Below are 55,626 nucleotides of genomic sequence, written 5' to 3'. Positions count from 1 at the left end.
GGCCAGCGGCAGCAGGCGCGTCTCGCGCAGGTCCGGCTTCGCGGCCTTGCTGCCGGGCAGCGCGCCGGTGGCGGCGGCACGCGCGGCGCGCGGCGGCAAGGCGGCGATTTCTTCCGCAGTGAGGCGGCGCAGCTGGTAGCCCGAGGCCGCCACCTTCAGCGCCACCCACTGGCCCGCGTGCGCCTTCAGCACCGTGGCGGCATCGCGCACGTACGCGTTCGGAATGCCCCAGCCCTTGGCCAGCAGGTTGACGTGCGACAGCGCCGTGGAGGGCCGCTCGGTGAGCACGCCGGCCACCGGCGGCAGGTTGATCGGCACCTCGCGCAGCACGGCGATGTCGTCGGGCAGCAGCGCGTTCAGGCCCGAGGCGTCGTTCACGATGCGCACGCGGCCGGTGGCGGTGCCCAGGTTCATCGGCAGGTAGGGCTGCTCGCGGATCAGCGCTTCCTGGCTCACGAAGTCGATGCCGGCCTCCTTCGCGATGCGCTCGTGCAGCGTGGAGTTGGTCTTGAACTTCACCGGCGCGAAGAAGCTGGCCTTCACCTGCGCCTCGGCCTCGCGCAGCAGCGGCACCGTGAGCCGGTCGCCTTCCCAGAACTCGTAGGTGAAGGTGCCGATGTTCTGCTGCCAGCTCAGCGTGCCGAACAGGAAGCGGCGGTCGGGCACGAGGTAGTTGCGGTCGATCTCGCGCTTGACCGTGTTCGGCGTGAGCCGCGTGTCGCGCAGGAAGCGCACGTGCAGCTGGAAGCGCGGCGTGTCGATGTAGTGCATGCGCGCCGGTTTGGCCTGCCGGTCGATCGCGAACAGCACATGGGCCAGCTGCATCGGCGTGCCGGCGTCGTAGACGCGCGCCAGCGTGTCGAAATCGCCCTGGCTGCGCAGTGCCGGCAGCGAGGCGGGCACGGCGGGGCGCGGCACGAGTTGCGCGGCCGGCCCTTCGGGCTGTGGCTGGTTCTGCTGCTGGTAGTACGACGGCTTGCGCGCGAGCTGCGCGCCGGCCGGCGCGGGCGCGACGGCCATCGCGCACAGCGCCAGGACCGGCAGCCATGTCAGTGCCGCGCCGTTCTTCTTCTGCCTGTTGGAATCGTTCTTCATGGGGCTCCTCCTTCATTGCCGACAAGCGCGGATTCTCGCTGGCGGCCCGCCCCGTTTTTCGCGCGTCAGCCGCGCTACGTCGCCTGCGTCGACTGGCCGCATTGCGCGCAGAACTTCGCGCCGGGCGCCATCGCCGTGCCGCACTGCCGGCAGGCCGCGGGCAGCATCGACGTGCCGCATTGCTGGCAGAAGCGCGCACCGGCGGCGTTCACCGCGCGGCAGGCCGGGCAGGCACTGCCGCCGGGTGGCGGCGGCGGTGCGTCGCGGCCATACCCATAGCCGCCTTGCGAGCCATGGTGCCCGCCGCCACCGCCGTGGCGCGCGCCGCCATGTCCACCGAAGAGTCGTTCCAGCATGCCCATGCGTTTCTCCCTTGCGTCGTACAACAGGCCGGTGGCAACGTCGCCGGTGGCGATGAATTCCCGCGGGCCTGACTGCAGTGGATTCCCTGAAGCAGCTTCAGGGTCAAGCGCCCCCCGGCAAAGACCCTCGCAGGCCGCGGTGCTTCACGGCCATGCCCATGCCGAAAGCGCCGCCGCCGCCCCGCCGCTACAGTCGGCCGCAAGGAGCGTCTTTCTCATGCAACCATTCGATTTCGACCTCTTCGTCATTGGCGGCGGCAGCGGCGGCGTGCGCGCCGCGCGCATGGCGGCGCAGACCGGCGCACGCGTCGCGCTGGCCGAGGCCGCCGAGCTCGGCGGCACCTGCGTCAACGTGGGCTGCATCCCGAAGAAGCTCTACAGCTATGCGGCCGGCTATGCCGAGTCCTTCGAGGAAGCCGAAGGCTACGGCTGGAAGCTCCCGTCGGCGCCGCAGTTCGACTGGGCGCATCTCAAGGCCCAGCGCGCCAAGGAGATCAGCCGCCTCAACGGCATCTACGGCTCGCTGCTGAAGAACTCGGGCGTCACGCTCGTCACCGGCTGGGCGCAGCTGGTCGATGCGCACACGGTGGAAGTCGAAGGCAAGCGCCACACCGCGCGCCACCTGCTGGTGGCCACCGGGGGCACGCCCTTCGTGCCCGAGATTCCAGGCCGCGAACACATCGTGACCTCCGACGCGATGTTCGACCTCGACCCGTTCCCCAAGCGCCTGCTGGTGGTGGGCGGCGGCTACATCGCCTGCGAGTTCGCGTCGATCTTCAACGGCCTGGGCTCCAAGGTGACGCAGCTGCACCGCCGCGCCCACCTGCTTACCGGCTTCGACGACGACGTGCGCCAGTTTCTTGCCAACGAGATGGGCAAGGCCGGCGTCGACGTGCGCCTGAACTGCGAGGCCTCGTCGATCGCGCGCGGCCCCGACGGCCTCGTGGTCACGCTCGCGCGCGGCCAGCAGATCGAAGCCGACACCGTGCTCTTCGCCACCGGCCGCGTGCCCAACACGCAGGGCCTCGGCCTGGAAGCGGCGGGCGTGAAGCTCGACGCCAAGGGCGCCATCGCGGTCGACGCGCACTACCGCACCTCGGCGCCGTCGATCTACGCGGTGGGCGACGTGTCGACCCGCGTGCAGCTCACGCCCGTGGCGCTGGCCGAGGCGATGGTGGTGGTCGATGCGCTGTTCGGCAAGGGAAAGCGCGGCATGGACTACGAGTTCATTCCCACCGCCGTGTTCACCCACCCCAACATCGGCACCTGCGGCTACAGCGAGATCGACGCGCGCGCGAAGTTCGGCGAGGTCACCGTGTTCTCCAGCGAGTTCAAGTCGCTGCGCCACACCCTCTCGGGCCGCAGCGAGCGCACCTTCATGAAGCTCGTGGTCGACAAGAAAAGCGATCGCGTGGTGGGCCTGCACATGGTGGGCGCGGACGCGGGCGAGGTGGTGCAGGGCTTCGCGGTGGCGATGCGCGCGGGCGCGACGAAGGCGCTGTTCGACAGCACGATCGGCATCCATCCGACGGCTGCTGAAGAGTTCGTGACGATGCGCGAACCGATGCCGGGATAAAGGCTCACCCCCAGTCTTCGCGCACTTCGTGTCGCTTCGCCAACCCCCTACCGGGGGCAACACCAGCGGCCCGGCAAAGCCGGTTCCGCGGTGTTCCGCGCGAAGACGTCATCAACGAGGCTGTTGTTTTCCTTCGAGCAGCTTCACCATCACGAACAACACCCGGTTCGCCGGCGTCGGCACGCCCAGCGCCTCGCCGCGCCGCACGACCAGTCCGTTGAGGTGGTCGATCTCGCTGCGCTTGCCGCGTGCGAGGTCTTGCGCGGTCGACGAGTACTGCGAGGGCATCGACTGCGCGATGCCGCGCACCGCCGCGTCGATATCGCCCGGAATCACCACACCTTCGGCCTTCGCCACCGCGAGGCATTCGGCGACCACGTCGCGGATCACGTCGGTCACGCCCGTGCCCTGCACGAGCTCGCCGTAGGGCAGCTGCGACACGGCCGACAGCGCGTTGTAGGCGCAGTTGAGCACCAGCTTGGCCCACAGCGCGCCGCGCACGTTGTCGGAAATCTGCGTGGGCACACCGGCGGAGATCAGTGCCTGCGCGACCTCCTCGCTGCGGCGCGAGGGCGCGATCACCAGCTCGCCGCGGCCGTGGTGCTTCACGTGGCCCGGCCCCGCCATCTCGGTCGCCACGTAGACCACGGCGGCGGCCACGTCGTGCGACGGCAGCGCCGCGCGCACGCGCGCGTCGTTGTCGACGCCGTTCTGCAGCGTGAGCACCAGCGCGCCGGGCGCGAGGTGCGGCTGAATCTGCGCGGCAGCCGATTCGGTGTCGGTGGACTTCACGCAGAACAGCACCAGGTCGGCGCCCTGCACGGCGCCTGCCTCGGTGCTGGCCTCGAGGCGCACCTGTTCATCGAAGGCCTTGGTCTCCAGCCGCAGCCCGTTCGCGCGCACCGCCTCCACATGCGAAGGCCGGCCGATCAGCACGACTTCGTGGCCCGCGCGCGCCAGCATGGCGCCGTAGTAACAGCCGACCGCGCCGGCACCCATGACTGCGACTTTCATCGATTCGATTCCTTGGTTGTTCCGTGGCCAGAGCGTAGCGAAGACGGCCGTTTCATGCCTCGGTCTCCACGCCGCGCGACTTCTGCCCTTCGTCCATGATCCATTCGCGAAACGCCGCGAAGGCCGGCAGGTCGAGGCGGTCGGGTCGGTAGCACAGGTAGTGGCCCTGGTCCACGCGCACCGGCGTGCCGCAGGGGCTCAGCAGCGCGCCTTCGGCCAGCTCTTCCTGCACCAGCAGCTTGGGCACGAGCCCGATGCCCAGCCCGTTGAGCGCCGCCTGGATCAGCGCCGAGTACTGCGCAAAGCGCGGGCCGGCCACGGTCTGCACCTCGGGCACGCCGTGCTGCGCGGCCCACTGGCGCCAGGCGGTGGGCGCGCCCTCGTGGTGCAGCAAGGTGTGGCCGACGATGTCGATGGGCTGCACGATGCGGTGGCGCCCCTCGACCAGCGCGCGCGCCACGATCAGCACGAACTCGCGCCCCGCGATGTATTCGGAGACCACACCGGGCCAGCCGTCGGGGCCGTAGCGGATGGCGGCATCGACGCCGGCCGGGATGCCGTCGCTGGGCTCCAGGTGGCGGCTGAAGCTCAGCATCACGTGGCGGCTCTTCTGGCTGAAGGCCGGCAAGCGCGGAATGAGCCATTTGGTGAGGAAGGTGGGCACGCTGGCCAGCGTGAGCAGGCCGGCGCCGGCATCGCCCGAACGCGCCTCGAAGGTCGCGGTCTCGATGGCGCGCAGGCCGCCCGAGATCTTCTGCCAGTAGACGCGCCCCTGCGGCGTGAGCTGCACGCCGCGGCCGTTCTTCTGCAGCAGCTCGCGGCCCAGGAACGCCTCGAGCCCCGCGATCTGCTTGCTGACGGCGCTCACGGTGATGCACAGGGCACCGGCCGCGAGCGTGATGCTCTGCTGGCGCGCCACGGCGTCGAAGGCCAGCAGTTCCTGGATGGTGGGGCAGTCGCGTTTCATGCCTGGCTCCGGTTGATGAAAGTCGTGTGAAAAACACTTGCCGATTGCTCAAGTGTCGTCATCCAACTTTCACCCATAAGTGTGCATCTGCTTCCTAGAATTCGCTGGAACGCGGCAATCCGCCGTGGGCAAAAAGTAGAGCATCCGGAAAGTATGCCGGGTGCGCAAGACCTTCGGAGACACCCCCTTGATTCGCGGCATCTCGCTCGTCTACGGCCTGTACCTGCTGCTGCCCATCGCCCTGCTGGCGATCGGCAGCTTCGGCGGCAACTGGACCAACACGCTGCTGCCCACGGGCGTCACCGGGCAGTGGTATGTCGACCTGTGGCTGGACACCTCGTTCCGCAAGGCCTTCGTGAGCAGCCTCGTGGTGGCGATGGCGGCCTGCGCGATCAACACGGTGCTGGCGCTGCCGCTGGCCTACGCGCTGTACCACGGCGCGCGGCGCGGCAGCAGCATCGCGGCGCGCATCGTGAGCGCCACGCCGGTCGCGGTGCCGACCATCACGCTGGCCTTCGGCTACATGATCGTGTTCAACACCGACCTCGCGCCGTGGCTGGGCTCGATGCCGCTGCTGATCGCGGCGCACGCGATCCTCACGCTGCCCTACCTCACCAACACGCTGCTGACCGACCTGCGCCACCTGGACCTCGGGCGGCTCGAACAGGCGGCCGCCACGCTCGGCGCCTCGGGCTGGCAGCAGTTCACCGGCATCGTGCTGCCCAGCCTGCGCCAGAGCCTGATCAGCGGGCTGGTGATGGTGGCGGCCATCTCGGTGGGCGAGTTCGGACTGTCGAACCTGCTCACGAGCTTCCAGAACCGCACCTACCCGGTGGTGCTGCTGCAGGCCTTCTACGGCGCGACGGGCTTTGCCTGCGCGGCGACCGTCATCCTTCTCGTGCTGGCGAGCGCGTCGGCCCTTCTTTCTTCCTCCCTCGTGAAGCAGCGCGCGTAATTCCCATGAGCCTCCTCCTCGACTCCGTCAGCTACAACTACCCCGGCAGCACGCACGGCCTGCACGACGTGTCGCTCGACGTGCGCACGGGCGAGCTCGTCGCGGTGATCGGGCCCAGCGGCTCGGGCAAGTCGACGCTGCTCAAGCTGGTGGCGGGGCTGGAGACCGGCCACACGGGCCGCATCGTGCTCGGCGGCGACGACATGTCGCGCACGCCGGTGCACCAGCGCCACATCGGCATGGTGTTCCAGAGCTACGCACTCTTTCCGCACCTGAGCGTGCTGGACAACGTGGCCTACGGGCTCAAGCTGCGCAAGGTGGACACCGCCCCGCGCCGCCAGCGCGCGCAGGAGCTGCTCGACATCGTCGGGCTGGGCGACCACGCGCAGCGCGCGGTGGCGCAGCTCTCGGGCGGCCAGCAGCAGCGCGTGGCCCTGGCCCGTGCGCTCGCCATCGACCCGCGTGCGCTGCTGCTCGACGAGCCCCTCTCCGCACTAGACGCCAGCGTGCGCGGCCACCTGCGCGACCAGATCCGGTCGATCCAGCAGCGCTTCAACGCGACCACGCTGCTGGTCACGCACGACCAGGAAGAAGCGCTGGTGATGGCCGACCGCGTGGCGATGCTGAAGGACGGCCGCCTGCTGCAGATCGCCACGCCGCGCGAGATCTACGAGCACCCCGCGAGCCGCGCGGTGGCGGAGTTCGTCGGGCTCTCGACCATCCTGCCCGCCAAGGTGGCCTCGCCGGGCCGGCTCGACATGGGCTTTGCCGAACTCTTCGCCGAGACCGGCAGCCGCCCCTTCGGCACGCCGGTGCACGTGCTGGTGCGCCCCGAACACATCCGCCCCGACCCGGCGCCTGACAGCGTGAACCGCCTGGCCGGTCGCACCGGCGCGCAGCGCTACCTGGGTGCGCTCACGCGCTACGACTTCGACGTGGCGGGCGCGGGCAAGCCCTTCCTCGCCGAGTCGGCCGCGCCGGCGGCCGAAGCGATCGCCATCGCCCCCGAACACCTTCGCCTGCTCGACCACTGACCTTTCCTCTCAAGGAGCCACCATGCAACGCAGACATCTGATCCAGGCCGCCGGCGCACTGCCCGTGCTGTCCCTTGCGCGCACCGCCTTCGCCTTCGACGGCCCCGAGCTCTACGCGGGCGAGAAGGCGCTGTACGCCGAAGCGCAGAAGGAAGGCCTGTGCGTCTCCTTCGACACCGGCCCCGAGTGGGCCAACTGGAAGTCGCTGTTCCGCGACTTCAAGAAGCGCTACCCCGAGATCGAGCTGACCTACAACGACATCGGCTCGGCCGCCACCGTGGTCGCGCTCGAGAAGACCAAGCGCCGCCCGCAGGCGGACACCGCCTACTACTTCGCCGCCTCCGCCGTCGATGCCGCGAAGAAGGACGTGGTCGCGCCCTTCAAGCCCGTCAACTTCGACAAGCTGCCCGCCGTGTTCCGCGAGGCCGAGGGCCGCTGGTTCACCATCCACACGCTCAACATCGCCTTCCTGGTGAACAAGAAGCTGGTGAAGAACGTGCCCACCGGCTGGGCCGACCTGCTCAAGCCCGAGTTCAAGAGCACGGTGGTCTACCTCGACCCGCGCTCCACCGGCATCGGCCAGGTGCTGACCTTCGCCGCGGCCTATGCCAACGGCGGCAGTGTCGACAACGTGCAGCCCGGCACCGACTACCTGGGCAAGCTGCATGCGGCCGGCAACGTGCTGCGCGTGGAAGGCACCACGCCCTACGCCAAGTTCCTCAAGGGCGAGATCCCGGTGTGGATCAGCTACGAGAACGACGGCCTCAAGGCCAAGCACGTCGACGGCATGGGCGACGCGGTCGAGGTCGTGATCCCGAAGGAGGCCAGCGTGGCTGCGCCGTACGCCATCAGCCTGGTGAAGAACGGCCCGAACCCGAACGCCGGCAAGCTGTGGCTCAACTTCATCATGAGCGAGGCCGGCCAGTCGCTGTTCGCGCAGGGCTTCGTGCGCCCTGCCGTGCCGGGCACGCCGCTGTCGGCCGATGTCGCGGCCAAGATGCCGGCCGCGCCGCAGATCAAGCCGCTCGACGTGGTGAAGGCCTCGGAGCGCAAGTCCGAGGTCGACAAGCTCTGGGCGCAGGCCGCGCTGGGCAAGTAAGAGGCCGTGATGCGACGCTTTGGCGCCTGGCCCGCCTGGGCCTTCATGGCGCTGTTCTTCGCGGTGCCGCTGGCGGCGCTGCTGCCCGAGGCCTTCGGCGAGGGCGGCAGCGCCTTCGGGCGGCTGTTCGGCAACCCGCTGTTCCTGGGCGCGCTGCGCAACACGCTGGGCCTGGGCCTGGCGGCGGGCGCGATCGCGGCGCTGGTGGGCACCTGCATCGCCATCGAACTGGCGCGCCAGCCCGAAGGCCGGCGCCAATGGATGATGACGCTGCTGGGCCTGCCGCTGGCGTTCTCGGGGCTGGTGATCGCCTACGGCTTCATCCTCGCGTTCGGCCGCGCGGGCTTCGTGACGCAGCTGCTCGCGGGGCTGGGCGCCGACCCGGCCGTGATCGGCAGCTGGATCTACAGCGTGTCGGGCCTGGGGCTGGCCTATGCCTACTACCTGATCCCGCGCGTGGCGCTGTCGCTGTACCCCGTGTTCGCCAACCTCGACCTGCGCCCGGCGCAGGCGGCGCGCACGCTGGGCGCCTCGAAGGCGCGCGCCTTCCGGGACACGGTGCTGCCCGAGGTGCTGCCCTCGGTGCTGTCGAACGCCTGCATGGTGGCCGCGATTGCCATGGGCACCTACGGCACGGCGCTGGCGCTGGTGGGCACGCAGCTGAACATCCTGCCGCTGATGCTGCTCGCGCAGGTGGGCGACGGCGGGTCCGATTTCGCGGTGGCGGCGGCCCTGTCGCTGGTGCTGATGGTGGTGTGTGTGGTCGTGATGGGAGTGGGCGATGTCTTTACACGAAGGCGCGAGCGCGGTGCTGTCGGCGCCGGTCACTGAGGCGCTGACGCGCCTGGCGCAACGGCAGTGGGGGCCGCAGCGCCACCGCCAGCCGGTGGCAATGCTCGGCCCGGGCGACGGCGGCCCGGCCGAATGCGAGGCCGCCTACGCGGTGGCGCATGCGCTGGCCGGCGCGGGCATGGCGGTGGTCTGCGGCGGGCGCGGCGGCGTGATGGCCGCGGCCTCGCGCGGCGCGGTGGAGGCCGGCGGCATCGCCGTGGGCATCCTGCCCGAGGACGACGACCGCCATGCCAACGAATGGCTCAGCGTGGCCATTCCCACCGGCATGGGCGAGATGCGCAACGGCATCATCGCGCGCAGCGGCGTGTGCCTGGTCGCCATCGGCGGCAACATGGGCACGCTGTCGGAGATGGCGATGGGCCTGAAATGGGGCAAGCCGGTGTTCGTGATGCACGGCGACGTCGCCCTGCCCGGCGCGGTGCAGGCCACGGACGTGGACGACATGCTGGCCAAGGTGCTGGCCTGCCTCTTGGATTGACCGTCTGGCCTCCCCACCGACACGGGCGCATTGCACAATGACGGCATGCCCTACATGCCCACCTTCGTCGCTCCCGCCCGCTTCACCGACGCCGCCGAGGCGCTCGACCAGGTCAAAGCCATCTACCAGGGCGGCCTGGCCCACCTGCGCGAATCGATGCTGCGCTTTGTCGCCGGCGAAGCGCTGCCGGGCCGGGTGCGGGCCTGCTACCCGTTCGTGCGGGTGCACACGCACACCGTCTCGCGCCACACGCCGCCGGCCAACGCCGGCCTGAGCTACGGCTTCGTGGCCGGCCCCGGCCGCTACGAAACCACGCTGACGCGGCCCGACCTGTTCTCGCGCTACTACCTCGACCAGTTCCGCCTGCTGCTGGAAAACCACCAGGTCGAGATCGAGGTGGGCACCAGCACGCAGCCCATTCCGATCCACTTCTCGTTCGCCGAGAACGACCACATCGAAGGCACGATGAGCGCCGAGCGCCGCGCCCTCATGCGCGACGTGTTCGACCTGCCCGACCTGGGCGCCATGGACGACGGCATCGCCAACGGCACCTTCGAGGCGCTGCCCGGCGAGCCGCAGCCGCTGTCGCTGTTCACGGCGGCGCGCGTCGACTACTCGCTGCACCGCCTGCGCCACTACACGGGCACGGCGCCCGAGTGGTTCCAGAACTTCGTGCTGTTCACCAACTACCAGTTCTACATCGACGAGTTCGTGCGCCTGGGCCATGAGGCCATGGCCGACGAGAACAGCGAGTACATCGCCTTCATCGAGCCCGGCAACGTGATCACGCGCCGGCGCGGGCTGGCCGCGGGCCACAGCGACACCTTCGCCCACCTGCTGGACGGCAGCCAGGGCACCGCGCCGCCGCGCCTGCCGCAGATGCCGGCCTACCACCTCGTGCGCGAGGACTACAGCGGCATCACCATGACCAACATCGGCGTCGGCCCGGCCAACGCCAAGACCATCACCGACCACATCGCCGTGCTGCGCCCGCACGCCTGGATGATGCTGGGCCACTGCGCCGGCCTGCGCAACACGCAGCAGCTGGGCGACTACGTGCTGGCCCACGCCTATGTGCGCGAGGACCACGTGCTCGACGAGGAGCTGCCGCTGTGGGTGCCGATCCCGGCGCTGTCGGAGATCCAGCTGGCGCTCGAGCAGGCCGTGGCCGACGTCACGAAGTGCGAAGGCCCCGACCTGAAGACGATCATGCGCACCGGCACCGTGGCCAGCACCGACAACCGCAACTGGGAGCTGCTGCCCGGCAACCAGCCGCAGCGCCGCTTCAGCCAGAGCCGCGCGGTGGCGCTGGACATGGAAAGCGCGACCATCGCGGCCAACGGCTTCCGCTTCCGGGTGCCCTACGGCACGCTGCTGTGCGTGAGCGACAAGCCGCTGCACGGCGAGATCAAGCTGCCCGGCATGGCCAACCACTTCTACCGCGAACGCGTGGAACAGCACCTGCGCATCGGCATGCGCGCCATCGAGATCCTGCGCCAGGAAGGCACGACCCGGCTGCACAGCCGCAAGCTGCGAAGCTTCGCGGAAGTGGCTTTCCAGTAGGCTCCGACGCCTTTCGCCCCTTTGTCCCCTCAGGGTTTCTCCCTGTGCGGGCGAGGGCGTGTTTGCCTTGTTTCGCGGACATCATTGGCTGTCACGTACACAACTGGAAACACGATGCGCCCGTCTTCGCCGCCTGCCGCCGCCCTTCCCCTGTCCCGCCGCCGCTTCGGCACCTGGCTGGCAGCCTCGGCCGCTGCCGCCGGTGCGGGCCAGGCCACGCTGTGGGCCGGCAACGCCCGCGCGGCCGACGCGCCGCTGAGCAGCAAGCTGCGCATCGTCATTCCCGCCAACGAAGGCGGCGGCTGGGACCAGACCGGCCGCGCCCTCGGCGCCGCCCTGCTGGCCTCGGGCGCCGTGGGCACCGTCACCTACGAGAACATCGGCGGCAAGGGCGGCACCATCGGGCTGGCCAAGTACGTCGAGAAGTACGACGCCGACCCCGAGGCGCTGCTGGTCAGCGGCATGGTGATGGTCGGCGCGGTGGCGCTGCAAAAGCCCGCCGTCACGCTGGCGCATGTCTCGCCCGTGGCCCGGCTGACCAGCGACTACGAGGTGGTCGCCGTCAAGGCCGACTCGCCCATCAAGACCCCCAAGGACCTCGTCGCCCAGCTGCGCGCCGATGCCGCCAACACCGTCATCGCGGGCGGCTCGGCCGGCGGTGTGGACCACATGTTCGCCGGCATGCTGGCGCGCGTGGCCGGCGCCTCGGCGTCGCTGAACTACCAGCCGCACCCGGGCGGCGCACAAGTGGTCGAAGCGCTCGACACGGGCAAGGCGGCGGTCGGCATCTCGGGCTACAGCGAGTTCGCCGAGAACATCGCCAACGGCAAGCTGCGCGCCATCGGCGTGTCGTCCAAGCACCCGTTCCAGGGCATTTCGTCGGTGCGCCAGCAGGGCGTGGACGCCGACCTGGCCAACTGGCGCGGCGTGATGACCGGCAAGAAGGTGCCGCCCTACCGCCGCGGCCAGCTGCTCGACGCAGTGCAGCGCGCCACCACGCACGACCTCTGGCAGAAGACCATCAAGCGCAACAACTGGGACCCGTACTGGATGGCGGGCAAGGACTTCGAGAGCTTTCTCGAACTCGACATTGCGATGGCCGGGCCGCTGATCTATCTGCTCAAGCTGAAAGCCTGAGCCTCGGGCCCGTGTGAGGGACCTTTCCTTCGCGATGCCTTCGCCTGGTCAGCACAGCCACCAGCGGCTGCAGTTCGTGGCAATGCGGAATATCCGCTTCGGTGAGATGCCGCCATTGGCGATGTACTCATAGGATGTCGCACCCTTGGCACCTTCCGCATTGAGCAGGGCCAGGAACTTGGTTTCGTCGCTGCCGCCCGTCGCATCATCGACCACGTAGTAGTAGTAGCTCGTCGACGCGTTGTTCACCTTGACGTAGTAAGGGGTACCGCCGTTGAGGAAGAAGGGGATGAAGCCCTTGAGCCCCATCGCGTTGAGCTGGTCCAGCCGCTCCTGCAACGAAGACACACGGGGGGTCGGCGATTCGTAGGTGCAGACATCGCTGGCACCCTCCTGCCGCATCATGCGCGTCTCGAACACACCGCTCGCCAACCGGCAATAGCCTTGCGCACCCGCCGCGTTCAGGCGGCTCAGCGAGCCGCTGACGTCGGCGTCGATGGCGACCTTCATGTACCCATAGGTCGCCGTTTCCGCCGTGGGCTTTCCGTAGAGGGATCGCAGCGTGCCCTCACCGATGACCATGAACAACGCCATCGAGACGAAGCTGGCCGCGGAGTGGCCGTTGGGGGCCACCACCGTGTCCATCGACCAGAGGTAGGCATCGGTCGACGAAGCCCTGGTAAAGATGCCATTGCCTGTGTCGGGATAGAACGAGCCGGTGTAGTAGTAGCCAGCGAACGCCGGGCTGTTCAGCTGGTCCAGCACCAGTCCCCGGAAGCGCGGATCGAAGGGACTGATCTTGTCCTCGACCTTGCCCAGCTTGTAGGTGTAGGTGGTGACCGGGCCAGGCTGAGGACCGGTGATGGGCGCAGGGTCCGTGCCGGGTTGCGTGACAGGCCCGGCGGGAGGCGCCGCTTCCGTTCCGGGGTTTGCGCCCGGATCGCCGCCCGCACCGGATGCCGGCACTGCCGCCCCTGGCGGCATGGCGAGTCCGACGAGTCCACCCCCACTACCTCCGCCGCCGCCTCCACCGCCACATGCGCCTAGAACCACGCAGCACACGGCTGCCCACCACCTGGTTGCCACAGTTCCATCCTCCCGATTTGGTGCAGGATCATAAGTGGGCTGCGGCCCATCCGGTTTGGAGTTTTCCCGGTCAGGACACCGAGCTTCTTCGTGTGTCTCCGGCAGTCAGTTGAACAACTCCGGCATCTCCCGCTGCGCCTTCGGCGTCAGCGTGAGCGCGCGTCCGTCGAGCTCTTGCCGCACCCAGCCGCGCCGCAGCGACAGCTGCAGCCACGCGGCGCCGAGCGCGCCGCCCAGGTGCGGGCGGCGTTCGCTCCAGTCGAGGCAGGCGCAGGCGAAGCGGCGGCGCGAGCGGCGCACGGCGTCGACCTCGACGCCCAGGCTCTCCAGCGCGATGGCGCCGTCGGGCGTGAGTTCGTACGAGCCGCTCGCCAGGCCGCTGAGCCAGCCCTGCGCATGCAGCCGGTCGTGCAGCGCGACACCCGCGGTGCCGGCCATGTGGTCGTAGCAGGTGCGGGCGCTGCGCAGGCGGCTTGGCGTGTTGGGCTGGAAGGCGGTGGCCGCGGGGCGCGGCGCGCCGGCCACGACCATGAGGCTTTCGAGCGCGGCGGCCACGTCGTCGCTGGCCAGGCGGAAGTAGCGGTGCTTGCCTTGCACGAGCACCTCGACCAGCCGCTCCTCCTTCAGGCGCGCGAGGTGCGCGCTCGCGGTCGAAGCGGCCACCTCGGCCACGGTGGCGAGCTCGGTGGCGGTGCGGGCGTGGCCGTCCATCAGGCAGTTCAGCATGCGGGCGCGCGCCGGCTCGGCGATGGCGCCGGCGAGGCGGGCGAGCTGGAAGTCGGAAGCGGTGGTGTCGTCCATGCGGGCATCCTAAGGCGGCGGCGCATCCCACACTTCGTTCGCGACCGAAGTGTGCCGGCGGCGGCGAACGCACACTGCGCGCCATGACTACCGCCACGCTCACTCATCCCACCGACCCGGTCGCCGCCGCCACGCATGCCGACCCGTACCCGTACTACGCCACGCTGCGTGACGGCCCGCCGCTCGCGTGGCACGAGGGCTTGCGCGTGTGGGTCGCGAGCCGTGCCGATGTCGTCATGCAGGTGCTGCAGGCCCACGGCGCGCTGCGCGTGCGCCCCGCCGCCGAGCCCGTGCCGCGCGCGATCGTGGGCAGCCCGGCGGGCGAGGTGTTCGGCCACCTCGTGCGCATGAACGACGGCCCGGCGCATCAGGCGCACCGGCCGGCCTTGCAGCGCGCGCTGGCCGGGCTCGACCTGCAGGCGGCGCACGCCGCCGCGCTCGACGTGGCGCGGCAGGTGCCGGCGCAGGCGCCGCTGTCCGAGGCGCTGTTCTCGCTGCCCGTGCGGGCGATGGCGCACCTGCTCGGCTTCGACGGTGCATCACTGCCGCAGGTGGACCGCTGGATGCGCGATTTCGTCGCCTGCCTTTCTCCGCTGTCGAACGCCGACCAGCTGCAGGCGGCAAGCGTGGCGGCCGGCGCGCTGATGAACCGTTTCGAAACCCTGAGCGCGAACGCTTCGCCGCGCGACGGCACGCTGCTGGCAGCGGTGCTGGCCGAAAGTGCCGCGAGCGCGCCGCTCTCGCGCGCGCTGCTGGCGAACCTCGTGGGCCTGCTCTCGCAGACCTGCGACGCCACGGCGGGCCTGCTGGGCAACAGCCTCGTTGCGCTGGTGCGCGAGCCTGCGCTGCGCCCGCAGGTACGCACGCGCGACGGGCTGCTCGCCATCGTCGAGGAGACGGCGCGCCACGATCCGTCGGTGCAGAACACGCGCCGCTTCGCGATCGAGCCCGTCGAGATCGCCGGCACCTCGCTGGCGGCGGGCGATGCGGTGCTGGTGCTGCTGGCCTCGGCGCAGCGCGATCCGGCGTTCAACCCCGAGCCCGACCGCTTCATGCCCGTGCGCGCGCGGCGCCGCGTGCTCGGCTTCGGCCATGGCATGCATGCGTGTCCGGGGCAGGCGCTGGCCTGCACGCTGGCTGCGGCGGGCCTCGAAGCGCTGCTGAGCCCGCAATGCGTGCCCGACCTCGACGCACTCGACTGGCACTACCGCCCGTCAGTCAACGGACGCATTCCCGTCTTCGACTAGTCAGTGCGCGGCCCAGCGCCCCGTGCCCGCCAGGTGCGGCGACAACGCGGCCTCGCCCCAGCGCAGCGGCAGCGCGGCCGGACGGCGCAGCGCGCGCGTGACGTGAAAGCGCATGAGCCGCTCCGCGCCCTCGAACGCTTCAACCTCAGGGCCGTCCGTGACGATCTCCGCCGTGGCGCTCAGGTGCAGCAGCTCGCCGGTGTCGAAATCGACGAACAGCAGGCCCGCGCGCGGGTGCGCCTGCAGGTTGCCCAGCGTGTTGAAGAAGCGGTTGCCGTTGAAGTCGGGCACCGTGAGCACGCCGCCCGCATCGACGCGCACGAAGCCCGGCCGACCGCCGCGGTGCGACACGTCGACGCCGTGCGAGCGCGCATCGGCCACGTCGCCCATCGCCACCGCGTCGGGATACGCCGTGGCGATGAACAGCGTGTCGGACGCGCCGATGAGCCGTTCGGCTGCGAGATCGAGCGTGTCGAGCCACTGCACGGCGGGCTCGTTGGCCGGCGGTGCGGCGAACACCGGCTCGCGCGCCTGGATGTAGCGCGGGCAGTTGCCGAAGCTCTGCTGCACCTCGACCATGAAGCCCGCTGCATCGAGCGCCTCGACCGTGCCGTTCATGCGATTGCGCCGCCGCGTGTGCGGCTGGATGCCCAGCAGCCCCAGCGTGGCACCGGGCGCGAGCTGGCCGGTGAGCGGATCGCCGGCGCCCGGCAGTGCATCGATGCGCAGGTGCGTCGCGTCGGGCGAGTGCGCAAAGCCGGCGGGCGCGGCGAGCATGCTGGCCCACGGCTGCAGGTCGGCGTCGAGGCTGCCGACCACGAGGAACGGCAGCAGCGCGAAGAACTCGCGGTGCTGGTCGGGCATGTAGTCGCGGATCACGCGCGGGCCCATCGCCTCCATCTGCTCGCGCGCGCCCACGAGCGATTGCAGCGCGCGCTCGCCGGCGTGGAAGGGTGCGGCGATCATGACGCCACCGCCAGGCCGACCGGCGAACGCACCATCGGCACGAACCCGGGCAAGGCTTCCACGCGCGCCAGCCAGGCGCGCAGCTGCGGGTAGGCGTCGAGCGACACGCTGCCTTCGGGCGCATGGGCCACGTAGGCGTAGTTCGCGATGTCGGCCAGCGTGGCCGACGGCCCCGCGAGGAAGGGCTGCTCGGACAGGCAGGTCTCCATCACCGCGAGCAGCGCGTGCGAGCGCTTGACGGTCTCGGTGCGGTCGGCGTCCACGCCGAACAGCACCATGATGCGCGCCGCCGCCGGGCCGTAGGCCAGTGGGCCGGCCGCCACCGAGAACCAGCGCTGCACGCGCGCCGCGCCCACCGGGTCGCGCGGCATCCAGCGCGCCGGGTCGGGGGCGTAGCGTTCGTTGAGGTACACGAGGATGGCGTTGGAGTCGGCCAGCGTGACCTCGCCGTCCTCGATCACCGGCACCTGGCCGAAGGGGTTGCGCGCCAGGAACTCCGGCGTGCGGTGCTCGCGCTGGCGCAGGTTGAGCTCGACGATCTCGAAGGGCAGGCCCAGCACCGAGAGGAAGAAGCGCACGCGGTGCACGTGGCCCGAGATGGCGCTGCCGAAGAGCTGGATGGGCTGGGCGGGCTGACGGGTGTTGCTGCTGTTCTCGGTCATGAAGAGTCCTTCGGGTGGGTATGGCCTCGATTCTTCTCTCTTCCATCAAATGAATGAATAGCCCTTGCCGGATTTGACTGCTGCGTTTTCCGGTTTAATCGCGCCATGGATCGCTTCAAAGCCATGCAGACCTTCGTGCAGATTGCCGACCAGGGCAGCCTGACCCGCGCCGCCGAAGCGCTCGGCAGTTCGCTGCCCGCCGTGGTGCGCGCGCTCGCCGCGCTGGAAGCTCACCTGGGCGTGCGCCTTTTTCACCGCACCACGCGGCGCCTGTCGCTCACCGAGGAAGGCCGTCATTACCTGCCGAGCGCACGCGAGGTGCTGCTCGCGGCCGACACCGCCGACCAGGCGCTGAAGGCCGAGGCGCGCGAGCCCGCGGGGCAGCTGGTCATCACCGCGCCGGTGCTGTTCGGCCACATGTACGTGGCGCCGGCCATCGTGCGTTTCATGCAGCGCCACGAGAAGGTGCGCTGCAGCGTGCGGCTGCACGACCGCACGGTGAATTTGCTCGAGGAGGGCATCGACGTCGGCATCCGCATCAGCCCGCTCGAAGACTCGTCGCTGGTGGCGCAGACGCTGGGCACCATCCGCCGCGTGGTGGTGGCCAGCCCCGCCTTCCTGGCGCAGCATGGCGTGCCGCGTCATCCGCGCGACCTGGCGGGCGCACCCTGCGTGCGCGGGCGCATCGATGCACCGTCGCAATGGGCGTTCCGCGATGGCGGCAAGACCGTGCACGTGACGCCCGACAACCGCCTCGAGTTCAACCACCTCGCGCCCGCCATCGAGGCCTGCGCCGCGGGCATGGGCTTCGGCACCTTCTTCTCCTACCAAGTGCTGCCGCACGTGGCGCAGGGCCGGTTGCAACTGGTGCTCGAAGACTACGAGCCTGCGCCCCGCCCCGTGAGCGTGATCTACCCGAACGCGCGGCTGCTGCCGGCGCGCACGCGGGCCTTCATCGACTGGATGAAAACCGAGTTCAGCGGCTTGCGCATGTAGCTGCTGCGCCAATCGGCCGGCTGCGTCAGAATGGCCGCGTGCCATCCCACACCACCCCCTCCTCGCCTTCTTCTTCGTCTTCTTCCCCGTTGTTCCAGGTCCGTGGGCTGCGCAAGCGCTACGGAGAGACCACGGTCGTCGACGACCTCTCGTTCGAGATCGCGCCCGGCGAGTGCCTGGGTGTGATCGGGCCGAACGGCGCGGGCAAGACCACCACCATCCGCATGTGCCTGGGCCTCACCGCGCCCGACGGCGGCAGCATCGACGCGCTGGGCCTGCAGATGCCGCGCGACGCGCTGGCCATCAAGGCGCAGCTGGGCGTGGTGTCGCAGTTCGACACCCTCGACCCCGACTTCAGCTGCGCCGAGAACCTCGTGGTGTACGGCCGCTACTTCGGCTTCAGCAAGGCGCATGTGCGCGCGCGCGTGCCGCAGCTGCTGGAGTTCGCCGCGCTCTCGCACAAGGCCGACGCCAAGCCCGGCGAGCTGTCGGGCGGCATGCGCCGGCGCCTGTCGCTGGCGCGCGCGCTGGTGAACGACCCCAAGTTGCTGCTGCTCGACGAACCCACCACCGGCCTCGACCCTCAGGCGCGGCACCTGATGTGGGAGCGGTTGCAGGTGCTGTTGCAGCAGGGCAAATCGATCCTGCTGACCACGCACTTCATGGACGAGGCCGAGCGCCTGTGTTCGCGGCTGCTGGTGCTCGACCACGGCCGCAAGATCGCCGAGGGCCGTCCGCGCGATCTGATTGCCGAGCACCTGGAGCCTGATGTGGTCGAGGTGTATGGCAATGGGGCGCTGTCGCTGGCGGGGTCGGCCGAGCTGCAGGCGCTGGCTGCGCGCGTGGAGGTGAGCGGTGAGACCGTCTTCTTCTATACGCAGGATGCGCGGCGTCTGCTTGACGCGTTGACGCAGCACGGCGGGCTGCGCACCTTTCATCGGCCGGCCAACCTGGAAGATCTTTTCCTCAAGCTCACCGGTCGGCAGATTCGCCAGGATGGCTAGGCCTTCTTTCTATGAATACAACCACTGCTTCTTCTGCCGTTTCGCCCGAGACACCTGTGCCGCCTTCGCCCTCCGTGTGGCGCGCGCCTGAACTGTCGATGCGATGGTGGCCGGTGTTTTTGCGCAACCTGCTGGTTTGGCGCAAGCTTGCCTTGCCGAGCCTGATCGGGAACATCGCGGAGCCGCTGATCTGGCTTGTGGCGTTTGGCTACGGGATGGGGGCTTTGGTGGGACAGGTGACGGTGGATGGCACGCAGGTGCCGTACATCCTGTTCCTGGCGAGTGGGTCGATCTGCATGAGTGCGATGAATGCAGCGAGCTTCGAGGCGCTGTATTCGGCGTTTTCCCGGATGCATGTGCAGAAGACTTGGGACGGGATCATGAATGCGCCGGTGGGGCTGGATGACATCGTGCTTGCGGAGATGTTGTGGGCGGCGTTCAAGTCGATCTTTACTGTGACTGCGATCTTGTTTGTGATGTTGGGGTTGGGGATCAGTCACAGCCCCAAGTTGATCGTGGCTTGGATGGTGTTGATCGGGTGTGGGATCACGTTTTCTTCGGTGGCGTTGATCTTCAATGCGTTGGCTAAGGGGTATGACTTTTTTACGTACTACTTCACGTTGTTCATGACGCCGATGATGTTTTTGAGTGGGGTGTTTTTTCCGCTGGAGCAGTTGCCTTCTGTTGTGCGTTCTGTGGCTGCCTGGTTGCCTTTGACCAATGCTGTTGCTTTGGTGCGGCCGTTGTTTATGGATCGGTGGCCTGAAGGGTGGTGGGTGCATGCGGGTGTGTTGGCTTTGTATGCGGTCGTTGCTTTTTGGATTGCGTTGGCTTTGACTCGGAAGCGGTTTCGGGGGTGATTCCTGGGGCGTGGGTCTTGTTTTTTCCCGGGGCCGGGTCTCGCCCCGGCGGCCGACCTACTTTTCTTTGCTTCGCCAAAGAAACGTAGGCAAAAGAAAGGCGACCCTGCTGTCTGCGTCCCTCCGCTTCGCTACGGGCAACCTGCGGTGCTCACGTTTCGCGGGGTCTCGCCCAAACTCGCTTCGCTCAAACAAGGGCGAGCCCTGATCCGCGAAACGCTGCGCTCCTCGGCGCATACAGAAGGGGTTTGGATACCAGCGGGCCATCGCTTCGCTCGGCCAGTGGGCCGCAGCAGGCGCTGCGCGCCTGCTGCGGCGGGGATTGGTAGTGGCGTTGGTCGTTGCGTGAGCCGCTGGCGTGTGCGCTCATGCAGATGTGCCTGCGAGCACCTGCACGAGCACGAGCACGAGCACGAGCACGAGCACGAGCACGAGCACGAGCACGAGCACAGTCGTTGCATCCGGCTGTTGGAAATTCCCAGGCCGAGCGAAGCGACGGCCCGCCCGGTATCAAAGCCCCTCTGGCTGCGCCGAGGAGCGCAGCGTTTCGCGGATCAGGGCTCGCAGCTGTTTGAGCGAAGCGAGTTCTGCGAGACCCCGCGAAACGCGAGCACCGCAGGTTGCCCGCAGCGAAGCGGAGGGTCGCAGACAGTGGGGTCGCCTTTTCTTTGCTTACTTTCTTTTGGCGAAGCAAAAGAAAGTGAGTCGCCCGCCGGGGCGAGTCCCGGCCTCGGAAAGCAAAACGACCACCATCCCAAGTCACCCAAAACAACTACATTGCACACAATTCAATTGCGAACTACAATTCAACCCATGCCAACGAAACCCAACACAGACGACCTGCTCAAGCTAGACAACCAGCTCTGCTTCGCCGTCTATTCCGCCTCCTTGGCAATGACCCGTCTCTACAAGCCGTTGCTCGAAAAGCTCCAGCTCACCTACCCCCAATACCTCGTGATGCTCGCCCTCTGGGAGCAAGACGGCCCCACCGTCTCCGCCCTCGGCGAGCGTCTCTCTTTGGATTCCGGCACCCTCACCCCGCTCCTCAAGCGCCTCGAAGCCAACGGCTACGTAGCCCGAGTCCGCGACGTCGCAGACGAGCGCCGCGTCCACATCACGCTCACCACCGCAGGCCGCAAGCTCAAGTCCCGTGCTGCCAACGTCCCCGAGTGCCTCATGGCCGCCGCCGAATGCTCCGTCCCCGAGCTGATCGCCCTCACGCAGCAGATCCAGACCCTGCGCGACCGCATCCGCAAAGCCGCCTGACACACAACCCATCCAGAGTTCTCCCCGGCTTCGTGAGAAGAAGCCCTTTCATCACCACTCCCCTGACCAAAGGAAATCACCATGACCACCAAGCTCGACAAAGTTCTCTACACCGCAGAAGCCCACACCGTCGGCGGCCGTGACGGCGCCGGCAAGTCCAGCGACGGCGCTATCGACGTCAAGCTGAGCTCGCCCGGCTCGGGCAAGCCCGGCACCAACCCCGAGCAGCTGTTCGCGGTCGGCTACGCCGCCTGCTTCATCGGCGCCATGAAGGCCGTCGGCCCGAAGATCAGCGTCAAGGTGCCGGAAGAAGTCGCCATCGACTCCAAGGTTTCCCTCGGCCCGACGAACGGCGGCGCGGCCTACGGCATCTCGGTGCAACTGGCGATCTCGCTGCCCGGCCTCGACGACGCACAGAAGAAGCTGCTGGTCGACACGGCTCACCAAGTCTGCCCCTACTCGAACGCAACGCGCGGCAACATCGACGTGGAACTCACCATCGTCTGATTCCGCTCTGACGGTTTCACGAAAAAAAGCGCCCCGGCCCCAAGCCCAGGCGCTTTTTTCATGTCTGTCTCACGGGTGACGCCGAAACGCACGCCGAGATAGCGCCTTTCACCAAGCTTGGCTAATGTGGCCGCACGTCTCGCCCGTCCCGCCCCCCGTCTTCAACACACACCCGTGGAGATCGACCCCATGAGCACCACCCACCTCCTGATCCGCAAAGACCAGCTGGCCACCACGCGCCTGCACACCGACACCTCCGACCGGCCGCTGGCCGACGGCCAGGTGCGCGTGCGCATCGACAGCTTTGCGCTCACCTCCAACAACATCACCTACGCCGCCTTCGGCGATGCGATGAGCTACTGGCAGTTCTTTCCCTCCGAGGAAGAAGGCTGGGGCAGCATCCCGGTGTGGGGCTTCGCGAGCGTGGTGCAGTCGCAGCACCCGGGCGTGGCCGTGGGTGAACGGATCTACGGCTACTGGCCGATGTCCACGAGCGCGGTGCTCAGCCCCGACCGGCTCTCGCCCTCGCGCTTCACCGATGCGGCGGCGCACCGCGCCGAGCTGCCCGCGGTCTACAACCAGTACTTCCGCTGCAACGCCGACCCGCTGTACACCACCGACACCGAAGACCTGCAGGCGCTGCTGCGCCCGCTGTTCATCACCTCGTGGCTGATCGACGACTTCATGGCCGACAACGATTTCTTCGGCGCCACCACCATGCTGCTGTCGAGCGCCTCGAGCAAGACGGCCTACGGCACGGCCTTCCAGCTGCACCAGCGCGACGGCATCGAGGTGGTCGGCCTCACCTCGCCCGCCAACGTGGCCTTCTGCCAGAGCCTGGGCTGCTACGACCGCGTGGTGACCTACGACGCGCTGGACACCATCGCGGCGGACACGCCCTGCGTGTACATCGACTTCGCCGGCAACGGCGAGCTGCGCACCGCGATCCACGAGCGCTTCACCAACCTCAAGTACAGCAGTTCGATCGGCGGCACGCACGTGGAGCAGCTCGCCGCCAAGGGCGCGGGCAAGAGCCTGACCGGCCCGCGCGCCACGCTGTTCTTCGCGCCGGCGCAGATCAAGAAGCGCACCACCGAATGGGGCGCCGACGAGTTCGGGCGGCGCATGGTGGCCGCGTGGCACCGCTTCCTGGCCACGGTGACCGACGCCAGCAACCCCTGGCTGCACACCGAGCACCACCACGGCGGCGAAGCGGTGCAGGCCGCCTACGCGCAGGTGCTGGCGGGCAAGGGCGACCCGCGCACCGGCCATATCCTTTCGCTTTACAAACAAGCGGGCGCTCGCTGACCCGCACGGGGCCCATGTGGCGACAATCGCCGCATGACCCCTTCTTCTGTCGCGCCCGCGAACACCCATCCTTACGAGAGCCTCACGCCTGACGTGGTGCTCGACGCGCTCGCGACACTCGGCCTGCACGGCGATGGCCGCCTCACCGGCCTGAATTCCTATGAAAACCGGGTCTACCAGGTCTACCTGGAAGACCCGAACCCCCATCCCGCGGTGGTGCTCAAGTTCTACCGCCCCGGCCGCTGGAGCGAGGCCGAAATCCTCGAAGAGCACGCCTTCTCGCTCGAACTGGCCGCCGGCGAGGTGCCGGCCGTGCCGCCGCTGGCCTTCGACGGCAAGACGCTGCACCACCACGCGGGCTTTGCCTTCAGCGTGAGCCCCTACCGCGGCGGGCGCGCGCCCGAGCTGGACAACTTCGAGGTGCTCGAATGGGTGGGCCGCTTCCTGGCGCGCATCCACACGGTGGGCAGCGCCAAACCCTTCGAGGCCCGCCCCGCGCTCGACCTGCAGACCTTCGGCCTCGATTCGCGCGACTGGCTGCTCGAGAACGACAAGATCCCGCTCGACATGCAGCGCGACTGGGAAAAGACCTGCAACGAAGCGCTGGACATGGTCCGCGCCACCGCCCTGGCGCTGCAGCCGCCGGCCTCCGACTTCAAGCCCCGCAAGCTGCGCCTGCACGGCGACGTGCACCCCGGCAACATCCTGTGGACGCCCACCGACCGCCCCGGCGGCGGCCCGCACTTCGTCGACCTGGACGACGCGCGCACGGGCTTCGCGGTGCAAGACCTGTGGATGCTGCTGTCGGGCGACCGCGCGCAGCGCACGGCGCAGCTGTCGGGCCTGCTCGACGGCTACGAGCAGTTCCGCGAATTCGACCGCCGCGAGCTGGCACTCATCGAGCCGCTGCGCACGCTGCGGCTCATCCACTACAGCGCCTGGCTGGCGCGCCGCTGGGAAGACCCGATCTTCCCGATCAACTTCCCGTGGTTCGGCTCGAGCGACTACTGGAAGGGCCAGATCCTCGTGCTGGAGGACCAGTGCGAGCAGATGGCGGAAGAGCCGCTGTACGCGTGATCACCCGGCGGCGTTCGCGGCCAGGCTCTGCGCCACGCCTTCGAGCAGCCGCTCGACCAGCACATTGACCGGCCCGGCGCGCCACACGCCATAGGCCTCCGACTGCGCCACCGCGCGGTCGAGCGGGCGGAACACCGCGCCGCGCAGCGCCGAGTGCCGCATGGCCTGCGGCACCAGCGCCACGCCCATGCCCTGCGACACCAGCGACACCACGGCCAGCCAGTGCCGCACCTCGTGGCGCACCTCGGGCAGGAAGCCCGCGTCGGCGCAGATCGACAGGATACGCTCGTGGTAATCGGGTGAGGCCTCGCGCGAGAACAGCACGAAGGGCTGATCGCGCAAGTCGGTCGGCGCCAGCACGCGCTTGCGCGCCAGCGCATGGCCCGCGGGCAGGCAGGCCACGAAGGGCTCCGACAGCAGCAGCCGGTGCTGCAGCTCGGCCGGCATGCGGCTGGTGTGGACAAAGCCCAGGTCGAGCCGGTCGTGCAGCAGCTCGGCGATCTGCACGCCCGAATTGAGTTCGCTGAGCGTGATGCGCACCGCCGGATGCCGCGCCTGGAACGCGCGCAGCGCGGGCGGCAGGCCGCGGTAGAGCATGGCGCCCACGAAACCGATGCGCAGCCGGCCCGCCGAGCCGGTGGCCACGTCGCGCGCCTCCAGCGCGGCTTCTTCGGCCTGCAGCAGCACGCGCCGCGCCGACACGCGCAGCGCCTCGCCCGCGGGCGTGAGCCGCACTTCCTTGCTGTTGCGCTCGAACAGGCGCGCGCCCACCGAGTCTTCGAGCTGGCGGATCGCCACCGACAGCGGCGGCTGCGAAATGGCCAACCGCCGCGCGGCGCGCCCGAAGTGCAGCTCTTCGGCGAGCACGGAGAAGTAGCGCAGGTGCCGCAGTTCCATGAATAGTCAAATCAAATCGTACGAGACCAAATCAATATTAGACACGGATCGTTGCCAACTCAACAATGCGGCGAACCAGGAGACGCCCGCATGCCTACATCCGCAGCCACAGCCGCCGCGCACCAGACCGCGCACCCGATCCCCGATCGCCACGGCCAGAACCTCTTCACCACCGACACCGAGCTGCACACGCTGCTCGCGCTGTACCTGCCCGAGGCCCTGCGCACGCACATGCGCCCGCACTTCGAGCGCCTGGGCGGCCTGGCGGGCGGCCTGCTGGACGACCTGGCCGGCACCGCCGACCGCAACCCGCCCACACTGAAGCAGCGCACGCGCACCGGCATCGACGAGCAGAAGGTCATCAAGCACCCGGCCTACGTCGAGATGGAGCGCCTGGCGCTCAGCGAGTTCGGCCTGGCCGCCATCTCGCACCGCGACGAGACGCTGGGCTGGACCGGCAAGATGCCGCCGCTGGTCAAGTACGTGCTGACCTACCTGTTCGTGCAGGCCGAGTTCGGCCTGTGCTGCCCGGTCTCGATGACCGACTCGCTCACGCGCACGCTGAAGAAGTTCGGCGCGCCCGAGCTGGTCGCCAAGTACCTGCCGCGCCTGACCTCGCTCGACTTCGACGAGCTGGCACAAGGCGCGATGTTCATGACCGAGCAGGCCGCCGGCTCCGACATCGCCGCCACCGCCACCACCGCGCAGCGCCAGGCCGACGGCAGCTGGCGCCTGGCCGGCGACAAGTGGTTCTGCTCCAACCCCGACGCCGGCTTTGCGATGGTGCTGGCGCGCGCCGACGACGCGCCCGCGGGCATGAAGGGCGTGTCGCTGTTCCTGCTGCCGCGCGAGCTCGACGACGGCAGCCTCAACCATTACCGCATCATTCGCCTGAAGGACAAGCTGGGCACGCGCTCGATGGCCAGCGGCGAGATCCGCCTCGAAGGCGCGGTGGCCTACCTCGTGGGCGAGGAAGGCCGCGGCTTCCAGCAGATGGCCGACATGGTCAACAACTCGCGCCTGTCCAACGGCGTGCGTTCCGCCGGCCTGATGCGCCGCGCGGTGGCCGAGGCCGAGTACATCGCCTCCGAGCGCCGCGCCTTCGGCCGCGCGCTCGAGCAGATGCCGCTGATGCAGCGCCAGCTCGACAAGCTGCGCGTGCCCTCCGAGCAGGCCCGCACCATGGTCTGCCAGACCGCGCAGGCGCTGGCGCGCTCCGACGCCGGCGAGCCCGATGCGTATGCGCTGCTGCGCATCCTCACGCCGCTCATCAAGTTCCGCGCCTGCCGCGACGCGCGCCAGGTCACGGGCGATGCGATGGAAGTGCGCGGCGGCTGCGGCTACATCGAGGAGTGGAGCGACCCGCGCCTCGTGCGCGACGCGCACCTGGGCTCGATCTGGGAAGGCACCAGCAACATCGTGGCGCTGGACGTGATCCGCGCCGTGAAGCGCGAAGGCTCGCTGCCCGTGCTGCGCGCGCACGTCGAAAAACTGATCGGCGACGCCACCGGACTCACGCCGGCCTTTGCCGCCGCGCTGCGCGACACCATGGCCCGCGCCTGCGCCCTGGCCGAGACCGCCGCGCGCGAAGGCGGCGACGTGCTCGCGCGCCAGGCCGCATCGGCGCTGTACCACTGCACCAGCGCCGCCGCGATGGCCTGGGAGGCCTCGGCCGGCGGCTCCGCCGCGCGCCTGCGCTGGGCCCAGCTGGTGCTGCTGCACCGCGTGCTGCCGCGCGACCCGCTGGCACCCGATGCGCTGCCCGCCGACTGGCACGCCGCGCTCGTGCGCACGGCCGCCTGAGCCCCCTTTTTCGAGAACAACGGAGACAAGACCCCATGCGACAACGACTCAGCCTCATCCTCGGCACCGCCTGCGCCGCGCTGCTGCTGGCAGCCACGCCCGCCGCGCAGGCCCAGCCCGGCGCCTTCCCGACCAAGCCCATGACGCTGGTCGTGCCCTTCCCGCCCGGCGGCCCGACCGACGCGATGGCGCGCACGCTGGCCGCCGAGCTGCGCGACAAGCTCGGCCAGCCCATGATCGTGGAGAACCGCGCGGGCGCGGGCGGCAACATCGGCGCCGACTACGTGGCGCGCGCCGAGGCCGACGGCCACACGCTGCTGTTCGGCACCTCGGGCCCGCTGGCCATCAACGTGAGCCTCTACCGCAAGATCAGCTACGACCCAACCAAGAGCTTTGCGCCCGTGATCCAGGTCGGCTACCTGCCGAACATCCTGGTGGTGAACCCGGCCCTGCCGGTGAAGAACGTGGCCGAGCTGGTCGCCTACGCCAAGGCCAACCCGGGCAAGCTGAGCTACGCCTCGTCGGGCAACGGCGCCTCGTCGCACCTGGCAGGCGTGCTGTTCAACTCGGTGGCCGGCACCGACCTGCTGCACGTGCCCTACAAGGGCACGGGCCCGGCGCTCAACGACCTGCTGGGCAACCAGGTCAGCATGACCTTCACCGACATCCTCACCGCGCTGCCCTACGTCAAGGCCGGCAAGCTGCGCGCGCTGGGCGTGGCCACCTCGGCCCGCTCGCAGGCGCTGCCCGAGGTGCCCACCCTCACCGAGCAGCTGCACAAGCCCTACGACGTGAGCGTGTTCTTCGGCATCGTCGCGCCGGCCGGCACGCCGGCCGACCGCGTGACCAAACTCAACCACGCGTTCGCCGAGGTGCTCAACTCGCCGAAGGTCAAGCAGATGTTCGCCGCGCAGGGCCTGGAAGCCACGGCGGACACCTCGCCGCAGAAGCTCGCGCAGTTCATCGGCAGCGAAACGGCCAAGTGGAAGGACGTGGTGAAGAAGTCCGGCGCGCAGCTCGACTGACCGCCACGACGCACAAGAAAAAAACAAGGAGACAAGAAGATGAAGACGCACCTGCTGTCACGCCTGATCGCCCTCGCCGCGCTGTTCACCGCAGCCGGCGCCGCCACCGCAGAGACCTACCCGCAACGCCCCGTCACGCTGATCGTTCCGTACGCCGCGGGCGGCCCCACCGACCAGCACCTGCGCGCCGTGGCAGAAGAAGCCGGCAAGGCCCTGGGCCAGCCCGTGGTGCTCGACAACCGCCCCGGCGCGAGCGGCACCAACGGCGCCGCCGCGCTGGTGCGCGCCGCGCCCGACGGCTACACGCTGGCCGTGCTGCCGGCCTCGGTGTACCGCGAGCCCTTCATCAACAAGGTGGCCTTCGACCCCGCGCGCAGCTTCTCGTACGTGGTGATGCTGTCCGACTACACCTTCGGCCTCGCGGTGAAGGCCGACGCACCGTGGAAGACCTGGCAGGACTTCGCGGCCGATGCCGCGCGCCGCCCCGGCAAGCTCAACGTGGGCGCCACCGGCGCGGTGGGCACGCCGCGCATCGTGATGGACGAGGCCGCCGAGATGGCGAAGGTCCAGCTCAACATGGTGCCCTTCAAGGGCGACGCCGAAGTGACCAACGCCATCCTCGGCGGCCACATCGACGCCGCACCGCTCTCGGGCGTGGCCGTGCCGCACATCGACGCCGGCAAGATGCGCTACCTCGTGATGCTCACGCCGCAGCGCGTCAAGCGCTACCCGCAGGTGCCCACACTGCGCGAACAGGGCGTGGACGCGGTCATCGATTCGCCCTACGGCATCGCCGGCCCGGCCGGCATGGACCCCGCGCGCGTGAAGACCGTGCACGATGCCTTCCGCAAGGCACTGGCATCGCCCGCCGGCCTGCGCGTGCTGGAGCAGCTGAACCAGCAGGCCAACGCGATGGACCCCGAGCAGTACCGCCGCTACGCGCTGGCCACGACCGCGCGCGAGAAGGAACGCGTGGCGCGCCTGCGCCAGCGCGGCCTGCTCGACTGATCACGGAGTGCGCCGCATGCAGGACCCCGCTTTCATCGACGAGCCGACCGGCGTGCTGTTCGGCCTGCCCATGCCGATGGCCCGCGCCTTCGCGCTGCGCGGCGAGGCCATCGGCGACGAGCACGCGCGCGTGCGCATGCCCTACAGCGCCGACCACACCAACAGCCGCGGCGACGTGCACGGCGGCGCGATCGCCGTGCTGTTCGACTGCGCGCTCTCCAGCGCCGTGCGCTCGCACGCGCCCACGGCCTTCGGCGTGGTCACCGTCGACATCACGGTGCACTACACCGCGCCGTGTGCCGGCGACGTGATCGCCACCGCCGTGTGCGAGCGGCGCGGCCGTGCGATGTGCTTCGCGCGCGGCGAGGCGCGCAACGCCGACGGCGAGCTGCTCGCGCTGGCCACCGGCACCTTCAAGCTGGTGCCGCGCACCGCTCCCTCTTCTTCCGAGTCCATCCCATGACCACCGCCCCTTCTTCGACCGGCGCCCTCGCAGGCATCCGCGTGCTCGACATCTCGCGCATCCTCGGCGGCCCCTACTGCGGCCAGATCCTCGGCGACCATGGTGCCGACGTGCTCAAGGTCGAGCCGCCGCAGGGCGACGACACGCGCACCTGGGGCCCGCCCTTCAAGGAAGGCGTGGCCTCGTACTACCACGGCCTGAACCGCAACAAGCGCGTGCAGCACCTGGACTTCTCGACCGAGGAAGGCCGCGAGGCGCTGCTGGCGCTGGTGGCCGAGGCCGACGTGCTGATCGAGAACTTCAAGACCGGCACGATGGAGCGCTGGGGCATCGGCTACGAGGCGCTGTCGCAGCGCTTTCCGCGCCTGGTGTGGTGCCGCGTGTCGGGCTTCGGCGCCGACGGCCCGCTGGGCGCGCTGCCGGGCTACGACGCCGCCGTGCAGGCCATGACCGGCATCATGAGCATCAACGGCGAAGCCGACGGCGGCCCGCTGCGCGTGGGCCTGCCGGTGGTCGACATGGTGACCGGGCTCAATGCGGTGATCGGCGTGCTGCTCGCACTGCAGGAGCGCCACCGCAGCGGACGCGGCCAGTTCGTGGAGGCGGCGCTGTACGACAGCGGCCTCTCGCTGCTGCACCCGCACGCGGCCAACTGGTTCATGGACGGCACGGCGCCGCGCCGCACCGGCAACGCGCACCCCAACATCTACCCCTACGACGCGCTGGCCACGGGCACCGACCCGATCTTCGTGGCCGTGGGCAACGACCGCCAGTTCGCGAGCTTCTGCCGCTGCATCGGCCTGCCCGCGCTGGCCGACGACCCGCTGTACCGCACCGCCGGCGCACGCTCGGTGAACCGCGACGGTCTCAAGCAGCAGCTCGAAGCCGCGCTCGCCGCCTTCGACGGCCGCACGCTGGTCGACCAGTTGATGGCCGCCGGCGTGCCCGCCGCGCCGGTGCTGCCGGTGGCAGCGGCGCTTCAGCATCCGCACACGCTGCACCGCGAGATGGTGGTGGAGATGGAAGGCGGCTACCGCGGCATCGGCGCGCCCGTGAAGCTCAGCCGCACGCCGGCCAGCTACCGCCATGCGCCGCTGACGCCGGGCGACGCGTTCCTGCCGAGCGACGACAGCGCGGGGCGCTGACCAGCTCAATCCAGCGAGAGCTTGAGCGCGCGGATCAGCGGATGCCAGCGCGCCGACTCGCGCGCCAGCAGCGTTTCGAACTCGGCCGGCGTGCCGCCCACCGGCTCGACGCCGGCCTCGGCCAGGCGGCGCTGCACCACCGGGTTGTGCAAAGCGCTGGCCACCGCGCGCTGCAGCCGCGCCACCACCTCGGGCGGCGTGCCCGCCGGTGCCACGAGGCCGTGGAAGATCGCGGCCTCGACCTTCGGCAGGCCCAGTTCCGCGAAGGTCGGCACGCCCGGCAGTTGGGCCAGGCGCGCGGGGTTCGCCACCGCCAGCACGCGCAGCCGGCCGCCCTGGATGAAGCGGCGCGCCGTGGCGAGCTCGCCCATCGCGAACGGCAGCTGCCCGCCCGCCACCTCGACCAGCGCCGGCCCGGCGCTGCGGTACGGCACATGCACCATCTCCAGCCCGGCCTCGCGCGCCAGCAGCGCCATCGCGAGGTGCTGCGCGCTGCCGTTGCCGGCCGAGGCAAAACTGAAGCGGCCCGGAAAAGCGCGAGCGTCCTCGATGAAGGCACGCGCATCGCGCACGCCGCTGGCCGGGCCGACCAGCAGCACCATCGGCAGCCGCACCAGCTGCGTGACGGGCGTGAAATCGCGCGACGGGCTGTAGCTCAGGCTGCGGTACAGCGCCGGGTTGAACACCAGCATGCCGTTGTCGGCCGACAGCACGGTGTGGCCGTCGGCCGGTGCGCGCGCGGCCTCGAGGGCGGCGAGCGCGGTGTTGCCGCCCGGCCGGTTCTCGATCTGCACCGGCTGGCCCGTGTCGATGGTGAGCTGGGCACCGATGGCGCGCGCGACGACGTCGGCGATCGCGCCCGTCGGGAAGGGCACGATCCAGCGGATCGGCCGCGCGGTGTCGTCGGAGGGCTGCGCCCAGGCCGTGCCGGCCACCAGACCCAGCAGCGCGGCCAGCCGCCGTCGCTTCAGGTCGGGCAGGCGGCGCTGCTTCACGGGGCGGCCCGGCTGGTCTTCAGGCCCTGCCCCGCGGCCCAGGTCGACACGTCCTCGCGCTTGATGGCGGCAGCCATGAGGCCCGGGAACGCATCGGGCGTGCAGGCGAACGAGGGCACGCCCAGCGCCGCGAGCTTGGCGGCCAGGTCGCGGTCGTACGAAGGCGCGCCCTCGTCGCTGAGCGCCAGCAGCGCGATGAACTGCACGCCGGCCTCCACCAGCTGGTGGGCGCGGCGCAGCAGGCCGTCTTCCACGCCGCCTTCGTACAGGTCGGAGATCAGGATCAGGATGGTGTTGCGCGGCTCGCGCACCAGCGTCTGGCAGTAGCCCACGGCGCCGTTGATGTCGGTGCCGCCGCCCAGCTGCACGCCGAACAGCAGGTCGACCGGGTCTTGCAGCTGCTCGGTCATGTCGACCACGGCGGTGTCGAACACCACGAGCTTGGTCGACACCGCCGGCAGGCTCGCCATCACCGCGCCGAAGATGCTCGAATAGACCACCGACGCGGCCATGGAGCCGCTCTGGTCGATGCACAAAATCACTTCGCGCTGCGGCTGGCGCGCCTTGCGCCCGTAGCCCACCAGCGTCTGCGGCACCACGGTGCGGTATTCGGGCTGCCAGTGGCGCAGGTTGGCGCGGATGGTGCGGTGCCAGTCGATCTCCGAATGGCGCGGGCGGCGGTTGCGCTGGCTGCGGTTGAGCGCGCCGCTCACGGCGCTGCGCATCGGCTCCTCGAGCTTCTTCATGAGCTCGTCGACCACCTTGCGCACCACGGCGCGCGCCGTGTCCTTGGTGCCGGCCGGGATCACGCTCGCCAGCGCCACGAGGTTGGCCACCAGGTGCACGTCGGGCTGCGCGTTCTCCAGCATCTCGGGCTGCAGCAGCATCTGGCGCAGGTTGAGCCGCTCCATCGCGTCGCGCTGCATCACCTGCACCACCTGGCTCGGAAAGTACTTGCGGATGTCGCCGAGCCAGCGCGCCACGCTGGGCGCCGAATCGCCCCGGCCGCCGCGCTGCCCGCCCTGGCCCAGGCCGCGCCGGCCGTCGGCTTCGTAGAGCGCGGCCAGCGCCTGGTCGATCTCGCGCACGCGGCCTTCGATGGCGCCGCAGCTGGCGTTGGCTTCGCTGCCGAGCACGAGGCGCCAGCGCTGCAGGCGGTCGGTGGGCGGCAGGGTTTCTTCGTCGTCGGTGGGCGTTGGATTCGCGCTCATGCCTTCACTCCCAGCAGTTCCCGCAGCAGCGGCAGCGCGAGCACCGCGCGTGATTCGTCCCAGTCGGTGGCGGCCACGGCCGAGGGCAACGTGCCGCCGACCGCGCCGCGTTTCGCGCGTTCGCCAAGCGCGCGCCGGTCGGCGCCCGAGAAGTCCGCGAAGCTGCGCCGCACCAGCGGCAGCACCTGCACGAAGTGCTCCTCGCCGAGCCCCGCGAGCCAGCCGTCGACCAGCGACCACACGGCATCGTCGTGCAGCAGCACCATCGCGTTGCGGTTGAGAAAGCCTTCGAGCCAGGCCGCCGCATCGGTCGGCGGTGCGCCGGCCGAGAGGTTGCGTGCGAGTTGCTGCGAGGCGCCGTCGCTGTCGATCTGCGCATCGTCGAGCAGCAAGCGGCAGCTCACGCCGCGCAGCAGCGGCGCGCCGGTTTCGCCGAAGGCGATGGCGCGCAATGCGTTGCGCCAGGCGGTGGTCGTTTCTTCGCCGTCGCGCAGGCGCACGGCGTCGTGCGCGCCGATGAGGCGGGTGCGCAGCGACTCGGCGGCTTCGGCGTCGAGCGCGCCGCAGGCGATCGGCAGGCCGATGGCGCCGCGCACGATGAGGCTGTCGAGCACGTGCGAGAGCAGCGCGCTGTCGGTCTGGCGCACGCTGCCGTAGCGGAACACGTTGGCCAGCGGCGGCACGGCGCCGATGAGCTGCACGGCGTCGCCGGTGAGCGCGGCGCGGTCTTCGAGCGCGCGGGTCACGGCCTGCACGGCCACGGGCAGGTCGGCCAGCAGCACGGTGTCGACCTGCTCGGCCAGTGTGGTGAGCGAGGTCTCGGCCGCGAGCCCTTCCATCACGCGCGCGCTGGCGGCATGCGCCACGGTGGCGCCGAAGCGGCTGGCCTCGATGACGCGCAGCGCGAACTCGGGCTGCCACTGCAGCTGCCACACCTCGTGGAAGGTGCCGCGGCTCGCGCGCTGGCCGGCGGTGACCTCGCCCCACGGCAGGTCGAGCAGGCGCAGGCGGTGCAGCAGGTGGCTGCGCGCCAGGTCGTTGGGCTGGCGCAGGTCGAGGTCGAGCGTCTTCGCGGTGGCCTCGGGCTTCAGGCGCAGGCTTTTCTGCGCCTGTTCGAGGTCGCGCTGCAGCGGCACGGTGGGCACGTCGGCCGGCACCTGGCCCATGCGGTCGCCGACCGTGAGGCGCTCGCGGATGAGCGTGAGCGGCGCCTGCTCGCCCATGCAGATCACGCTGCGCACGGCCTCGTCGAGCTCGGGCAGGCCGGGCGCGGGGCGCTCGCGCAACGCGGCGAGCGTGTCGGCCAGGCGCGTGGCCTCGATGAGGTGGGCGGAGGAACAGTCGAGGTCGTGCTCGCGCAGCAAGCGCGCGACGCGGGCGAGCCAGCCGGTGCTGCGCCCCGCCACTTCGTGCCCCTGCTGCCACAGGTGTTCGTACCAGCCCGGCGAATCGATGCCGGCGCCGTAGCCGCTGGCGCTCGTGAGGTGCCGGTAGGTCCACGGCACCCAGGTCGCGAGCACCTTGAGCTTGGGCAGGCCCTTGAGCAGCGCCGCATCGGCCTTGGCGGTGGCCGCGCCCTGCAGCGCGGGCACGTGCCACGCACCGCACACGACGGCGATGCGCTGGTGGCCGGCCTTCACGGCCTCGCGGATCGATTGCCGCATGAAGGCTTCGCGCCGCTGCTCGCGTTCCATCGCGCGCACGCCGCGCCGGTCTTCGGGCGTTTCGGCGCGCACGGCGGTCATGGCTTCGGCGATGGCGCCGAACAGGTCTTCGCCGTCGCCGCGTTCCTCGACCATGTGGTTCCACCAGCTCTCGCCGTCGGCATAGCCGGCGGCATGGGCGAGCCAGTCGAAGGGGTCGTCGGGCAGCATGTTCGCCGCTTGTTCTTCCTCGGGCGCTTCGACCGTTTCGGCGACGGGCACCGTGTCGGTCTCGTCATCGCCGAGTGGCGTGTCGACGGGCTCTGCGGCCTTGGCCTCGTCGGCCGCGCGTGCGGCCTGTTCGATCGCCATGCGGTGCGCCTGCGGCAGGTCGATGAAGCGCGTGGGCACGCCGCGCGCGGCGCCCCACTGCAGCGCCTGCCATTCGGGCGAGAAGGTGGCGAAGGGATAGAACGCGGCCAGGCCGGTGTCCTCGCTCGCGTGGATCAGCACCGCCACCGGCGGTTGCAGGTCGGCATGCGCCAGGAAGGACAGCAGCGGCTCGGCCTCGGGCGGGCCCTCGACGAGGATGCAGTCGGGCTGCAGCGACTCGAAGGCGCGCAACAGGCTGCGCGCACAGCCGGGGCCGTGGTGGCGGATGCCGAAGTAGTGCAGCGGCGAAGGCGCCGCGCTCGTGCTCATGCGCCGGTCCGCGTCAGAGTTGTTCGCGGCAGGCGCGGTACAGGTCCTTCCAGTCGGCCCGTTCCTTGACGACGGTCTCGAGGTATTCCTTCCACACGACCTGGTCCTGCACCGGGTCCTTGATGACCGCGCCGATCAGGCCCGAGGCCACGTCGGCCGAGCGCAGCACGCCGTCGCCGAAATGGCCGGCCAGCGCCATGCCGCTGTTGATGACCGAGATGGCCTCGGCGGTCGAGAGCGTGGAGGTGGGCGACTTGATGCGCGTCTTGCCATCTTCGGTCTGGCCGTTGCGCAGCTCGCGGAAGATCTGCACCACGCGGCGCACTTCCTGCAGCGCGGGCGGCTCGGCCGGCAGCGCGAGCGCGCGGCCCAGCTCGCCGACCCGCTTGACGACGATCTGCACTTCTTCGGCCTCGCTCGACGGCACGGGCAGTACCACGGTGTTGAAGCGGCGCTTGAGCGCGCTCGACAGTTCGTTCACGCCCTTGTCGCGATTGTTGGCCGTGGCAATGACCGAGAAGCCGCGCGTGGCCTGCACCTCGGTGCCCAGCTCAGGCACGGGCAGGGTCTTTTCCGAGAGCACGGTGATCAGCGAATCCTGCACGTCGGCCGGGATGCGCGTGAGTTCTTCGACGCGCGCGATCTTGCCCAGGCGCATGGCGTGCACCAGCGGGCTCGGCACCAGCGCCTTTTCCGACGGGCCATGGGCCAGCAGCTCGGCGTAGTTCCAGCCGTAGCGCAGCTGCTCTTCGCTGGTGCCGGCCGTGCCCTGGATCAGCATCGTCGAGTCGCCACTCACGGCGGCCGCCAGGTGCTCCGACACCCACGACTTGGCCGTGCCCGGCACGCCGTACAGCAGCAGCGCGCGGTCGGTGGCGAGCGTGGACACGGCGATTTCCATCAGGCGCGAATTGCCGATGTACTTGGGGCTGACCTCGAAACCGTTGGCCAGCTTGCCGCCCATCAGGTAGGTGAGCACGGCCCAGGGCGAGAGCTTCCAGTTGGCCGGGCGCTGGCGGTCGTCGACCTTCTGGAGCGCTTCGAGTTCTTCGGCGAATTGCTGTTCGGCATGCTGGCGCAGGACATTGCTCATGGACGGCCTTGGGAAGAGGTTGAAAGTGAAGAAGAAGAGGAAGAAGGAAGCGTTGCGACCAGCCGGCGCGCACGCACGATGCGCGCGGTGTCGGCCAGTGCGTTGGCGAGGCCGGGGCTTTCCTCGGCCGCGCGCGGCAGGTCGGCCAGCAGCGCCAGTGCATCGAGGTGCAGCAGCGCGGCGGCGGTGCCGAGCACCTGGCGCAGCACGTAGTCGTTGACGAGGTCGCCGCGCTCGACGCGCATGCGCAGCGCCTGCGCGATGCGCAGCGACAGCGCGGCCGAGGGCGTGTCGCCGGGCGCGCAGGCCTGGTCGGCGAACGCGACGACGTCCTGCACGCCCTGCCCCGCATCGCCGAGCTGCGTCGCCCAGTGGCGCTCGCGGCGCTCGCGCGGAAGCAGCGCCAGCAGCGGGCCCACGCCGCCGCGGTGGCCGCGCGGGCGGTCGAGCAGTGCGTCGCACCAGTCGAAATCGGGCGCGGCCAGCACGGCCTCGTTCCAGCCGCGCAGCAGCGCGTCGTGCCAGTCGCCCTTGGCGGCCCAGTCGAGCAATGCAGCGGGCGTCAGGCCGGTGCGCGCGGTCCACCACGCGAGCGGCATCTGGCGCACGAGCTGGTAGAGCCACCACGCGCGCTCGCCGAGGCTGTCGTGCGTGGGGCGCGCGGCGTCGATGGCGTCGTCCTTCCAGCGCGGGTCGGCGGCTTCGGGGGCGTTGAGTTGCCACGTCGCGCCTTGCGACGACAGCAGCGGCGCGAGGAAGGCCTCGACGCGCCGCACGTGCGCGCTGGCCGGCAGGCGCTGCAGCAGCTCGACCACGGTCTGGCGCACGTCGCGTGCGCGGTCTTTCAGCTGGGCTTCGAGCAGCGCTTCGTCGTCGGGGCCGAGGTTCTCGGCCAGTGCGCCGAGCAGCACGGCGCGTTCCTTGGCGGGCAGCTGCGGCAGTTCGGCGGCGAGGCGTTCGCGCGCGCCGGCCGGGTCGTCGCGGCGTTGCTCGGCCAGCACGGCGCGGCGCTGGTCGATGCTGCCTTCGTCCCAGCGGGTCTGGCTGTCGGCCTGCGCGCTGGCGCCGACGGCGTAGCGCCAGTCGTCGTTGCGCGCGGCCAGCCAGCGCCCGCGCTCGCCGAGTGCGAGGACGACGGCGGGACGCAGCGCGGTGTCGCGGCGGCCGGCGTCGAGCGCGGCGGGCAGCAGGTTGGGCGGCAGGCGCCAGCCGGCGGTGGCGAGCACGGCCAGCACCTCGTGCTGCAGGCGCTGCGGGCCGCTGGCGAGTGCATCGGCGATCACGGCGAGCAAGGCGGGGTCGCCGAGCGCGGGAGAAGGATCGTTGGCGGCGGGCGGTGCGTCGTCGGCGGGCAGGCCCGGCGCGACGAAGCCCGCGCGGCGGCCCACGGCCACGGCGCCCGCGACGCGCAGCAGCAGGCCCTGCGCGGTGTCGGTGGGTTGTTGCAGCGCCTGGAGCAGCGCGCCGAAATCGCCGGCCATGCCGTCGGCGGCCGGCACGGGTTGGCGTGCGGTGCCGACGAGGGCGGTCTGCAGCAAGGTGTTCCAGTGGCTCATGCGCGTGCTCCGCTCAAGGTCCAGACGGGTGTTCCACCCTCAGCCGCCCACGCGGTGAGCGGCGCGAACTGCTCGCCGTCCCATTCGCCGAACACGCGCAGCGGCGCACCGCCCGAATGCGCCAGCAGCTGCCAGGCTTCGGCCGCCGCCAGTTGCATCGGCAAGGCCTGCGACGCGGCGCCCAGGCGCAGCCACCACTGGTCGCCGTGCCGCGCGGGCACGGCATCGGCCCACACCAGGGGCAGCAGCGGCTGCCACGGGTTGGCCGCGATCTGTTGGGCCATGCGTTGCCATTCGCCGGCTTCGTCGTCAGCGGCGACCGGCGCGGCGGTCGATGCGGCCTCGGCCGGCAACTCGGCCACCACCGCGCGCTGCGAGGCGTGGCCGGGATAGAAGCACAGCACGGCCGCGCGTTCGCTGCCGCTGACCCAGCCGGTCTCGAAGCCGCGTCCGCCGTGCGAGTAGTCGAGCAGCAGCGCGCGGCGTCCGCTCGCGCGGCCCTGCAGCCACACATGGCGTTCGACCAGCTTGGTGTCGCGCTCGTCCAGGCACTGGCCCAGCACGAGCCAGTGGTCGCTCACGCGTTCGCCGTCGGCCAGCAGCGCCTCGCGGTCCTGCGGCCAGCCGAGGGCGGCGCGCAGGTCGGCGCGCGTGGCGGGCGAGAGGCTGTCGCGGCGCGGCACCGCATCGACGATCAGTTGCAGCCGGCCCAGCCGGTCGAGCAGCCGCGCGGGCCAGCCTTCGCCGGCACCGATCAGTTCGGCCGCCTGCGTGATGCGCTGGCCGAGCCCCGGCGCCTGCGCATCGACCATGCGCGCGGCCATGGCGGCCCAGCCTTCGGCCTGCTCGCTGCCGAGCGCGGCCAGGCCGCGCTGGGTCTGGTCGTCGAGCCAGCGCGCGAGCTCCTGCACGCCGGCCTCGATGCGCTTCCAGCGCTGCGCGTCGCGCTTGGCGGCCGCGGCGGGATCGGGTGCGGCCGCCGGTTCGGCGGCACGGGCTTCTTTCTTCTCGGCCTTGTCGCGGCGCGAGGCGAGCCAGTCGGCCACCCAGGGCGGCGGCGCGCCAGCGGTGAAGCTGGCTTCGCTCTGCGCGCGCAGCAGCATCAGCGCCAGGCCGTGCTTGCAGGGGAACTTGCGGCTCGGGCAGGAGCAGCGGAACACCGGGCCCGACAGGTCGACCTGCGTCTGGTAGGGCTTGCTGCCGCTGCCCTGGCATTCGCCCCAGACGGCGTCGTCGGAGTGCGCGAGCGTGGGCCACTTGGCGGGCGCGAGCAGGCCTTTGGCGGCCTTCGCGGAGGCGTCGTCCGGCGCGAGCGCGAGGACGGCTTCGGTACTGAGACTCATGGAAAGGGCAGCCTCGCGCCGGGCCGCGGCGCGGTCAGGGGTGGGAGGGGCGCGACCATCAGGGCGCGATGGGGTTGCCGGGCGTGCCTGCTTCGCCGGCCACGACCGCTGTTTTCGCAGCGGGGGCGCGGTAGGACACGCGGGCCGCCGGCACGGGTGCGGCGGCGATCGGTGGCGACGGCTGCGGCGACGGCGACGAAGCCATCGGCCGCGTGACGCCTGCCTTGGTGACGGTGACGGGCGTGGCGGGCGGTGTGCCGGCAGGCACCACCACGGCCGGCGTCGCCTGCCCGGGCGCTGGCGCCGCCGTCTCGTACGGGTTGTGCAGCACCACGCTCTTGCCGACGCCCACGCCGGTGCCGATCGGCCCGACGCCGACTCCCACGCCGACGCTGGCCGAGCCGGTCACGGCGCCGTTGTCATGCAGCGCCACGCCCGCGCCGAGCGGGCCCCAGCCGGTGTTCAGGCCGACGGAGAAATTGCCGTCCTTGGTGGCACCGAGCCCGAGCGAGAGCCCGGGCACCAGCGGAATGCCGATGTGATAGTGCGAACAGCCGCCCACCAGAAGCAACAGCAGCAGCGCCGAGGTGGCAGCCGCTGCGCGACGAACGATGCGCGGCCGGGCGTTCACACCAGCAGCGCGTTGACGCGCCTCACGTAGGCGGCCGGGTCGGCCGGCAGGCCGCCTTCGGCCAGCAGGGCCTGGTCGAACAGGATGTTCGCGAGGTCGTCGAAATGCGCGGAGCCTTCGAGCTTCTTCACCAGCGGGTGCTCGGCGTTGACTTCGAGCACGGGCTTGAGGTCGGGCGCGGGCTGGCCGGCCTGCTTGAGCATGCGCGCGAGCTGCGTGCTCATGCCGCCGTCTTCCACCACGAGGCAGGCGGGCGAGTCGACCAGGCGCATGGTCACGCGCACGTCTTCGGCCTTGTCCTTGAGTGCTTCCTTCAGCTTCTCGAGCAGCGGCTTGAACGACTCGGCGGCTTCCTCGGCGGCCTTCTTCTCGGCTTCGTCCTGCAGCTTGCCCAGGTCGACCGCGCCCTTGGCCACGCTCTGCAGCGGCGTGCCGTCGAACTCGTTGAGGTAGTTCAGCGCCCACTCGTCGACACGGTCGGTCATGAGCAGCACCTCGATGCCCTTCTTCTTGAAGACTTCGAGCTGCGGGCTGTTCTTGGCGGCGGCGAGGTTGTCGGCCGTGATGTAGTAGATGGCGTCCTGGCCCTCCTTCATGCGCGCCTTGTAGTCGGCGAAGCTCACGCTCGCGACGTCGCTCGTGGTGGAGGCAAAGCGCAGCAGCTTGGCGATGCGGTCGCGGTTGCCCATGTCCTCGCCCAGGCCTTCCTTGAGCACCGCGCCGAACTCGGCGTAGAACTTGGCGAACTTGCCCGATTCGTCGGCGGCTGCGGCGGCCGTTTCAGCGGCGGTGGGCGTGTTCTTGTCGACCACGTCGGTCACACCTTCGGTCGGCTCGGGGGCCGGCACCGATTCGCCCGAGCCCACGTCGGTCTTGCCTTCGTTGCTGTCGGGCGCGGTCTTCTGCTTCTTGGCCAGGTCTTCGAGCATCGACAGCACGCGCTTGGTGCTGCCTTCGCGGATGGCCTTCACGTCGCGGCTTTCCTGCAGCAGCTCGCGGCTCACGTTCAGCGGCAGGTCGGCCGAGTCGATCACGCCCTTCACGAAGCGCAGGTAGTTGGGCAGCAGCGCCTCGGCGTCGTCCATGATGAAGACGCGCTTGACGTACAGCTTGACGCCGGCGCTCTTGTCGCGGTTCCACAGGTCGAACGGGGCCTTGGACGGGATGTACAGCAGCTGCGTGTACTCGGTGCTGCCTTCGACGCGGTTGTGGTTCCAGGCCAGCGGCGCCTCGAAGTCGTGGCTGATGCTCTTGTAGAACTCTTCGTACTGCTCGGCGGTGATGTCCTTCTTGGGTCGGCTCCACAGGGCGTTGGCCTTGTTCACCGTTTCCCACTCGCCGGTCTTCACCATGTCGCCGGGCTGGTCGTTCTCGCCGTCTTTCCACTCTTCCTTTTCCATCAGGATGGGCAGGGAGATGTGGTCGGAGTACTTGCCGACGATCTGCTTGAGCTTCCAGGCGTTGAGGTATTCGTCGGCGTCGTCGCGCAGGTGCAGCGTGATGCTGGTGCCGCGCGCGGCGCGCGTGATGTCGGCCACCTCGAAGTCGCCGGCACCGCCGCTCACCCAACGCACGCCCTGGTCGGCGGGCAGGCCCGCGCGGCGCGACTCGACCGTGATCTTGTCGGCCACGATGAAGCCCGAATAGAAGCCCACGCCGAACTGGCCGATGAGCTGTGCGTCGGCCTTCTGGTCGCCGCTCAGGCGGCTCATGAAGTCTTTGGTACCACTCTTGGCGATGGTGCCCAGGTTGTCGATGGCTTCCTGGCGCGACAGGCCGATGCCCTTGTCGGTGATGGTGAGGGTGCGCGCGGCCTTGTCGAAGGTCAGGCGCACGTCCAGGTCGGGCTGGTCTTCGTACAGCGCGGGGTGGTCGAGCGCCTCGAAGCGCAGCTTGTCGCACGCGTCGGACGCGTTCGAGATCAGCTCGCGCAGGAAGATTTCCTTGTTGGAGTACAGCGCATGCGTGACGAGGTGCAGCAGTTGCGCGACTTCAGCCTGGAACGGGAGTTTGGTATTGGAGGAATCAGCCATGGGAAAGAAAGGGATCGAAGCCAAAAAATTCTAAGGCGAGCCGCCCGCGGCGGGCGGCGGCCTTGCCAACTTTATGAACTGGGGTTGTCGCGCCAAAAAACAACGAGCGCAAGGCCGCGCGAACTTTGTCACACGGGTGTCGGCTCGGCGCCGCGCTTTCAGCGCGGTTGGGACTCCACCTCGCGCGTCCAGCGGTCGATGAGCCGCTTGCGCTCGGCCGCCTTGCCGTACTTCTCGAAGTCGTACTTGATGAGCTTCACGCTCTCCATCGACGGAATGCGCGGATCGGGCTTGAAGGTCTTGTTGGCCGGCGACTGCAGGCTGCCGGCCTTGGCGCCGATGGACTGGCCCGCGGGGCTCATGAGCCAGTCGTAGTAGCGCTTGGCGTTCTCCTTGTTGCGCGCGCCCTTCACGAGCGCGATGCCGCCGATCTCGAAGCCCGTGCCTTCGCAGGGCGCGGCGGTCTTCACCGGAAATTTGTCGTGCCGCCAGCGCTCGAAGCCGAAGATGAAGCTCACGCCGATCGCCACCTCGCCCTTGGCCACGTTGGGCGCCTGGGCCTGGCCGCTGCGCGTGTAGCTGGTGACGTTCCTGTGCAGCTTCTTCAGGTAGTCGAAGGCGGGCTCCTCGCCCATCTGCTGCACCAGGCCCGCGATGACGGTGTAGGCCGTGCCGCTGGTGGCGGGGTGCGAAATTTCGATCTCGCCCTTGTACTCGGGCTTGATGAGGTCGGCCCAGCACTTCGGCTCGGCGAGCTTCTTTTTCTTCAGCAGCTCGGTGTTGAAGCCGAAGCCCATCGCGCTCGTGTAGAAGCCGCCCACCATGTTCTGCGACATGGCGTACTGGCGCACCGACCAGTCGTGCAGGTCGTTGATGTAGGCCGGCCGGTAGGGCTCGAGCAGGCCCTGCTCGGCGGCCTGCAGGAAGGGGTCACCGGTGCCGCCCCACCAGAGGTCGGTCTTGGGGTTGGCGGCTTCGGCGCGCAGCTGCGCACCGATCTCGCCGGTGCCCTTGTGGGCCTGCTGCACCTTGATGCCGGTCTCGCGCGTGAAGGCCGTGGCGGCCGCCTCGCACCAGCCCGCGTCGGTGCTGCACAGCGCGTTGACGGTGCCCTGCGCGGCGGCCTGCGACGCCCCGAGCAGGAGCGCCGCGCCCAGGCAGGCGGTGGCCAAGGCACTCACGGTGTGTCGGGGGGCAATGGAAGGCATGCGCAGGTCTCCTCGTTGTTTGAAAGCGCAGGATAGCGCCCGTCGGCGTTCGTGGGCTCAGCGTGTCGCCAGCAGCGGCGGCAAATGCTCCACCAGCCAGTCGATCACCACGCGCGTCTTCAGCGGCAGGTAGCGGCTCGGCGTGCGGATCACGTGCAGCGGAAAGCCAAACGGCTCGGGCTCGTCGAACACGCGCACCAGCGTGCCGGCCGCGAGCGCGTCGGCCGCCAGCCAGGCCGGCAACCGCGCCAGGCCCATGCCGCCGATGGCGGCCTCCAGCAGCACCTCGGCGCTGTCGCAGCGCAGCCGTGAAGGCAGCGCGGCCTCCACCATCGCATCGCCCTCGCGAAAGCGCCAGGGCGAGACCTGCCCGTCGCGGGCGTAGTACACGGCCTCGTGCGGCGCGACCAGTGCGCGCAGGTCGCGCGGATGGCCGCGCTCGGCCAGGTACGCGGGCGCGGCGCACAGCAGCATCCACTGCACGCCGACCGGCCGCGCCACGAGGCCGGCGCTGTCGTCGAGCTCGCCGCTGCGGATGGCAAGGTCGAGCCCCTCTTCCACGAGGTCGACGCGCCGGTCGTTGAAGGCCAGCTCCAGCGACAGCTGCGGATGCTGGCGCGCCAGGGCCAGCAGCAGCGGCCCGACCTTGAGCCGCCCGAGCATCGCCGGCATGCTCAGGCGCACGAGGCCGCTGGCCGTGTGGCGCGCGGCGTCGGTCAGCGCCTCGGCCGCTTCCAGCTCGGCCAGCGCGCGGCGGCAGCGCTCGTAGTAGCCGTGCCCTTCCTCGGTGAGGCTCTGGCTGCGCGTGGTGCGCAGGAACAGGCGCGTGTCCAGCCGCGCCTCGAGCCGCGCGATGCTCTTGGCGACGGCCGAACGGGTGACGTGCAGGCGCTGCGCGGCGAGCGCGAAGCTGCCCGCCTCCACCGCCGCGACGAACTCCTCGATGCCTTGCAGGCGTTGGCTCATTGGATACTTTCAAGCACCATTCTTCGGAAAATTATCCGCCACCGGATCGTTTTCATCGTCAATAGCATCGAGGCCGATCTTTTCCGATGGAGCCTTTCCGATGCAAGAACCCGATGTGCTGCGCCGCTGGCAGCTTCCCCGACTGGGCCGCGCCCACCTGGAACAAACCGAGGCGCCGATGCCCTCGCCGGGCCCGGGCCAGATCCTCGTGCGCGTGGGCGCGGTGGCGCTCAACTACCGCGACCTGCTCATGGTGCGCGACGGCATGGGCATGGCGCTCGAGCTGCCCTTCACGCCCGGCTCGGACATGGCGGGCACGGTGGTGGCTGTGGGCCCCGGCGTGCACCGCTTTGCCGTGGGCGACCGCGTGATCAACACCTTCTGGGGCGGCTGGACCGACAGCCACTGGCACGCCGACACCACGCTGCTCGGCGGCCCCGGGCCGGGCATGCTGGCCTCGCACGTGTGCATCGATGCGAACTGGGCCGTGGCCGCACCGACCACGCTGAGCCTCGAGGAAGCGAGCACGCTGCCCTGCGCCGGCCTCACGGCGTGGTTCGCGCTGGTGGAGACCGGCGCCCTGCGCGCGGGCGAGACGGTGCTGGTCCACGGCACCGGCGGTGTCGCGCTGTTCGGCCTGCAACTTGCGCGGCTGCACGGCGCGCAGGCCATCGTGGTGACGGGCAGCGCCGACAAGCAGGCTGCGGCACGCGCGCTCGGCGCCACGCACGTGCTCGCGCGCGACAGCGACTGGCCCGCCGAGGTGCTCCGACTCACGCATGGGCGCGGCGCCGACCACGTGCTCGAACTCTCCAGCGGCCCCGACCTCGACCGCTCGCTGCAGGCCGTGAAGCAGGGCGGGCGCGTGTCGATCATCGGCATGCTCGGCGGCGACACGCTGAGCGCGTCGTTCTACGCGATGGTGCTCGGCCGCGTGACGGTGCAGGGCATCGGCGTCGGCCACCGGCGCGCGCTCGAAGAGCTGGTGCGCGCGGTCGATGCGAACGCACTGAAGCCGGTGATCGCCGCGCGCTACGGCTTCGACGCATTGCCCGCCGCGCTCGACCACCTGGAACGCGGCGCGTTCGGCAAGGTCGTCGTGACGATGGCATGACGACGATGTGACGCGGCCCCGCCCTCGCCCGACCATTTGCAAATGCTGCAGGGCACAAATCCACAGCATTCGTGAACAGTTGCCGCTAAGCGCGCCGGTTTGCTCGACGCCTCCAATTCCCGTTCCTAGAATGCGGCCCGCGTTCGGCCCCCGCCGAGCGTGCTTTCTCAACTTCAGGATGGAGCGTTATGGAACACAGTACCTACAAAAAGTGGTCTGCAGAATTCATTGGTACTTTCTGGCTCACGCTCGGAGGCTGCGGAAGCGCAGTTCTGGCAGCGGCCTTTCCGGGCGTCGGCATCGGCCTGCTCGGCGTCTCGCTGGCCTTCGGTCTGACGGTGGTCACCGGCGCCTACGCGCTCGGTCCGATCTCGGGCGGCCACTTCAATCCGGCCGTGTCGATCGGCCTCGCCGCCGCGGGCCGCTTCAAGGCCGGGCAGCTGCCGGGCTACATCGTGTCGCAGGTGCTGGGCGCCATCGCGGCGGCCGGCGTGCTGTACCTGATCGCCACCGGCAAGCCGGGCGCGGACATCGGCGGCTTTGCCACCAACGGCTACGGCGAGCACTCGCCCGGCAAGTACGGCATGACGGCCGCACTCATCAGCGAAGTGGTGATGACCGCCGTGTTCCTGATCGTGATCCTGGGTGCCACCGCCAAGCGCGCGGCGGCCGGCTTCGCGGGCATGGCCATCGGCCTGTGCCTGACGCTGATCCACCTGGTGTCGATCCCTGTGACCAACACCTCGGTGAACCCGGCGCGCAGCACCGGCCCGGCGCTGTTCGGCCCGTCGTATGCGGTGTCGGAACTGTGGCTGTTCTGGGTCGCCCCGATCGTGGGCGCGATCATCGGCGCGGTGATCTACCGCGCACTGCTCAGCAGCAACGACGACTGAGCTGGCAGGTCCCCGGCAGCGGAATCAGCTTCCGCTGCCCGACTTCACCATCGGCAGTGAAGTCGATTGCCCGATGGGCTCGGTGCCCGTCGGGTGCGACGCCGCATAGGCGCCGGCCTGGATGTCGGACACCGGCGTCATCCCGTTGATCGCCGGCGCCGACGTCGACTGGCCAATGGGCTCCGTGCCGCTCGGACGTGCCGCCGCCATCGCGCCGGCCTGCACCTCCGGGTTCTCCGGCGAATTCAACTGCAGCGGGTGGAAGTCCGAACCGTCGGTGGTTTCGGCTGAGGCGTTGACCGTGCCCAGCGCCGCGAACGCGGTGAAGGAAGCAACGGCGAGAAGCTTGAACGAAGTGCGCATGGTGTGTTCTCCTGAGGGCAGGTTGTCTCCGGTCCGGTGCCGTCGCGCGGACCGCGCGCAGCAGGACCTGCAGCCACTCTAGGCAGCCTGACTGAGGCCAGCGTGAGCGAAGAATGAGCGGGGAGTGAGCACCCCAACGGCTACATCGGCAGCAGCACCCGCGCCCTCAGCCCCGGCCCGTCGTCCCTGTTGCGCAGCTCGATGCGCAGGCCATGCCGCTCGGCCGCCGTGCGCGCGATCGCCAGGCCCAGCCCGCTGCCGCCCGCCGCCGCGCCGGGCACGCGGAAGAAGCGGTCGAACACGCGCTCGAGTTCGGCCGGCGGAATGCCCGGTCCGTTGTCCAGCACGTCGACCACCGCCTGCCCGTCGACGCGGTGCAGCCGCACATCGACCACGCCGCCTTCGGGCGCGTAGCGCAGCGCGTTGTCGATCAGGTTGTCGAACACGCTGCGCAACTCGATCGCAGGCGCGGTCACCACCGCACCGGTCAAACCTTCGAAGCCCACGTCGATGCGCCGCGCATCGGCCAGCACCATGCGCTGGCCCAGGCTCTCGCGCAGCAACGCCTCGATGTCGACCCGCTCGCCCGGCGCATCCGAGGGCGGCGCGTCCTGCCGCGACAGCTGCAGCAGCTGCTCGATGAGGTGCTGCGCGCGCGTCACGCCGGCCTCCAGCTGGTTGAAGCGCTCGGTGGCTTCGCCGGCCGGCACGTGCGCGCGCAGGTTCTCGATCTGCAGGCCGATGGCGGCCATCGGCGTGCGCAGCTCGTGCGCCGCGTCCTGCACGAAGCGCCGCTGCGTGGCGAAGGCGCTGCGCACGCGCGACAGCAGGTGGTTGAAGGCGCCCACCAGCGGCGTGATCTCGTCGGGCACGCGCGCCAGCGACAGTTCGGTGGGGCGGCGCTCGTCCTGCGAGGCCACGTCGCGCGCCACGCCGCGCAGCGAGCGCGACGCGGCCGACACGATGAGCCACAGCACCAGCAGCGCCGCCGGCAGCAGCAGCGCGATCGGCAAGCCTTCGAGCAGGGCGCGGCGCAGCGCGCGGCGATGGCGGTAGTCCTCGTTCTGCAGCACCTGCACGCGCGGCGCATCGGCATGCGGCGCGGGCTCGGCCGTGAACACGCGCCAGCGCGAATGCGCGGGCCCTTCGGCGTGCACGTCGCTGAAGCCGTTGCCGGGCTGCAGCGGCACCGAGAGCGCAGGCCACGAGCTCGCGCGCAAGGTGGCGCCGTCGGCGCTCCAGATCTGCACCACGAAGGCGCCGCGCGAGAAGGCCGCTTCGCCGTCCATCGCGCGCGGGGTCTTGGGCGGGTCGTTGCCCGCGTACGACTCGGCCACCAGCCGCATCTGATCGTCGAGCGCGTTGTGCACGAGATTGCCGTAGGCCAGGAAAGAGAACCACGCCGTGAGCACCGCCGCCACTACATGCAGCGTGACCAGCCACAGCAGCAGCTGGGTGCGCAGCGAACGCGGGCGCCACCAGCGGCGGGCGGCATCGGTCATGCAGCCACTCGCCAGCCCAGGCCGCGCACGTTGCGGATCGCGTCGGCGCCGAGCTTGCGGCGCATGCCGTGGATCAGCACGTCGATGGCGTTGCTGGTCACTTCATCGCCCCAGCCGTAGATGCGGTTCTCGAGCTGCTCGCGCGAGAGGATGGCGCCGGGCCGCTCCAGCAGCGCATGCAGCAGCGCGAACTCGCGCGCGGTGAGCGCCTCGCGCACGCCGTTCACCGCCACCTCGCGTGTCGTGAGGTCCAGCTGCAGCGCGGCGGTGCCGATCAGCGAATGCGCGGCGCCGTCGCGGCGGCGCACCACGGCACGCATGCGCGCGAGCAGCTCGCGGAACTCGAAGGGCTTGAGCAAGTAGTCGTCGGCGCCGAGGTCGAGGCTGTGGATGCGGTCGTCCAGGCCGTCGCGCGCGGTGAGCACCAGCACGGGCGTGGCGTCGCCGCGTTCGCGCGCGCGGCGCAGCACCTCGGTGCCGTCCTGGCGGGGCAGGCCCAGGTCGAGCAGCACGCAGGTGTAGCCGCCGTCGCCGAGCGCGCTGTGCGCCAGCTCGCCGTCGCGCACCCAGTCGGCCGACCAGCCCGCGCCCTCGAGCGCCTGCTTCAGGCTGCGCCCGATCATTTCGTCGTCTTCCACCAGCAGCACGCGCATTGCGGCGACTCCTTTGCGCGCAAGGTAGCACGCGACCGGGATGATCGTCAGGGGCCCTGCGCCTCGGCGCAGCGTAGGCGCGAAGACTTAGGCGGGGCTTAGGACGCGGACGGCGTGCTGCTCGTCCTCTGCGTCCGTGGCAAAGGCCAGCAGGCGCAGTGCCTCTTCCTCCACGCCGCGCCGGTCAGCCGCCGACCAGCGCGTGAAGGGCTCCAGCACCACGGTGGCCGAGCGCGTCGCGCGTTCGATCTTCCAGGTGCCCGCCACGAAGCCGTCGAGCAGCACCGTGCCGCGCACGATGCCGTTGATGGTGAACACGCGGGCGCGGTGCGCCTCGTCGAGCACGCGGCGGCGGTCGGCGTGCGAGAGCAGCAGGTTGTCCCACTCGGCGACCAGGCGCGGCGGCGCGGGCGTGTCGGGGTCGGGGCGCGGCGCGCGCGGCAGGTCGAAGAGCTCCTGGCCCTCGTCGCCCGTGAACACGCGCAGCTGCGGCCTCAGCCGATCGGCCACGGCCTTCCAGCCCGTGAGGCCCGACCACGCGCCGGCATCGGCCAGCGTCGCGGGGCCGAAGGCGGCGAGGTAGCGCAGCAGCAGGTCGTCCTGCGTGGCGGTGGCGATCTCGGCGGTGGCATCGCCCAGCCAATCACCGAGCGGCTGCAGCAGCGCGTTCTGGTGCGAATTCCAGCTGCCCGCGGGTGGCAGGTGGACCAGCGGCACGTTGTTGCGGATGAGCGCGGCGAGCGAGGCCGGCGCGTGGTCTGTCCAGCGCGCCGCGAGCGCCTGGCCGAGGGCCGTGCCGGTGAGCGGCCCGTCGCCGAGCAGTGCACGGCCCGCCTTCACCACGGCCGCGCGGTCGACGCCTTCCAGGGCCCGCGCATGCAGGCCCGACAGGCCGCGCTGGTGCACGGGCTCAAGCAGCGGCCGCCAGGCCCACGCGTCCGCGGCGGTCATCAGGTGCAGGGTGGCGCGCAGCGTCGACATGCGCACGATGCGGCGGTTCTTCAGCGCGTCGGTCAGCTGCGCGCGGTGAAAGCCTTCGAGCCGGCTCCACAGGCCGATGTAGGGCGGGTTGGGCGCCTGCGCCTGCAGCCCGGCCAGCTTCCCGATGGCCTGCACGACGCTCGCCTTGCGCCGTGCCAGCAGCATCTGCCGGGCCAGCGTGGCCCGGTTCAGCGCGCGACGGCTCAGCATCGCGGCCATGGGCGGGTCGTCAGAATTTCTCGTGCGGCGCCAGGTAGCGCCACTGGCCCACCGGCAGGTTGCCGAGCATCACCTTGCCGATGCGCACGCGCTTCAGGCCCACCACCTTGAGGCCCACCAGCTCGCACATGCGGCGGATCTGGCGCTTCTTGCCTTCGGTGAGCACGAAGCGCAGCTGCTCGGGGTTCTGCCACTCCACGCGCGCCGGCTTGAGCGCCTGGCCATCCAGGCTCAGGCCGTGCCGCAGCCGGGCCAGCATGGCGGGCGGAAACACCGCCTGCACGTTGGTGGTGACCGGGTCGTCGTCGTCCAGGCGCACCAGCTGGCCGGTGGGCGCGGGCTGGTCCAGGCCGTGGTAGGCCACGCGCACCAGGTATTCCTTGTCCATCGTCGAGTCTTCGCCGATGAGCTGGCGCGCGATGCGGCCGTCCTGCGTCATCACGAGCAGGCCGGTGGAGTCGATGTCCAGCCGCCCGCACGGCGCCAGGCCGCGCAGCTGCTGCGGGCCGAAAAAGAAGCGCGCGTTGTCTTCCGACCAGCGGTTCTGCGGCGTGAACAGCGTGACCGCCGGCTCGTGGCCGTCCTCGGCCTGCCCGCTCACATAGCCGATCGGCTTGTTGATGAGGATCGTGACCTGGTTCGCCTGCTGCCCCTTGGCGGCCTTGTCGACCTCGATGCGGTCGTTGGGCGTGACCTTCACGCCCATCTCGGCGGGCTTGCCGTTGACGCGCACCCAGCCCTGCGCGATCCAGTCGTCCGCCTCGCGGCGCGAGCACAGGCCGAGTTCGGCCATGCGTTTGTTGAGGCGCACGGGCGCGTGGGGGGAGGTGGAGGGCTCGGTCATGGGGGGGCAAATCCTAGCAAATGCGCCCTGCGAGTATCTGGCCGTTTGCCATCGGCCGCCTGCCGCGTCGTGCAAGCCGGCGATCACTCGACGCGTCCGTTGTCCGTGGATGCGGCTTCCTTGCTGCGATTTTTCTGGATCTCTTCCAGCTTGTTAGCCGCTTCATCGCCCTTGAGGGCGGCAAGACGCCCGCGCACCATGGCATCCAGGTATTGCCGGGAGAAGTTGTCGGAGACGGCCCAGCCCGCCCCTTGCTTCACGAACTCGAAATCGCCCTGAACCACCTGCGTCTCCGACGTGCCGAGGATGCTCATGGCACGGTCGACGTACTGAACCTGCAGGCGGCACGCGTACGTCTTGTCGGGCTCGACGACCAGGCAATCTGCCAGCGGTTCCACGGACTGGACCGTTTTTCTGTCGGGGTCGATGCCGCGGCGACGGTCCATTTCCTTGAACGCCGGTGCATTGATCGGGGCGGTCTTCTTCTCAAACGCTTCCACGCCGCTTGTAAATGCAGCGCTCAGTTGCGCCTTGCCGATCGGTGCACCGAGTTCGGAAACGGTGCCATCCTTGTTGGCCCGGCTGTACTTGGCCTCGATTACGCGCTGATCGCCGGTGCGCACCATGATCTCCTTGCCACCGTTCTCGGGCCCCACGGTGAAGCCGATCGGCAGGGACGCGTCCTCCAGGGTGAGCGTAGCCGCGCAACCGCGCGATCGCTCGGCCTTGATGTAGCCGATCTCCTTGATGTGAGTGAACCTTGCAAACAGCAGATTGGACCGGTCTTCCGCCGTACCGAACAGTGGTTTGCTGGAATCGCTGAACGCGACATCAACCAGCGCACGGCGAAGCGCGCTGGCAACACGCTCGTCCTCACATGCTGGCGTGGCATCGGGCGCCAGGAAGAACCACCCCGCGAACACAGCGGCAGCGGCGCCGCCTGTCAGCCAAGCCCAGCGAGGTCCGGGAAAAATGCCCGACCAGAACTGCCGCTCGAAGCTTGCGCGCTGCAGTGCTGCGAGGTGGGCCAGGAATTCAGCCACGGCTTGCTTGCGAATGGAGTTGTTGGCAAAAGCCCCCTCTTCTTCTTGTTCAGAGAGCCTGGCGATTTCATCAAGCGCTTCGGCAGACACGACTTCGTTGTCGAGCAACCAGAACAGCCCGGTGCCCAGCGTGTGGAACGGCTCTCGAGGCAATGCAAGTTCTTCGAGTTTTTTCTTTGCGGCGTCGTGGGCCGCCTGGTCGATGATCTGACTGGCAAGCAGTTGATCGAGAAGCGGCGTGGCGTTGGTGAACATGAAGATGAAGGGTCCGGACGATGGAATGGCGCGGAAAGAGAGCGCCTGATGCATGCGCGAAGAACCTGGCGCACAACGAGCGGAAAGTCTGCGGCACTCACGCTGCAGGTTTTGCAAACAACGGTCAAACGACCGCGCTTCTCGCAACCAATCGGGACAAGTGCGAAAAACTTGCGACTGCACACACACCTCCCGCGCTTCGGAATACTTGATCGATGCGTCAGACCGGTGCTATCCTGAATCCAGGCGCAAGTTGATTGCGCCCTTTTTGGGGGATTCCCAAGTGAGCATGCCAAACACACGCAAGTTTCAGTACGCCATCGTCATCGGGCGTTTCCAGCCCGTTCATTTCGGTCACCAGCGACTCATCGAAGAAGGCCTTCGCGCCGCCGATCGGGTCATCGTGGTGGTCGGCTCCGACCGCAAGCCCCGCAGCGTCAAGGACCCATTCACCTTCGATGAACGCGAGCGCATGGTGCGCGCGTGCCTGCGCGGCAGCGAGCAGATGCGCGTGAGCGTCGTCGGCGTCGGCGACTCGCCCTACAACGACCAGATCTGGATCGCGTCGATCCAGTCCGCCGTCGAGCGGCTGATCCAGCAGGACGGCCATGTGCCCGCGGCGCAGGCCAAGGTCGCGCTGGTGGGGCACCTGAAGGACAGCTCCAGCTACTACCTCAAGCTCTTTCCGCACTGGGAGTTCGTGGGCCAGCACAGCGTGGAAAGCCTCAACGCCACCGACGTGCGCAACCTCTATTTCGATCCCGAGAACCGCGGCCAGCTCGCACGCGCCGACCTGCCCGACGGCACCGCCGCCTTCCTCGACAAGTTCACCGGCACCGCCGACTATGCCGAGCTCTGCGACGAACGCGCCTTCCTCGTCGACTACCGCGACAAGTACCGCTATGCGGGCAGCGACTTTCCGCCGATCTACACCACGGTCGATGCCATCGTGGTCGAGGCGGGCCACATCCTCCTGGTGCAGCGCAAGTTCCATCCCGGCAAGGGCACGTGGGCACTGCCCGGCGGCTTCGTCGGCCAGCACGAGCGGCTGCAGGACGCGGCCATCCGCGAGCTGAAGGAAGAAACCCGCCTCAAGGTGCCCGTGCCCGTGCTCAACGGCAGCATGAAGGCCAGCCATGTGTTCGATGCGCCCGACCGCTCGCAGCGCGGCCGCACGATCACGCACGGCTTCTTCTTCGAGCTGGCCCACAACCAGTGGACGGGCCTGTCGGATGTGCGTGCCGACGACGACGCGGCCGCCGTACGGTGGGTGCCGATTGCCGAGTTCCTCGGGATGCCGGACCGCATCTACGAAGACCACTACTTCATCGCAAACCATTTTTTGGGTGGCCTGGGCAAGAACTGAACGACCAGGCTTTGTCAGCAAGAACGGGCTCCGGTTGACGGGGCCCACGTGAAAGGAGCTTTCACATGAACCGCAACCTCACCTCCTCGCCCCTGGGCAACAACCTGTTGCTGCGCACCGACTCCTACAAGGTGTCGCACTGGATGCAGTACCCGCCCGGTACGCAGACCGTCCACAGCTACATCGAATCGCGCGGCGGGCTCTTCAGCCATTCGCTGTTCTTCGGCCTGCAGGCGTACCTGCGCGAGTACCTGCAGACACCGGTGACACGCAGCGACGTCGAGGAGGCCGCTGCGATGATGGCCGTGCACGGCGAACCCTTCAACCGCGAAGGGTGGCTGCGGCTGATCGAGAAGCACGACGGACTGATGCCCGTGCGCATCCGCGCGGTCCCCGAGGGCAGCGTGCTGCCGGTGCACAACGTGCTCGCGACCATCGAGAACACCGACCCCGAGTTCTTCTGGGTCACGAGCTTTCTCGAAACCGAATTGCTGCGCGCCATCTGGTACCCGACCACGGTGGCCACGCTCTCGGCCGCCGCACGCACCACGCTGCTGCGCTACCTCGAAGCGACCTGCGACGACCCGCAAGGCCAGATCGCGTTCAGGCTGCACGACTTCGGCGCGCGCGGCGTGTCGAGCCTGGAATCGGCGGCGCTCGGCGGCATGGCCCACCTGGTCAACTTCATGGGCACCGACACGCTGGCGGCCTTGGTGGCGGCGCGTCGTTACTACGACTGCGACGTGGCGGGCTTCTCGATCCCCGCGGCCGAGCACAGCACCATCACGGGCTGGGGCCGCGACCATGAGTCCGACGCGTACAGCAACATGGTCGACCGGTTCGCCAAGCCCGGCACGACCTTCGCCGTGGTGAGCGACAGCTACGACATCTTCAATGCCTGCGCACGCATCTGGGGCGACGAACTCAAGGCCAAGGTGGTGGCCTCGGGTGCGACGCTGGTGGTGCGGCCCGACTCGGGCGACCCGGCCGAAACCACGCTCAAGGTGGCGCAGATCCTGGCCGAACGCTTCGGCACCACGACGAATGCCAAGGGGTTCCGTGTGCTGAACAACGTGCGCATCATCCAGGGCGACGGCGTGAACCTCGACTCGCTGCGGCTGTGCCTCTCGAACTTCTTCCACAACGGCTTCTCGACCGAGAACATCTCCTTCGGCATGGGCGGCGGCCTGCTGCAGCAGGTCAACCGCGACACGATGCAATGGGCGATGAAGTGCTCGGCGATGCAGGTGAACGGCGAGTGGCGCGATGTCTACAAGTCGCCGGTGGGCGATTTGAACAAGGCCTCGAAGAAGGGGCGGCTCGCGCTGGTGCGCAACGCGCGCGGCGAAGTGCAGACGCTGCGCGAAGAAGCGCTGGCGAGCGGCCAGGTCGATCTGCTGCAAACGGTGTTCGAGAACGGACGCATCGTCGCGAACACCACCTTCGAGGCGATTCGCGAGCGGGCGGCCGCCGGCGTGAATCAGCTCGTCACGTCGCGGGCGCCGCTCTGAGGCGGTGATCCTTCCAGCACGGCGCGTGTGCACCGGCCGTGCCACATGGCATGTCCATAATCCGGCGACCAGACCGCCGAATCCATGACCAAACTCCTGATCCTCAGTGTGAGCGCCGGCAACGGCCATGTGCGCGCCGCCCAGGCGCTCGAAGCCACCCTCGCCCAGTCGTTCGCGCCGCATACCGCGGTGCATGTCGACGCCATGGCCCATGTGCCGGCGGGCTTTCGCAAGGTGTACACCGACTGGTACCTGCAGCTGGTGAACCGCGCGCCCGAGCTGTGGTCGTACCTGCACCAGCGCACCGACGTCACGCCGCACCACGCGCCCTCGCAGCGGCTGCGCCGCGGCATCGAGCGCCTGAGCACCGGCGCGCTGGTGCGCGAGATCCGCCGCGCCAAGCCCGACGCCGTGATCTGCACCCACTTCCTGCCGGCCGAGCTGCTGATGCGCGAACGCAACCGGGGCCGCATCGAGTGCCCCGTGTGGCTGCAGATCACCGACTACGACCTGCACAACATGTGGCTGGTGCCGGGCATGACGGGCTACCTCGCGGCCACGGAAGAAGTCGCCTTCCGGCTGCGCGCGCGCGGCATTTCGCCCGAGCGCGTGCATGTCACGGGCATTCCGGTGATGCCGGCCTTTTCCGAGCCCGATGCGCCCGAACTCGCGCACGCGGCCTGCGCGAGTGCGCTGGGCCTGGACCCCGCGCGCCCGGTGCTGCTGATGGCTTCGGGCGGTGCCGGCGTGGGCGACCTGCCGAGCATGGTCGAGCGCGTGCTGGCGCTGGGCGGCGACACGCCGTTCCAGGTCATCGCCGTGGCCGGCCGCAACGCCGAAGCCCACGCGCGGCTGGAAGCGCTGTCGCAGCGCCATCCGGGCCGCGTGGTGGCCGTCGGCTTCACGAACGAGATGCACAAGATGATGGCCGCGGCCGACCTGGTCGTGACCAAGCCCGGCGGCCTCACGGTGTCGGAGTGCCTGGCGCTGGGCAAGCCGATGCTGCTGATCTCGCCGATTCCGGGGCAGGAAGAGCACAACGCCGGCTTCCTCATGGAAGAAAGCGCCGCCTGGCTGGCCTACGACGCCATCGGCCTGGACTACAAGGTGGCGCGCCTCATGGCCGACCCCGCCAAGCTCGCGGCCATGGCCGCGCGCAGCCGCGCGCTGGGCAAGCCGCAGGCCGCGCGCGCGGTGCTGCAGCGCGTGCTGGGCGTTGCCGAATGAGCGTCGGCGCCACGGAACTGC

52 protein-coding genes (2 of these 52 running past the window's edge) are annotated in these 55,626 nt (G+C 69.7%); 27 read left to right on the top strand and 25 right to left on the bottom strand.

Annotation, left to right across the window (positions count from 1 at the left end):
- Nucleotides 1-1,095: the 5' portion of a PEP/pyruvate-binding domain-containing protein gene (locus AC1RLW_RS23230; RefSeq protein WP_493195296.1), read on the bottom strand. Its footprint begins 939 nt before the window's first position; the window shows 1,095 of its 2,034 coding nt (coding positions 1-1,095); it begins with the start codon at nt 1,093-1,095; its stop codon lies beyond the left edge, outside the window.
- 74 nt (nt 1,096-1,169) lie between these two features.
- On the bottom strand, nt 1,170-1,451 hold the full coding sequence (locus AC1RLW_RS23225) for a double zinc ribbon domain-containing protein (RefSeq protein WP_308789324.1): 282 nt from the start codon (nt 1,449-1,451) through the stop codon (nt 1,170-1,172).
- 223 nt (nt 1,452-1,674) lie between these two features.
- Here AC1RLW_RS23225 and gorA point away from each other — a divergent pair, with 223 nt between their 5' ends.
- Complete coding sequence (gene gorA / locus AC1RLW_RS23220; RefSeq protein WP_493195294.1) at nt 1,675-3,033, top strand: glutathione-disulfide reductase; 1,359 nt, start codon at nt 1,675-1,677, stop codon at nt 3,031-3,033.
- Between the two features lie 111 nt (nt 3,034-3,144).
- On the opposite strand, the gene AC1RLW_RS23215 is transcribed toward gorA, so the two are convergent.
- Nucleotides 3,145-4,047, bottom strand: coding sequence for a ketopantoate reductase family protein (locus tag AC1RLW_RS23215; protein ID WP_493195292.1), 903 nt, complete (start codon nt 4,045-4,047; stop codon nt 3,145-3,147).
- A 52-nt stretch (nt 4,048-4,099) separates the two neighbouring features.
- A complete protein-coding gene (locus AC1RLW_RS23210) occupies nt 4,100-5,014 on the bottom strand; it encodes a LysR substrate-binding domain-containing protein (RefSeq protein WP_070061858.1) in 915 nt (304 codons plus the stop codon).
- A gap of 187 nt (nt 5,015-5,201) precedes the next feature.
- Between AC1RLW_RS23210 and AC1RLW_RS23205 the strand changes: the two genes are divergently transcribed.
- From AC1RLW_RS23205 to AC1RLW_RS23175, 7 genes are all read left to right on the top strand, one after another.
- Nucleotides 5,202-5,969: an ABC transporter permease gene (locus AC1RLW_RS23205; protein ID WP_070061918.1), complete on the top strand. Its 768-nt coding sequence runs from the start codon at nt 5,202-5,204 to the stop codon at nt 5,967-5,969.
- 5 nt (nt 5,970-5,974) lie between these two features.
- Nucleotides 5,975-7,003, top strand: a complete 1,029-nt coding sequence (locus tag AC1RLW_RS23200) for an ABC transporter ATP-binding protein (protein ID WP_493195289.1) — start codon at nt 5,975-5,977, stop codon at nt 7,001-7,003.
- A 22-nt stretch (nt 7,004-7,025) separates the two neighbouring features.
- A complete protein-coding gene (locus AC1RLW_RS23195; RefSeq protein WP_493195287.1) occupies nt 7,026-8,102 on the top strand; it encodes an extracellular solute-binding protein in 1,077 nt (358 codons plus the stop codon).
- Nucleotides 8,103-8,111: 9 nt separating this feature from the next.
- Nucleotides 8,112-8,933, top strand: a complete 822-nt coding sequence (locus tag AC1RLW_RS23190) for an ABC transporter permease (protein ID WP_493195341.1) — start codon at nt 8,112-8,114, stop codon at nt 8,931-8,933.
- On the top strand, nt 8,884-9,432 hold the full coding sequence (locus tag AC1RLW_RS23185; RefSeq protein WP_062481403.1) for a TIGR00725 family protein: 549 nt from the start codon (nt 8,884-8,886) through the stop codon (nt 9,430-9,432). The genes AC1RLW_RS23190 and AC1RLW_RS23185 overlap by 50 nt, the downstream gene beginning before the upstream one ends.
- A gap of 45 nt (nt 9,433-9,477) precedes the next feature.
- Complete coding sequence (locus tag AC1RLW_RS23180) at nt 9,478-10,995, top strand: AMP nucleosidase (RefSeq protein WP_062481401.1); 1,518 nt, start codon at nt 9,478-9,480, stop codon at nt 10,993-10,995.
- Between the two features lie 114 nt (nt 10,996-11,109).
- Nucleotides 11,110-12,132, top strand: a complete 1,023-nt coding sequence (locus tag AC1RLW_RS23175; RefSeq protein ID WP_493195285.1) for a Bug family tripartite tricarboxylate transporter substrate binding protein — start codon at nt 11,110-11,112, stop codon at nt 12,130-12,132.
- 48 nt (nt 12,133-12,180) lie between these two features.
- Here AC1RLW_RS23175 and AC1RLW_RS23170 read toward each other — a convergent pair whose 3' ends face one another.
- Both AC1RLW_RS23170 and AC1RLW_RS23165 read right to left on the bottom strand, forming a co-directional pair.
- Nucleotides 12,181-13,098 carry a hypothetical protein gene (locus AC1RLW_RS23170; RefSeq protein WP_493195283.1) on the bottom strand — a complete coding sequence of 306 codons (918 nt, stop codon included), beginning with the start codon at nt 13,096-13,098 and terminating at the stop codon, nt 12,181-12,183.
- A gap of 225 nt (nt 13,099-13,323) precedes the next feature.
- On the bottom strand, nt 13,324-14,019 hold the full coding sequence (locus AC1RLW_RS23165) for an ArsR/SmtB family transcription factor (RefSeq protein ID WP_307581871.1): 696 nt from the start codon (nt 14,017-14,019) through the stop codon (nt 13,324-13,326).
- Nucleotides 14,020-14,102: 83 nt separating this feature from the next.
- Here AC1RLW_RS23165 and AC1RLW_RS23160 point away from each other — a divergent pair, with 83 nt between their 5' ends.
- The gene (locus AC1RLW_RS23160) at nt 14,103-15,266 is read left to right on the top strand and encodes a cytochrome P450 (protein WP_493195280.1); all 1,164 of its coding nucleotides are present in this window, start codon (nt 14,103-14,105) and stop codon (nt 15,264-15,266) included.
- Here AC1RLW_RS23160 and AC1RLW_RS23155 read toward each other — a convergent pair whose 3' ends face one another.
- Both AC1RLW_RS23155 and AC1RLW_RS23150 read right to left on the bottom strand, forming a co-directional pair.
- The gene (locus tag AC1RLW_RS23155; RefSeq protein ID WP_493195279.1) at nt 15,267-16,232 is read right to left on the bottom strand and encodes a pyridoxamine 5'-phosphate oxidase family protein; all 966 of its coding nucleotides are present in this window, start codon (nt 16,230-16,232) and stop codon (nt 15,267-15,269) included.
- On the bottom strand, nt 16,229-16,894 hold the full coding sequence (locus AC1RLW_RS23150) for a glutathione S-transferase family protein (protein ID WP_493195277.1): 666 nt from the start codon (nt 16,892-16,894) through the stop codon (nt 16,229-16,231). Before AC1RLW_RS23150 ends, AC1RLW_RS23155 begins: the two co-directional genes overlap by 4 nt.
- A 105-nt stretch (nt 16,895-16,999) precedes the next feature.
- Here AC1RLW_RS23150 and AC1RLW_RS23145 point away from each other — a divergent pair, with 105 nt between their 5' ends.
- The 7 genes from AC1RLW_RS23145 (at nt 17,000) to AC1RLW_RS23115 (ending at nt 23,912) form a co-directional block, all read left to right on the top strand.
- Entirely contained in the window at nt 17,000-17,890 is an 891-nt protein-coding gene (locus tag AC1RLW_RS23145) for a LysR family transcriptional regulator (RefSeq protein ID WP_493195275.1), read from the top strand.
- A gap of 38 nt (nt 17,891-17,928) precedes the next feature.
- Nucleotides 17,929-18,894, top strand: coding sequence for an ATP-binding cassette domain-containing protein (locus AC1RLW_RS23140; RefSeq protein WP_235926963.1), 966 nt, complete (start codon nt 17,929-17,931; stop codon nt 18,892-18,894).
- An 11-nt stretch (nt 18,895-18,905) separates the two neighbouring features.
- Nucleotides 18,906-19,754, top strand: coding sequence for an ABC transporter permease (locus AC1RLW_RS23135; RefSeq protein ID WP_307697081.1), 849 nt, complete (start codon nt 18,906-18,908; stop codon nt 19,752-19,754).
- 813 nt (nt 19,755-20,567) lie between these two features.
- Complete coding sequence (locus AC1RLW_RS23130) at nt 20,568-21,020, top strand: MarR family winged helix-turn-helix transcriptional regulator (protein WP_095950280.1); 453 nt, start codon at nt 20,568-20,570, stop codon at nt 21,018-21,020.
- 81 nt (nt 21,021-21,101) lie between these two features.
- Complete coding sequence (locus AC1RLW_RS23125) at nt 21,102-21,527, top strand: organic hydroperoxide resistance protein (RefSeq protein ID WP_062481095.1); 426 nt, start codon at nt 21,102-21,104, stop codon at nt 21,525-21,527.
- Nucleotides 21,528-21,716: 189 nt separating this feature from the next.
- Nucleotides 21,717-22,835 (top strand): DUF2855 family protein, encoded by a 1,119-nt coding sequence (locus AC1RLW_RS23120; protein ID WP_447747781.1) that lies wholly within the window; start codon nt 21,717-21,719, stop codon nt 22,833-22,835.
- A 33-nt stretch (nt 22,836-22,868) separates the two neighbouring features.
- Nucleotides 22,869-23,912 (top strand): serine/threonine protein kinase, encoded by a 1,044-nt coding sequence (locus AC1RLW_RS23115; RefSeq protein WP_369630500.1) that lies wholly within the window; start codon nt 22,869-22,871, stop codon nt 23,910-23,912.
- Here the strand turns inward: AC1RLW_RS23115 and AC1RLW_RS23110 are convergent, their stop codons facing one another.
- On the bottom strand, nt 23,913-24,809 hold the full coding sequence (locus tag AC1RLW_RS23110) for a LysR family transcriptional regulator (protein WP_493195270.1): 897 nt from the start codon (nt 24,807-24,809) through the stop codon (nt 23,913-23,915).
- A gap of 90 nt (nt 24,810-24,899) precedes the next feature.
- Between AC1RLW_RS23110 and AC1RLW_RS23105 the strand changes: the two genes are divergently transcribed.
- From AC1RLW_RS23105 to AC1RLW_RS23085, 5 genes are read left to right on the top strand one after another with little or no spacing between them, the layout of a single operon-like run.
- The gene (locus tag AC1RLW_RS23105; RefSeq protein WP_493195268.1) at nt 24,900-26,612 is read left to right on the top strand and encodes an acyl-CoA dehydrogenase family protein; all 1,713 of its coding nucleotides are present in this window, start codon (nt 24,900-24,902) and stop codon (nt 26,610-26,612) included.
- A 35-nt stretch (nt 26,613-26,647) separates the two neighbouring features.
- The gene (locus tag AC1RLW_RS23100) at nt 26,648-27,637 is read left to right on the top strand and encodes a Bug family tripartite tricarboxylate transporter substrate binding protein (RefSeq protein ID WP_493195267.1); all 990 of its coding nucleotides are present in this window, start codon (nt 26,648-26,650) and stop codon (nt 27,635-27,637) included.
- Nucleotides 27,638-27,676: 39 nt separating this feature from the next.
- Nucleotides 27,677-28,645, top strand: coding sequence for a tripartite tricarboxylate transporter substrate binding protein (locus AC1RLW_RS23095; RefSeq protein ID WP_493195266.1), 969 nt, complete (start codon nt 27,677-27,679; stop codon nt 28,643-28,645).
- Nucleotides 28,646-28,661: 16 nt separating this feature from the next.
- Entirely contained in the window at nt 28,662-29,108 is a 447-nt protein-coding gene (locus tag AC1RLW_RS23090) for a PaaI family thioesterase (protein WP_493195264.1), read from the top strand.
- Nucleotides 29,105-30,253 (top strand): CaiB/BaiF CoA transferase family protein, encoded by a 1,149-nt coding sequence (locus tag AC1RLW_RS23085; protein ID WP_369645492.1) that lies wholly within the window; start codon nt 29,105-29,107, stop codon nt 30,251-30,253. The genes AC1RLW_RS23090 and AC1RLW_RS23085 overlap by 4 nt, the downstream gene beginning before the upstream one ends.
- 5 nt (nt 30,254-30,258) lie before the next feature.
- On the opposite strand, the gene AC1RLW_RS23080 is transcribed toward AC1RLW_RS23085, so the two are convergent.
- The 10 genes from AC1RLW_RS23080 to AC1RLW_RS23035 all read right to left on the bottom strand — a co-directional run bounded on the left by AC1RLW_RS23080 (nt 30,259) and on the right by AC1RLW_RS23035 (nt 43,634).
- A complete protein-coding gene (locus tag AC1RLW_RS23080; RefSeq protein ID WP_493195263.1) occupies nt 30,259-31,248 on the bottom strand; it encodes a Bug family tripartite tricarboxylate transporter substrate binding protein in 990 nt (329 codons plus the stop codon).
- On the bottom strand, nt 31,245-32,459 hold the full coding sequence (locus AC1RLW_RS23075; protein ID WP_369630507.1) for a VWA domain-containing protein: 1,215 nt from the start codon (nt 32,457-32,459) through the stop codon (nt 31,245-31,247). Before AC1RLW_RS23075 ends, AC1RLW_RS23080 begins: the two co-directional genes overlap by 4 nt.
- Entirely contained in the window at nt 32,456-34,804 is a 2,349-nt protein-coding gene (locus AC1RLW_RS23070) for a DUF5682 family protein (protein WP_493195261.1), read from the bottom strand. The genes AC1RLW_RS23075 and AC1RLW_RS23070 overlap by 4 nt, the downstream gene beginning before the upstream one ends.
- A 13-nt stretch (nt 34,805-34,817) precedes the next feature.
- Nucleotides 34,818-35,897, bottom strand: coding sequence for an AAA family ATPase (locus AC1RLW_RS23065; RefSeq protein WP_062482644.1), 1,080 nt, complete (start codon nt 35,895-35,897; stop codon nt 34,818-34,820).
- Nucleotides 35,894-37,453: a DUF5691 domain-containing protein gene (locus tag AC1RLW_RS23060; protein ID WP_493195259.1), complete on the bottom strand. Its 1,560-nt coding sequence runs from the start codon at nt 37,451-37,453 to the stop codon at nt 35,894-35,896. The genes AC1RLW_RS23065 and AC1RLW_RS23060 overlap by 4 nt, the downstream gene beginning before the upstream one ends.
- Nucleotides 37,450-38,796, bottom strand: a complete 1,347-nt coding sequence (locus tag AC1RLW_RS23055; RefSeq protein WP_493195258.1) for an SWIM zinc finger family protein — start codon at nt 38,794-38,796, stop codon at nt 37,450-37,452. Before AC1RLW_RS23055 ends, AC1RLW_RS23060 begins: the two co-directional genes overlap by 4 nt.
- A gap of 58 nt (nt 38,797-38,854) precedes the next feature.
- On the bottom strand, nt 38,855-39,427 hold the full coding sequence (locus AC1RLW_RS23050; protein ID WP_493195256.1) for a hypothetical protein: 573 nt from the start codon (nt 39,425-39,427) through the stop codon (nt 38,855-38,857).
- A complete protein-coding gene (gene htpG / locus AC1RLW_RS23045; protein WP_493195254.1) occupies nt 39,424-41,460 on the bottom strand; it encodes a molecular chaperone HtpG in 2,037 nt (678 codons plus the stop codon). Before htpG ends, AC1RLW_RS23050 begins: the two co-directional genes overlap by 4 nt.
- 158 nt (nt 41,461-41,618) lie before the next feature.
- Nucleotides 41,619-42,668: an ABC transporter substrate-binding protein gene (locus AC1RLW_RS23040; RefSeq protein WP_493195252.1), complete on the bottom strand. Its 1,050-nt coding sequence runs from the start codon at nt 42,666-42,668 to the stop codon at nt 41,619-41,621.
- 57 nt (nt 42,669-42,725) lie between these two features.
- The gene (locus AC1RLW_RS23035) at nt 42,726-43,634 is read right to left on the bottom strand and encodes a LysR substrate-binding domain-containing protein (protein ID WP_493195250.1); all 909 of its coding nucleotides are present in this window, start codon (nt 43,632-43,634) and stop codon (nt 42,726-42,728) included.
- A gap of 100 nt (nt 43,635-43,734) precedes the next feature.
- Between AC1RLW_RS23035 and AC1RLW_RS23030 the strand changes: the two genes are divergently transcribed.
- Nucleotides 43,735-44,748, top strand: a complete 1,014-nt coding sequence (locus AC1RLW_RS23030; RefSeq protein ID WP_493195248.1) for a zinc-dependent alcohol dehydrogenase family protein — start codon at nt 43,735-43,737, stop codon at nt 44,746-44,748.
- 188 nt (nt 44,749-44,936) lie between these two features.
- On the top strand, nt 44,937-45,641 hold the full coding sequence (aqpZ, locus tag AC1RLW_RS23025; protein WP_095747097.1) for an aquaporin Z: 705 nt from the start codon (nt 44,937-44,939) through the stop codon (nt 45,639-45,641).
- A 24-nt stretch (nt 45,642-45,665) separates the two neighbouring features.
- Here aqpZ and AC1RLW_RS23020 read toward each other — a convergent pair whose 3' ends face one another.
- The 6 genes from AC1RLW_RS23020 to AC1RLW_RS22995 all read right to left on the bottom strand — a co-directional run bounded on the left by AC1RLW_RS23020 (nt 45,666) and on the right by AC1RLW_RS22995 (nt 51,555).
- Nucleotides 45,666-46,004: a hypothetical protein gene (locus tag AC1RLW_RS23020; protein WP_307637602.1), complete on the bottom strand. Its 339-nt coding sequence runs from the start codon at nt 46,002-46,004 to the stop codon at nt 45,666-45,668.
- A 140-nt stretch (nt 46,005-46,144) separates the two neighbouring features.
- Nucleotides 46,145-47,506 carry a sensor histidine kinase gene (locus tag AC1RLW_RS23015; protein ID WP_493195246.1) on the bottom strand — a complete coding sequence of 454 codons (1,362 nt, stop codon included), beginning with the start codon at nt 47,504-47,506 and terminating at the stop codon, nt 46,145-46,147.
- Nucleotides 47,503-48,159 (bottom strand): response regulator, encoded by a 657-nt coding sequence (locus AC1RLW_RS23010; protein WP_062480678.1) that lies wholly within the window; start codon nt 48,157-48,159, stop codon nt 47,503-47,505. The genes AC1RLW_RS23015 and AC1RLW_RS23010 overlap by 4 nt, the downstream gene beginning before the upstream one ends.
- An 87-nt stretch (nt 48,160-48,246) precedes the next feature.
- The gene (locus AC1RLW_RS23005) at nt 48,247-49,359 is read right to left on the bottom strand and encodes a winged helix DNA-binding domain-containing protein (RefSeq protein WP_493195244.1); all 1,113 of its coding nucleotides are present in this window, start codon (nt 49,357-49,359) and stop codon (nt 48,247-48,249) included.
- 10 nt (nt 49,360-49,369) lie between these two features.
- On the bottom strand, nt 49,370-50,203 hold the full coding sequence (locus AC1RLW_RS23000) for a pseudouridine synthase (protein ID WP_062480682.1): 834 nt from the start codon (nt 50,201-50,203) through the stop codon (nt 49,370-49,372).
- 83 nt (nt 50,204-50,286) lie between these two features.
- Nucleotides 50,287-51,555: a hypothetical protein gene (locus AC1RLW_RS22995; protein ID WP_493195242.1), complete on the bottom strand. Its 1,269-nt coding sequence runs from the start codon at nt 51,553-51,555 to the stop codon at nt 50,287-50,289.
- A gap of 235 nt (nt 51,556-51,790) precedes the next feature.
- Here AC1RLW_RS22995 and AC1RLW_RS22990 point away from each other — a divergent pair, with 235 nt between their 5' ends.
- The 4 genes from AC1RLW_RS22990 to AC1RLW_RS22975 form a co-directional block, all read left to right on the top strand.
- Entirely contained in the window at nt 51,791-52,867 is a 1,077-nt protein-coding gene (locus AC1RLW_RS22990; RefSeq protein WP_062480685.1) for a bifunctional nicotinamide-nucleotide adenylyltransferase/Nudix hydroxylase, read from the top strand.
- A gap of 65 nt (nt 52,868-52,932) precedes the next feature.
- Complete coding sequence (locus tag AC1RLW_RS22985; RefSeq protein ID WP_493195240.1) at nt 52,933-54,378, top strand: nicotinate phosphoribosyltransferase; 1,446 nt, start codon at nt 52,933-52,935, stop codon at nt 54,376-54,378.
- An 84-nt stretch (nt 54,379-54,462) separates the two neighbouring features.
- The gene (locus AC1RLW_RS22980) at nt 54,463-55,605 is read left to right on the top strand and encodes an MGDG synthase family glycosyltransferase (protein ID WP_493195239.1); all 1,143 of its coding nucleotides are present in this window, start codon (nt 54,463-54,465) and stop codon (nt 55,603-55,605) included.
- On the top strand, nt 55,602-55,626 hold the 5' portion of the coding sequence (locus AC1RLW_RS22975; protein ID WP_493195237.1) for a hypothetical protein. The gene runs 476 nt beyond the window's last position; the window shows 25 of its 501 coding nt (coding positions 1-25); it begins with the start codon at nt 55,602-55,604; the stop codon falls past the right edge of the window. The genes AC1RLW_RS22980 and AC1RLW_RS22975 overlap by 4 nt, the downstream gene beginning before the upstream one ends.

The organism is Variovorax sp. GW822-FHT04A09 (assembly GCF_058801005.1).
The sequence above is the reverse complement of the archived record's forward strand: the minus strand, read 5'-3'. Positions and strand labels throughout refer to the sequence as shown.

Excerpts from the sequence above, each read along its gene's own strand:
- AC1RLW_RS23225 (WP_308789324.1), bottom strand. The coding sequence starts at position 1,451 with ATGCTGGAACGACTCTTCGGTGGACATGGCGGCGCGCGCCACGGCGGT.
- gorA (WP_493195294.1), top strand. The coding sequence starts at position 1,675 with ATGCAACCATTCGATTTCGACCTCTTCGTCATTGGCGGCGGCAGCGGC.
- AC1RLW_RS23215 (WP_493195292.1), bottom strand. The coding sequence starts at position 4,047 with ATGAAAGTCGCAGTCATGGGTGCCGGCGCGGTCGGCTGTTACTACGGC.
- AC1RLW_RS23210 (WP_070061858.1), bottom strand. The coding sequence starts at position 5,014 with ATGAAACGCGACTGCCCCACCATCCAGGAACTGCTGGCCTTCGACGCC.
- AC1RLW_RS23200 (WP_493195289.1), top strand. The coding sequence starts at position 5,975 with ATGAGCCTCCTCCTCGACTCCGTCAGCTACAACTACCCCGGCAGCACG.
- AC1RLW_RS23195 (WP_493195287.1), top strand. The coding sequence starts at position 7,026 with ATGCAACGCAGACATCTGATCCAGGCCGCCGGCGCACTGCCCGTGCTG.
- AC1RLW_RS23190 (WP_493195341.1), top strand. The coding sequence starts at position 8,112 with ATGCGACGCTTTGGCGCCTGGCCCGCCTGGGCCTTCATGGCGCTGTTC.
- AC1RLW_RS23185 (WP_062481403.1), top strand. The coding sequence starts at position 8,884 with ATGTCTTTACACGAAGGCGCGAGCGCGGTGCTGTCGGCGCCGGTCACT.
- AC1RLW_RS23180 (WP_062481401.1), top strand. The coding sequence starts at position 9,478 with ATGCCCTACATGCCCACCTTCGTCGCTCCCGCCCGCTTCACCGACGCC.
- AC1RLW_RS23175 (WP_493195285.1), top strand. The coding sequence starts at position 11,110 with ATGCGCCCGTCTTCGCCGCCTGCCGCCGCCCTTCCCCTGTCCCGCCGC.
- AC1RLW_RS23165 (WP_307581871.1), bottom strand. The coding sequence starts at position 14,019 with ATGGACGACACCACCGCTTCCGACTTCCAGCTCGCCCGCCTCGCCGGC.
- AC1RLW_RS23160 (WP_493195280.1), top strand. The coding sequence starts at position 14,103 with ATGACTACCGCCACGCTCACTCATCCCACCGACCCGGTCGCCGCCGCC.
- AC1RLW_RS23155 (WP_493195279.1), bottom strand. The coding sequence starts at position 16,232 with ATGATCGCCGCACCCTTCCACGCCGGCGAGCGCGCGCTGCAATCGCTC.
- AC1RLW_RS23150 (WP_493195277.1), bottom strand. The coding sequence starts at position 16,894 with ATGACCGAGAACAGCAGCAACACCCGTCAGCCCGCCCAGCCCATCCAG.
- AC1RLW_RS23145 (WP_493195275.1), top strand. The coding sequence starts at position 17,000 with ATGGATCGCTTCAAAGCCATGCAGACCTTCGTGCAGATTGCCGACCAG.
- AC1RLW_RS23135 (WP_307697081.1), top strand. The coding sequence starts at position 18,906 with ATGAATACAACCACTGCTTCTTCTGCCGTTTCGCCCGAGACACCTGTG.
- AC1RLW_RS23130 (WP_095950280.1), top strand. The coding sequence starts at position 20,568 with ATGCCAACGAAACCCAACACAGACGACCTGCTCAAGCTAGACAACCAG.
- AC1RLW_RS23125 (WP_062481095.1), top strand. The coding sequence starts at position 21,102 with ATGACCACCAAGCTCGACAAAGTTCTCTACACCGCAGAAGCCCACACC.
- AC1RLW_RS23120 (WP_447747781.1), top strand. The coding sequence starts at position 21,717 with ATGAGCACCACCCACCTCCTGATCCGCAAAGACCAGCTGGCCACCACG.
- AC1RLW_RS23115 (WP_369630500.1), top strand. The coding sequence starts at position 22,869 with ATGACCCCTTCTTCTGTCGCGCCCGCGAACACCCATCCTTACGAGAGC.
- AC1RLW_RS23110 (WP_493195270.1), bottom strand. The coding sequence starts at position 24,809 with ATGGAACTGCGGCACCTGCGCTACTTCTCCGTGCTCGCCGAAGAGCTG.
- AC1RLW_RS23105 (WP_493195268.1), top strand. The coding sequence starts at position 24,900 with ATGCCTACATCCGCAGCCACAGCCGCCGCGCACCAGACCGCGCACCCG.
- AC1RLW_RS23100 (WP_493195267.1), top strand. The coding sequence starts at position 26,648 with ATGCGACAACGACTCAGCCTCATCCTCGGCACCGCCTGCGCCGCGCTG.
- AC1RLW_RS23095 (WP_493195266.1), top strand. The coding sequence starts at position 27,677 with ATGAAGACGCACCTGCTGTCACGCCTGATCGCCCTCGCCGCGCTGTTC.
- AC1RLW_RS23090 (WP_493195264.1), top strand. The coding sequence starts at position 28,662 with ATGCAGGACCCCGCTTTCATCGACGAGCCGACCGGCGTGCTGTTCGGC.
- AC1RLW_RS23085 (WP_369645492.1), top strand. The coding sequence starts at position 29,105 with ATGACCACCGCCCCTTCTTCGACCGGCGCCCTCGCAGGCATCCGCGTG.
- AC1RLW_RS23075 (WP_369630507.1), bottom strand. The coding sequence starts at position 32,459 with ATGAGCGCGAATCCAACGCCCACCGACGACGAAGAAACCCTGCCGCCC.
- AC1RLW_RS23070 (WP_493195261.1), bottom strand. The coding sequence starts at position 34,804 with ATGAGCACGAGCGCGGCGCCTTCGCCGCTGCACTACTTCGGCATCCGC.
- AC1RLW_RS23065 (WP_062482644.1), bottom strand. The coding sequence starts at position 35,897 with ATGAGCAATGTCCTGCGCCAGCATGCCGAACAGCAATTCGCCGAAGAA.
- AC1RLW_RS23060 (WP_493195259.1), bottom strand. The coding sequence starts at position 37,453 with ATGAGCCACTGGAACACCTTGCTGCAGACCGCCCTCGTCGGCACCGCA.
- AC1RLW_RS23055 (WP_493195258.1), bottom strand. The coding sequence starts at position 38,796 with ATGAGTCTCAGTACCGAAGCCGTCCTCGCGCTCGCGCCGGACGACGCC.
- htpG (WP_493195254.1), bottom strand. The coding sequence starts at position 41,460 with ATGGCTGATTCCTCCAATACCAAACTCCCGTTCCAGGCTGAAGTCGCG.
- AC1RLW_RS23040 (WP_493195252.1), bottom strand. The coding sequence starts at position 42,668 with ATGCCTTCCATTGCCCCCCGACACACCGTGAGTGCCTTGGCCACCGCC.
- AC1RLW_RS23035 (WP_493195250.1), bottom strand. The coding sequence starts at position 43,634 with ATGAGCCAACGCCTGCAAGGCATCGAGGAGTTCGTCGCGGCGGTGGAG.
- AC1RLW_RS23030 (WP_493195248.1), top strand. The coding sequence starts at position 43,735 with ATGCAAGAACCCGATGTGCTGCGCCGCTGGCAGCTTCCCCGACTGGGC.
- aqpZ (WP_095747097.1), top strand. The coding sequence starts at position 44,937 with ATGGAACACAGTACCTACAAAAAGTGGTCTGCAGAATTCATTGGTACT.
- AC1RLW_RS23020 (WP_307637602.1), bottom strand. The coding sequence starts at position 46,004 with ATGCGCACTTCGTTCAAGCTTCTCGCCGTTGCTTCCTTCACCGCGTTC.
- AC1RLW_RS23015 (WP_493195246.1), bottom strand. The coding sequence starts at position 47,506 with ATGACCGATGCCGCCCGCCGCTGGTGGCGCCCGCGTTCGCTGCGCACC.
- AC1RLW_RS23010 (WP_062480678.1), bottom strand. The coding sequence starts at position 48,159 with ATGCGCGTGCTGCTGGTGGAAGACGACGAAATGATCGGGCGCAGCCTG.
- AC1RLW_RS23005 (WP_493195244.1), bottom strand. The coding sequence starts at position 49,359 with ATGGCCGCGATGCTGAGCCGTCGCGCGCTGAACCGGGCCACGCTGGCC.
- AC1RLW_RS23000 (WP_062480682.1), bottom strand. The coding sequence starts at position 50,203 with ATGACCGAGCCCTCCACCTCCCCCCACGCGCCCGTGCGCCTCAACAAA.
- AC1RLW_RS22995 (WP_493195242.1), bottom strand. The coding sequence starts at position 51,555 with ATGCATCAGGCGCTCTCTTTCCGCGCCATTCCATCGTCCGGACCCTTC.
- AC1RLW_RS22990 (WP_062480685.1), top strand. The coding sequence starts at position 51,791 with ATGCCAAACACACGCAAGTTTCAGTACGCCATCGTCATCGGGCGTTTC.
- AC1RLW_RS22985 (WP_493195240.1), top strand. The coding sequence starts at position 52,933 with ATGAACCGCAACCTCACCTCCTCGCCCCTGGGCAACAACCTGTTGCTG.
- AC1RLW_RS22980 (WP_493195239.1), top strand. The coding sequence starts at position 54,463 with ATGACCAAACTCCTGATCCTCAGTGTGAGCGCCGGCAACGGCCATGTG.